This window comes from Burkholderia sp. AU17457, assembly GCF_002223255.1.
Taxonomy (GTDB): Bacteria; Pseudomonadota; Gammaproteobacteria; order Burkholderiales; family Burkholderiaceae; genus Burkholderia; species Burkholderia sola.
This window is the reverse complement of sequence record NZ_NKFB01000003.1, coordinates 1,864,745-1,921,563: the sequence shown is the minus strand read 5'-3', so window position 1 is coordinate 1,921,563 and position 56,819 is coordinate 1,864,745. Positions and strand designations below refer to the sequence as shown.

General features: G+C 64.9%; 52 protein-coding genes, 1 tRNA gene and 2 pseudogenes (2 of these 55 running past the window's edge). 40 read left to right on the top strand and 15 right to left on the bottom strand.

The annotated features are described in order from the left end of the window. The 4 genes from CFB49_RS11675 to ftsB form a co-directional block, all read left to right on the top strand. On the top strand, positions 1-1,636 hold the 3' portion of the coding sequence (locus CFB49_RS11675) for a CTP synthase (RefSeq protein ID WP_006478404.1). 23 nt of this gene lie to the left of the window's left edge; only the last 1,636 of its 1,659 coding nucleotides appear in the window; its start codon lies beyond the left edge, outside the window; its stop codon occupies positions 1,634-1,636. Next, positions 1,633-2,487 (top strand): 3-deoxy-8-phosphooctulonate synthase, encoded by an 855-nt coding sequence (kdsA, locus tag CFB49_RS11670; RefSeq protein WP_006478405.1) that lies wholly within the window; start codon positions 1,633-1,635, stop codon positions 2,485-2,487. The genes CFB49_RS11675 and kdsA overlap by 4 nt, the downstream gene beginning before the upstream one ends. A 106-nt stretch (positions 2,488-2,593) precedes the next feature. Then, on the top strand, positions 2,594-3,877 hold the full coding sequence (gene eno, locus CFB49_RS11665) for a phosphopyruvate hydratase (RefSeq protein ID WP_006478406.1): 1,284 nt from the start codon (positions 2,594-2,596) through the stop codon (positions 3,875-3,877). Positions 3,878-3,958: 81 nt separating this feature from the next. Next, a complete protein-coding gene (gene ftsB, locus CFB49_RS11660) occupies positions 3,959-4,384 on the top strand; it encodes a cell division protein FtsB (RefSeq protein ID WP_069617730.1) in 426 nt (141 codons plus the stop codon). A gap of 89 nt (positions 4,385-4,473) precedes the next feature. Here ftsB and CFB49_RS11655 read toward each other — a convergent pair whose 3' ends face one another. From CFB49_RS11655 to CFB49_RS11645, 3 genes are all read right to left on the bottom strand, one after another. Further along, entirely contained in the window at positions 4,474-4,836 is a 363-nt protein-coding gene (locus CFB49_RS11655) for a hypothetical protein (RefSeq protein ID WP_089491361.1), read from the bottom strand. Between the two features lie 137 nt (positions 4,837-4,973). Then, positions 4,974-5,924 carry an Hsp33 family molecular chaperone HslO gene (gene hslO, locus CFB49_RS11650; RefSeq protein ID WP_069617728.1) on the bottom strand — a complete coding sequence of 317 codons (951 nt, stop codon included), beginning with the start codon at positions 5,922-5,924 and terminating at the stop codon, positions 4,974-4,976. A 25-nt stretch (positions 5,925-5,949) separates the two neighbouring features. Continuing rightward, the gene (locus tag CFB49_RS11645) at positions 5,950-6,474 is read right to left on the bottom strand and encodes a gamma carbonic anhydrase family protein (RefSeq protein ID WP_069617727.1); all 525 of its coding nucleotides are present in this window, start codon (positions 6,472-6,474) and stop codon (positions 5,950-5,952) included. A 143-nt stretch (positions 6,475-6,617) separates the two neighbouring features. On the opposite strand from CFB49_RS11645, the gene CFB49_RS11640 reads away from it, so the two are divergent. The 11 genes from CFB49_RS11640 to CFB49_RS36295 all read left to right on the top strand — a co-directional run bounded on the left by CFB49_RS11640 (position 6,618) and on the right by CFB49_RS36295 (position 15,968). Then, positions 6,618-7,478, top strand: coding sequence for a ferritin-like domain-containing protein (locus CFB49_RS11640; RefSeq protein WP_089435260.1), 861 nt, complete (start codon positions 6,618-6,620; stop codon positions 7,476-7,478). 173 nt (positions 7,479-7,651) lie between these two features. Then, positions 7,652-8,542, top strand: coding sequence for an alpha/beta fold hydrolase (locus tag CFB49_RS11635; RefSeq protein ID WP_069617725.1), 891 nt, complete (start codon positions 7,652-7,654; stop codon positions 8,540-8,542). Positions 8,543-8,624: 82 nt separating this feature from the next. After that, positions 8,625-9,455, top strand: a complete 831-nt coding sequence (locus CFB49_RS11630) for a 3',5'-nucleoside bisphosphate phosphatase (RefSeq protein ID WP_041492088.1) — start codon at positions 8,625-8,627, stop codon at positions 9,453-9,455. A 72-nt stretch (positions 9,456-9,527) separates the two neighbouring features. Then, a complete protein-coding gene (locus CFB49_RS11625) occupies positions 9,528-10,160 on the top strand; it encodes an L-threonylcarbamoyladenylate synthase (protein WP_050012987.1) in 633 nt (210 codons plus the stop codon). A gap of 47 nt (positions 10,161-10,207) precedes the next feature. Next, positions 10,208-10,870, top strand: coding sequence for a site-2 protease family protein (locus CFB49_RS11620; protein WP_011549479.1), 663 nt, complete (start codon positions 10,208-10,210; stop codon positions 10,868-10,870). 8 nt (positions 10,871-10,878) lie between these two features. Beyond that, entirely contained in the window at positions 10,879-12,081 is a 1,203-nt protein-coding gene (locus CFB49_RS11615) for a tryptophan--tRNA ligase (protein ID WP_012328807.1), read from the top strand. Positions 12,082-12,089: 8 nt separating this feature from the next. Beyond that, positions 12,090-12,692 (top strand): class I SAM-dependent methyltransferase, encoded by a 603-nt coding sequence (locus CFB49_RS11610; RefSeq protein ID WP_069617723.1) that lies wholly within the window; start codon positions 12,090-12,092, stop codon positions 12,690-12,692. 46 nt (positions 12,693-12,738) lie between these two features. Beyond that, positions 12,739-13,644: a 4-hydroxy-tetrahydrodipicolinate synthase gene (gene dapA / locus CFB49_RS11605; protein ID WP_069617722.1), complete on the top strand. Its 906-nt coding sequence runs from the start codon at positions 12,739-12,741 to the stop codon at positions 13,642-13,644. Positions 13,645-13,755: 111 nt separating this feature from the next. Beyond that, a complete protein-coding gene (gene bamC, locus CFB49_RS11600; protein ID WP_089435259.1) occupies positions 13,756-14,901 on the top strand; it encodes an outer membrane protein assembly factor BamC in 1,146 nt (381 codons plus the stop codon). Positions 14,902-14,905: 4 nt separating this feature from the next. Beyond that, on the top strand, positions 14,906-15,682 hold the full coding sequence (locus CFB49_RS11595; protein WP_069617720.1) for an MBL fold metallo-hydrolase: 777 nt from the start codon (positions 14,906-14,908) through the stop codon (positions 15,680-15,682). A gap of 121 nt (positions 15,683-15,803) precedes the next feature. Further along, positions 15,804-15,968 carry a hypothetical protein gene (locus tag CFB49_RS36295; RefSeq protein WP_176730179.1) on the top strand — a complete coding sequence of 55 codons (165 nt, stop codon included), beginning with the start codon at positions 15,804-15,806 and terminating at the stop codon, positions 15,966-15,968. Positions 15,969-15,988: 20 nt separating this feature from the next. Here CFB49_RS36295 and CFB49_RS37085 read toward each other — a convergent pair. Together CFB49_RS37085 and CFB49_RS11580 are read right to left on the bottom strand one after the other, a co-directional pair. Further along, positions 15,989-16,235 (bottom strand): annotated as a pseudogene (locus tag CFB49_RS37085) (hypothetical protein). 56 nt (positions 16,236-16,291) lie between these two features. Continuing rightward, positions 16,292-17,512, bottom strand: a complete 1,221-nt coding sequence (locus CFB49_RS11580) for a cupin domain-containing protein (protein WP_089491360.1) — start codon at positions 17,510-17,512, stop codon at positions 16,292-16,294. A 32-nt stretch (positions 17,513-17,544) separates the two neighbouring features. On the opposite strand from CFB49_RS11580, the gene CFB49_RS11575 reads away from it, so the two are divergent. Then, positions 17,545-18,087, top strand: coding sequence for an FKBP-type peptidyl-prolyl cis-trans isomerase (locus CFB49_RS11575; RefSeq protein WP_069617718.1), 543 nt, complete (start codon positions 17,545-17,547; stop codon positions 18,085-18,087). Here CFB49_RS11575 and CFB49_RS11570 read toward each other — a convergent pair. From CFB49_RS11570 to CFB49_RS11550, 4 genes are all read right to left on the bottom strand, one after another. Then, on the bottom strand, positions 18,067-19,347 hold the full coding sequence (locus tag CFB49_RS11570; RefSeq protein WP_179234887.1) for a hypothetical protein: 1,281 nt from the start codon (positions 19,345-19,347) through the stop codon (positions 18,067-18,069). The two genes, CFB49_RS11575 and CFB49_RS11570, sit on opposite strands and share 21 nt — an antisense overlap. Beyond that, entirely contained in the window at positions 19,328-21,985 is a 2,658-nt protein-coding gene (gene mutS / locus CFB49_RS11565) for a DNA mismatch repair protein MutS (RefSeq protein ID WP_089491359.1), read from the bottom strand. Before mutS ends, CFB49_RS11570 begins: the two co-directional genes overlap by 20 nt. Before the next feature lie 279 nt (positions 21,986-22,264). After that, positions 22,265-23,887 carry an NAD(P)/FAD-dependent oxidoreductase gene (locus CFB49_RS11555; RefSeq protein ID WP_069617716.1) on the bottom strand — a complete coding sequence of 541 codons (1,623 nt, stop codon included), beginning with the start codon at positions 23,885-23,887 and terminating at the stop codon, positions 22,265-22,267. Between the two features lie 304 nt (positions 23,888-24,191). Next, positions 24,192-24,995, bottom strand: a complete 804-nt coding sequence (locus CFB49_RS11550) for an inositol monophosphatase family protein (protein ID WP_059608913.1) — start codon at positions 24,993-24,995, stop codon at positions 24,192-24,194. 281 nt (positions 24,996-25,276) lie between these two features. On the opposite strand from CFB49_RS11550, the gene CFB49_RS11545 reads away from it, so the two are divergent. Beyond that, the gene (locus tag CFB49_RS11545) at positions 25,277-26,101 is read left to right on the top strand and encodes an RNA methyltransferase (protein WP_069617715.1); all 825 of its coding nucleotides are present in this window, start codon (positions 25,277-25,279) and stop codon (positions 26,099-26,101) included. Between the two features lie 303 nt (positions 26,102-26,404). Continuing rightward, positions 26,405-27,178, top strand: coding sequence for a serine O-acetyltransferase (cysE, locus tag CFB49_RS11540; RefSeq protein ID WP_249190489.1), 774 nt, complete (start codon positions 26,405-26,407; stop codon positions 27,176-27,178). Between the two features lie 52 nt (positions 27,179-27,230). Here cysE and CFB49_RS11535 read toward each other — a convergent pair whose 3' ends face one another. From CFB49_RS11535 to CFB49_RS11520, 4 genes are all read right to left on the bottom strand, one after another. Continuing rightward, positions 27,231-28,031, bottom strand: a complete 801-nt coding sequence (locus tag CFB49_RS11535) for a UDP-2,3-diacylglucosamine diphosphatase (protein WP_089491357.1) — start codon at positions 28,029-28,031, stop codon at positions 27,231-27,233. 27 nt (positions 28,032-28,058) lie between these two features. Next, positions 28,059-28,550: a peptidylprolyl isomerase gene (locus CFB49_RS11530; protein WP_006478428.1), complete on the bottom strand. Its 492-nt coding sequence runs from the start codon at positions 28,548-28,550 to the stop codon at positions 28,059-28,061. 88 nt (positions 28,551-28,638) lie between these two features. Next, complete coding sequence (locus CFB49_RS11525; RefSeq protein WP_006484003.1) at positions 28,639-29,214, bottom strand: peptidylprolyl isomerase; 576 nt, start codon at positions 29,212-29,214, stop codon at positions 28,639-28,641. A gap of 39 nt (positions 29,215-29,253) precedes the next feature. Next, positions 29,254-29,976: a tetratricopeptide repeat protein gene (locus tag CFB49_RS11520; protein WP_179234886.1), complete on the bottom strand. Its 723-nt coding sequence runs from the start codon at positions 29,974-29,976 to the stop codon at positions 29,254-29,256. Between the two features lie 235 nt (positions 29,977-30,211). Between CFB49_RS11520 and cysS the strand changes: the two genes are divergently transcribed. From cysS to tilS, 4 genes are all read left to right on the top strand, one after another. Continuing rightward, positions 30,212-31,609, top strand: a complete 1,398-nt coding sequence (gene cysS, locus CFB49_RS11515; protein WP_089491355.1) for a cysteine--tRNA ligase — start codon at positions 30,212-30,214, stop codon at positions 31,607-31,609. A gap of 43 nt (positions 31,610-31,652) precedes the next feature. Further along, positions 31,653-32,480, top strand: coding sequence for a DNA-3-methyladenine glycosylase family protein (locus CFB49_RS11510; RefSeq protein WP_089491354.1), 828 nt, complete (start codon positions 31,653-31,655; stop codon positions 32,478-32,480). Positions 32,481-32,583: 103 nt separating this feature from the next. Continuing rightward, a complete protein-coding gene (locus CFB49_RS11505; protein WP_006478433.1) occupies positions 32,584-33,555 on the top strand; it encodes an acetyl-CoA carboxylase carboxyltransferase subunit alpha in 972 nt (323 codons plus the stop codon). Positions 33,556-33,601: 46 nt separating this feature from the next. Continuing rightward, positions 33,602-35,023, top strand: a complete 1,422-nt coding sequence (gene tilS / locus CFB49_RS11500; RefSeq protein ID WP_089435373.1) for a tRNA lysidine(34) synthetase TilS — start codon at positions 33,602-33,604, stop codon at positions 35,021-35,023. A gap of 122 nt (positions 35,024-35,145) precedes the next feature. Here the strand turns inward: tilS and CFB49_RS37225 are convergent. Further along, positions 35,146-35,383: pseudogene (locus tag CFB49_RS37225) on the bottom strand (hypothetical protein); the annotation flags it as partial. On the opposite strand from CFB49_RS37225, the gene CFB49_RS11490 reads away from it, so the two are divergent. The 7 genes from CFB49_RS11490 (at position 35,366) to CFB49_RS11460 (ending at position 44,884) form a co-directional block, all read left to right on the top strand. Then, complete coding sequence (locus tag CFB49_RS11490) at positions 35,366-36,619, top strand: aspartate kinase (protein WP_069617711.1); 1,254 nt, start codon at positions 35,366-35,368, stop codon at positions 36,617-36,619. The pseudogene CFB49_RS37225 and the gene CFB49_RS11490 overlap by 18 nt on opposite strands. A gap of 110 nt (positions 36,620-36,729) precedes the next feature. Beyond that, a tRNA-Ser gene (locus CFB49_RS11485) sits at positions 36,730-36,823 on the top strand. Between the two features lie 611 nt (positions 36,824-37,434). Next, the gene (locus CFB49_RS11480; RefSeq protein WP_089491353.1) at positions 37,435-39,966 is read left to right on the top strand and encodes a type VI secretion system Vgr family protein; all 2,532 of its coding nucleotides are present in this window, start codon (positions 37,435-37,437) and stop codon (positions 39,964-39,966) included. 5 nt (positions 39,967-39,971) lie between these two features. Next, the gene (locus CFB49_RS11475) at positions 39,972-40,949 is read left to right on the top strand and encodes a DUF4123 domain-containing protein (RefSeq protein ID WP_089491479.1); all 978 of its coding nucleotides are present in this window, start codon (positions 39,972-39,974) and stop codon (positions 40,947-40,949) included. A gap of 43 nt (positions 40,950-40,992) precedes the next feature. After that, positions 40,993-43,893, top strand: coding sequence for a T6SS effector BTH_I2691 family protein (locus tag CFB49_RS11470; RefSeq protein WP_089491352.1), 2,901 nt, complete (start codon positions 40,993-40,995; stop codon positions 43,891-43,893). Further along, positions 43,890-44,621: a putative type VI secretion system effector gene (locus tag CFB49_RS11465; RefSeq protein WP_089491351.1), complete on the top strand. Its 732-nt coding sequence runs from the start codon at positions 43,890-43,892 to the stop codon at positions 44,619-44,621. Before CFB49_RS11470 ends, CFB49_RS11465 begins: the two co-directional genes overlap by 4 nt. Before the next feature lie 11 nt (positions 44,622-44,632). After that, the gene (locus CFB49_RS11460) at positions 44,633-44,884 is read left to right on the top strand and encodes a PAAR domain-containing protein (protein ID WP_038789787.1); all 252 of its coding nucleotides are present in this window, start codon (positions 44,633-44,635) and stop codon (positions 44,882-44,884) included. Between the two features lie 50 nt (positions 44,885-44,934). Here CFB49_RS11460 and tssF read toward each other — a convergent pair whose 3' ends face one another. After that, positions 44,935-46,746 (bottom strand): type VI secretion system baseplate subunit TssF, encoded by a 1,812-nt coding sequence (tssF, locus tag CFB49_RS11455; RefSeq protein ID WP_089491350.1) that lies wholly within the window; start codon positions 46,744-46,746, stop codon positions 44,935-44,937. A gap of 1,108 nt (positions 46,747-47,854) precedes the next feature. Here tssF and CFB49_RS11450 point away from each other — a divergent pair. The 11 genes in view from CFB49_RS11450 to CFB49_RS11400 are tightly spaced (at most 17 nt apart) and all read left to right on the top strand, a layout consistent with a single transcriptional unit that may run on beyond the window. Beyond that, positions 47,855-48,550: a beta-ketoacyl synthase chain length factor gene (locus tag CFB49_RS11450; protein WP_089491349.1), complete on the top strand. Its 696-nt coding sequence runs from the start codon at positions 47,855-47,857 to the stop codon at positions 48,548-48,550. Further along, complete coding sequence (locus tag CFB49_RS11445) at positions 48,534-49,328, top strand: lysophospholipid acyltransferase family protein (protein WP_089491348.1); 795 nt, start codon at positions 48,534-48,536, stop codon at positions 49,326-49,328. Before CFB49_RS11450 ends, CFB49_RS11445 begins: the two co-directional genes overlap by 17 nt. After that, positions 49,303-49,608: a phosphopantetheine-binding protein gene (locus tag CFB49_RS11440; RefSeq protein WP_060966308.1), complete on the top strand. Its 306-nt coding sequence runs from the start codon at positions 49,303-49,305 to the stop codon at positions 49,606-49,608. Before CFB49_RS11445 ends, CFB49_RS11440 begins: the two co-directional genes overlap by 26 nt. After that, positions 49,605-49,853 (top strand): acyl carrier protein, encoded by a 249-nt coding sequence (locus CFB49_RS11435; protein ID WP_089491347.1) that lies wholly within the window; start codon positions 49,605-49,607, stop codon positions 49,851-49,853. The genes CFB49_RS11440 and CFB49_RS11435 overlap by 4 nt, the downstream gene beginning before the upstream one ends. 17 nt (positions 49,854-49,870) lie before the next feature. After that, the gene (locus tag CFB49_RS11430) at positions 49,871-50,491 is read left to right on the top strand and encodes a hypothetical protein (RefSeq protein ID WP_179234897.1); all 621 of its coding nucleotides are present in this window, start codon (positions 49,871-49,873) and stop codon (positions 50,489-50,491) included. Continuing rightward, complete coding sequence (locus CFB49_RS11425) at positions 50,488-52,176, top strand: AMP-binding protein (protein WP_089491346.1); 1,689 nt, start codon at positions 50,488-50,490, stop codon at positions 52,174-52,176. Before CFB49_RS11430 ends, CFB49_RS11425 begins: the two co-directional genes overlap by 4 nt. Beyond that, positions 52,176-53,882 carry a glycosyltransferase family 2 protein gene (locus tag CFB49_RS11420; RefSeq protein ID WP_089491345.1) on the top strand — a complete coding sequence of 569 codons (1,707 nt, stop codon included), beginning with the start codon at positions 52,176-52,178 and terminating at the stop codon, positions 53,880-53,882. The genes CFB49_RS11425 and CFB49_RS11420 overlap by 1 nt, the downstream gene beginning before the upstream one ends. Then, positions 53,869-55,479: an HAL/PAL/TAL family ammonia-lyase gene (locus tag CFB49_RS11415; protein WP_089491477.1), complete on the top strand. Its 1,611-nt coding sequence runs from the start codon at positions 53,869-53,871 to the stop codon at positions 55,477-55,479. The genes CFB49_RS11420 and CFB49_RS11415 overlap by 14 nt, the downstream gene beginning before the upstream one ends. Continuing rightward, positions 55,476-55,904, top strand: coding sequence for an acyl-CoA thioesterase (locus CFB49_RS11410; RefSeq protein ID WP_089491344.1), 429 nt, complete (start codon positions 55,476-55,478; stop codon positions 55,902-55,904). Before CFB49_RS11415 ends, CFB49_RS11410 begins: the two co-directional genes overlap by 4 nt. Next, entirely contained in the window at positions 55,895-56,560 is a 666-nt protein-coding gene (locus CFB49_RS11405; RefSeq protein WP_089491343.1) for an outer membrane lipoprotein carrier protein LolA, read from the top strand. The genes CFB49_RS11410 and CFB49_RS11405 overlap by 10 nt, the downstream gene beginning before the upstream one ends. Then, positions 56,560-56,819: the start of an MMPL family transporter gene (locus CFB49_RS11400; protein ID WP_089491342.1), read on the top strand. Its footprint extends 2,149 nt past the window's final position; the window shows 260 of its 2,409 coding nt (coding positions 1-260); its start codon is at positions 56,560-56,562; its stop codon lies beyond the right edge, outside the window. Before CFB49_RS11405 ends, CFB49_RS11400 begins: the two co-directional genes overlap by 1 nt.

Genomic DNA, 56,819 nt, shown 5'->3' with positions numbered 1-56,819 from the left:
CGGCGGCGTAGTTTCTTCCCTCGGCAAGGGTATTGCCGCCGCCTCTCTCGCCGCGATCCTCGAATCGCGCGGTCTGAAAGTCACCCTCCTCAAACTCGATCCCTACATCAACGTCGACCCCGGCACGATGAGCCCGTTCCAGCACGGCGAAGTGTTCGTGACGGAAGACGGAGCGGAGACCGACCTCGACCTCGGCCACTATGAGCGCTTCATCAGCACGAAGATGCGCAAGGCCAACAACTTCACGACCGGCCAGATCTACGAATCGGTGATCCGCAAGGAGCGCCGCGGCGACTATCTCGGCAAGACCGTGCAGGTCATTCCGCACATCACGAACGAAATCCAGGCGTTCATCGAGCGCGGGGCCGCATCGGCCACCTGCGGCGAGCCGGACGTCGCGATCGTCGAGATCGGCGGCACGGTCGGCGACATCGAGTCGCTGCCGTTCCTCGAGGCCGCGCGCCAGATGAGCCTGCGCCTCGGTCGCAACAGCGCGTGCTTCGTGCACCTGACGCTCGTGCCGTACGTCGCGACGGCCGGCGAGCTGAAGACGAAGCCGACCCAGCACAGCGTGCAGAAGCTGCGCGAGATCGGCATCCTGCCGCACGTGCTGCTGTGCCGCGCGGATCGCCGCATCCCCGACGACGAATCGAAGAAGATCTCGATGTTCTCGAACGTGCCGGAAGACGCGGTGATCTCGGTGTGGGACGCCGACAGCATCTACAAGATTCCGCAGATGCTGCACGACCAGGGCCTCGACCGGATCATCTGCGAAGAGCTGAAGCTGTCGCCGAAGGACGCCGACCTGAGCATGTGGTCGGCGCTCGTCGAGAAGCTGGAAAACCCGAAGCAGGAAGTGACGATCGGCATGGTCGGCAAGTACGTTGACCTGACCGAGTCGTACAAGTCGCTGATCGAGGCGCTGCGCCATGCGTCGATCCACACGTCGACCAAGGTCAACATCGAGTACATCGACTCGGAAGAGCTCGAGACGAACGGCGTCGACAGCCTGAAGCATCTCGACGCCGTGCTGGTGCCGGGCGGGTTCGGCCGTCGCGGCACGGAAGGCAAGATCGCCGCGGTTCGCTATGCGCGCGAGTCGAAGGTGCCGTACCTCGGCATCTGCCTCGGCATGCAGCTCGCGGTGATCGAATTCGCGCGCGACGTCGTCGGCCTGAAGCAGGCGAACAGCACGGAATTCGATCCGGACACGCCGGAGCGCGTGGTCGCGCTGATCACCGAATGGTACGACCGCGAAGGCAAGGTCGAGACGCGCACCGAGGAATCCGACCTCGGCGGCACGATGCGCCTGGGTTCGCAGCGCTGCCCGATCAAGCCGGGCACGATGGCGGAAGAAATCTACGGCAAGGACGTGAACGAGCGCCATCGCCACCGTTATGAAGTCAATAACCGCTTCGTGCCCCAGCTCGAAGCCGGCGGCCTTATCATCAGCGCCCGTACCCCGAGCGAGGATCTGCCGGAAATGATGGAGTTGCCGCGTTCGATGCACCCGTGGTTCGTCGGCGTTCAGTTCCACCCGGAATTCACGTCCACGCCGCGTGACGGTCATCCGCTGTTCAAGTCGTTCGTCGAAGCCGCGCTCGCCAACAAGCAAGCGCGCGGAGTGCAAGCATGAAGCTGTGCGATTTCGAGGTCGGCCTCGACCAGCCTTTCTTCCTGATCGCGGGTACCTGCGTCGTCGAATCGGAGCAAATGACGATCGACACGGCCGGCCGCCTGAAGGAAATCTGCGAGAAGCTGAACGTTCCGTTCATCTACAAGTCGTCCTACGACAAGGCAAACCGCAGTTCGGGCAAGTCGTTTCGCGGCCTCGGAATGGACGAGGGGCTGCGGATCCTCGGCGAGGTGAAGCGCCAGCTCGGCCTGCCGGTGCTGACCGACGTGCATTCGATCGACGAGATCGAGCAGGTCGCGTCGGTCGTCGACGTGCTGCAGACGCCGGCGTTCCTGTGCCGTCAGACCGATTTCATCCATGCGTGCGCGCGCTCGGGCAAGCCCGTCAACATCAAGAAGGGCCAGTTCCTCGCGCCGCACGACATGAAGAACGTGATCGACAAGGCGCGCGACGCGGCGCGTGAAGCCGGTCTGTCGGAAGACCGCTTCATGGCGTGCGAGCGCGGCGTCTCGTTCGGCTACAACAATCTCGTGTCGGACATGCGTTCGCTCGCGATCATGCGCGAAACGAACGCGCCGGTCGTGTTCGATGCGACCCACTCGGTGCAGTTGCCGGGCGGGCAGGGCACGAGCTCGGGCGGCCAGCGCGAATTCGTGCCGGTGCTCGCACGTGCGGCGGTCGCGACGGGTGTCGCGGGCCTCTTCATGGAAACGCATCCGAATCCGGCCGAGGCGAAGTCGGACGGCCCGAACGCGGTGCCGCTGAACCGCATGGGCGCGTTGCTGGAGACCCTCGTCACGCTCGACCAGGCGGTGAAGCGCAATCCGTTCCTGGAAAACGATTTCAATTAAAGATCGAATGAACCTTGCGACGGCTTCGCGCGTCTGTAGCGAAAGCGGTTGCGGCGCGCACGCCGTCGCAGTTTGAAGAATCCATCGTCATTCTCAGAGGAAACCCATGAGTGCAATCGTAGATATCATCGGCCGCGAGATTCTGGATTCGCGCGGCAACCCGACCGTCGAATGCGACGTGCTGCTCGAATCGGGCACGATGGGCCGCGCGGCGGTGCCGTCGGGCGCGTCCACCGGTTCGCGTGAAGCGATCGAGCTGCGCGACGGCGAAGCCGGCCGCTACAACGGCAAGGGCGTGCTGAAGGCGGTCGAACACATCAATACCGAAATCTCCGAAGCCATCATGGGCCTCGACGCGTCGGAACAGGCGTTCCTCGACAAGACGCTGCTCGAGCTGGACGGCACCGACAACAAGTCGCGCCTCGGCGCGAACGCGATGCTGGCCGTGTCGATGGCCGTCGCGAAGGCCGCCGCCGAAGAGGCCGGCCTGCCGCTGTACCGCTATTTCGGCGGCTCGGGCGCGATGCAACTGCCGGTGCCGATGATGAACATCGTCAACGGCGGCGCGCATGCGAACAACAGCCTGGACATCCAGGAATTCATGATCGTCCCGGTCAGCCAGCCGACGTTCCGTGAAGCGCTGCGTTGCGGCGCGGAAGTGTTCCACGCGCTGAAGAAAATCCTCAGCGACCGCGGCATGAGCACAGCGGTCGGCGACGAAGGCGGTTTCGCACCGAACTTCGGCAGCAACGACGAGTGCCTGTCGACGATCCTGCAGGCGATCGAGAAGGCCGGCTACCGTGCGGGCGAAGACGTGCTGCTCGCGCTCGACTGCGCGGCATCCGAGTTCTACCACGACGGCAAGTACCAGCTCGCGGGCGAAGGCCTGCAACTGTCGTCGGCCGAATTCACCGACTACCTCGCGACGCTCGCCGACAAGTTCCCGATCGTGTCGATCGAGGACGGCATGCACGAAAGCGACTGGGACGGCTGGAAGCTGCTGACCGACCGCCTCGGCAAGAAGGTGCAGCTGGTCGGCGACGACCTGTTCGTGACCAACACGCGCATCCTGAAGGAAGGCATCGAGAAGGGCATCGCGAACTCGATCCTCATCAAGATCAACCAGATTGGTACGCTGACCGAAACGTTCGCGGCGATCGAAATGGCGAAGCGCGCGGGTTACACGGCCGTGATCTCGCATCGTTCGGGCGAAACGGAAGATTCGACGATCGCGGACATCGCGGTCGGCCTGAACGCCGGTCAGATCAAGACGGGTTCGCTGTCGCGCAGCGACCGCATCTCGAAGTACAACCAGCTGCTGCGTATCGAGGAAGATCTCGGCGACATCGCGAGCTACCCGGGCAAATCGGCTTTCTATAACCTGCGCTAACGCGCTACTATCGGGTTCGTCATCTCGACGCCGCTCTGTGCCTGTGCGCGGAGCGGCGCTTCTTATATCTGCGTCTCTTACATGCGGCTTGTCACTGTCGTCCTGATTGCCTTGCTGGCGCTCATTCAGTACCCCCTATGGTGGGGACACGGCGGCTGGCTGCGGGTGCACGAATTGCGTCAGCAGCTCGACGACCAGCTGCAGAAGAACGCGGACGAGAAGCTGCGCAACGAGCGCACCGCCGGCGAAGTGCAGGATCTGCAGAGCGGCACCGCGGCGATCGAGGAGCGTGCGCGCTACGAGATGGGCATGGTGAAGGACGGCGAAGTATTCGTGCAGTTCGTGTCGCCGAATGCACCTGCAGGACCGGTGAACACCACGCCGTCGAATACGTCGACGCGCGGCGCCGTGTCCGCGGCCCCGGTGCGGGTCGTGCCGAATCCGCAGTCGGTCGCGAAGCCGTCGCGGCATCATGGCGGCGACAAGGGCAAGGCGGCGCATCACTGAGCGCGATACCTCGAATTCATTGAAAAAGCGCGGGAAATGCCGCGCTTTTTTATTTCCTGCCAGTCGTCAATCGAGCGGGCGATGCCTGCTCACCACCACCAGCCCGGGTAGCCGTAACCGATGCCGGTGCCCCAGCGATTGCCCCATCCACCGTAGTACCCGCCGTAGACCGTCACGGGCGGCGGCGAATAATAGGCCCACGCGCGCGCGGCCGCTTCGGCCGCCATCGCGTTGTTTTGCTCGCGCAGCACCTGCTGGTCGATCTCGTCGTAGCGCTTGCGTTCGGCGCTCGACAGCACGGGCGGCTGGCCGCCCGACGCGCCCGGTTCGGGCAGGCGGCTCAGGATCGTGGCAGTCGGCGGGGGCATCGCGCAGCCGGCAAGCGCGAGCGTACCGGCGGCCAAGCTTGCCAGGACGAGAGTGCGGAGGGGGCAAAAGAGGCGGCGATTCATGTGTTTCTCCTGCGGCGCGCCGACCGCGGAAAGCGGGGTGCGCCGAAGGCCATGCCTCCGGCGCCTGAACCGCGCGTGCGGCGCTCGTGCGTCATTATGCGCTCGCGCCGTGCCGCTGGCGGGCACGGGCACGCGGCTCAGTGACGCTGGTCGGTCGCGGGCGCGATGCCGGTTTCGACACCGGGCGCCGCGAACAGTTGCGCGACGTCGACCGGATCGAATTCGTAGCGCTGGTTGCAGAACTCGCAGTGGATCTCGACGTGGCCGCGCTCGACGATCACGCTGTCGACTTCCTCGCGACCGAGCATGCGCAGCATCGCGCCGACCTTCTCGCGCGAGCACGAGCACTGGAAGCGCGTGCCGGCCGGTTCGAAGTGCTGCACGTTTTCCTGCCAGAACAGCCGGCGGAACACCACTTCCGGTTCGACTTCGAGCAGTTCCTTCGCGGACAGCGTGCCGCCGAGCGTGCACACGCGCTCCCACGTGTCGATATCGGTTTCGGCGTTGCGCGGCACGATGCCGCCGTCGCCCGGCAGTTTCTGCAGCAGCATCCCGACCGCGCGATCGCGATCGGCCGCGAGCCACAGCCGCGTGTCGAGCTGCTCCGAGTGATGCATGTAGTGCTCGAGTACCTGCGACACCGATTCGAGCGGGCCGTCGACGCCGTTCAGCGGCACGATACCCTGGTACGGCTGCTGGCCCGGCAGCTTGTCGGCCGGGTCGAGCGTGATCACGCAGCGGCCGTGGCCGCTCGCGTTGACGAGCGACGCGAAGCTCGTGTCGTCGTCGATCGTCTGCGCGGCGTCGCCCGAGAACTTCGCGGTGGCCCGCATCGACAGGTCGGACCCGCACTGGACGACCAGCATCTGGACCGGCCCGTCGCCGAAGATCTGCATGATCAGGGTGCCGTGAAATTTCAGGTTCGCGGACAGCAGCGCGCACGCGGCCATCATCTCGCCGAGCACCGTGCGCACAGGGGCAGGGTAGTCGCGGCGGGCGAGCACTTCCTGCCACGTGTTGCGCAGCGAAACGATCTCGCCGCGCACGGGCGCCGCATTGAACATGAATTTCTGTAACTGGTCGCTCACTCTTCTTCCTTGAAATCCGTGCGAATCACCCGATCCGCACGAGTTGCTCCTTGAAATGCGCGCGTCGCTCGACATACGTCTTCGCGTTTGCGCGCAGCCGCGCGACGTCTTCGGCCGACAGCTCGCGCACGACTTTCGCCGGTGCGCCGAGAATCAGCGAGTTGTCCGGGAACGTCTTGCCTTCCGTCACGACCGCGCCGGCACCTACCAGACAGTTGCGGCCGATGACCGCTCCATTCAAGACCACCGCCTGAATCCCGATCAGCGAACCTTCGCCGATCGTGCAGCCGTGCAGCATCGCCTGGTGCCCGATCGTCACGTTGTCGGCAATCGTCAGCGGAAAGCCCGGGTCGGTATGCAGGACCGCGCCTTCCTGGACGTTGCTGCCGGCGCCGACCGTGATCGTCTCGTTGTCGCCGCGAATCGTCGCGCCGAACCACACGCTCGCGTTTTCCTCGAGCACGACCTTGCCGATGATGGCCGCCGTGTCGGCGACGAATACGCTTTCGTGGATCGTCGGGGCCGTATCGCCCAGCTTGTAGATCGTCACGGGGTCTCCTTGTCTCTTCGATGATGGGCGCCGGTAGAATGGCGCGTCCGGTTTGCCCGGCGCCTGGCGCCGTGGAACAAACGCATATTGTAAACCGTCGCGTGCCTGTGCTCCCGCGACGCGTACGCAAGGTGTCCCCGTTTATGAGCATCGTGTCTTCTTCTTTCGGCCCGGCGCCCGCTTGTGTGCGCAGCGTGGCGCTCGACGCGCTGCGTATTGCCGAGCCGGCGGCCAAGGCCGCGCAGGTGCGCGCGCTGCACGATGCGCTGCGAGCCGGGCAGGCCGCGATCGCATCGTCGCTTCAGCTGCACGAACCGGCCGGTCTGCCCGGGCGCCCGGCGCGGCCGCCGCTCGTCGAGCCGCGCGCGCTGCAGCGGCGCAGCATGCGATCGCCGGAAGGGCGTGCCGTGCTGTTGCACGCGCTTGCCCATATCGAATTCAATGCGATCAACCTGGCGCTCGACGCAGTCTGGCGCTTCGCGGGCCTGCCGGACGCGTTCTACGCGGACTGGCTGAAGGTCGCGGCCGAGGAGGCCTACCACTTCACGCTGCTGTCCGACCGGCTCGCCGACGGGTTCGGGCATGCGTACGGCGATTTTCCCGCGCACAACGGACTGTGGGAGATGTGCGAGCGGACCAGGAACGACGTGCTCGCGCGCATGGCGCTCGTGCCGCGGACGCTCGAGGCCCGCGGGCTCGACGCGTCGCCGCCGATCCGCGCACGGCTCGTGCAGGCGGGCGACGATGCGTCGGCTGCGATCCTCGACGTGATCCTGCGCGACGAAATCGGCCATGTCGCGATCGGTAACCGCTGGTTCCGCCATCTGTGCGACGCCGCCGGGCGCGACCCCGTGCCGACCTACCGGCAGCTCGCCGAGCAGTACCACGCGCCACGACTGCGCGGCCCGTTCAATTTCGATGCGCGGCGCGATGCCGGCTTCGAGCAGGCCGAACTCGACGAACTGGCCGCCCAGGATGCGGCGGACGGACGTCCCGCACATTAGCCGGATCGCGTTCGGCCGCGTCCGGGTGGTCGCCGCCGGCTCGCGCACCTGCGCGATGGCGTGTTGCCGGCCGGCGCTGGAACGACCTCGCCGCTAGAGCGGTACCTCGATCGCCGGCCGCCGGAACCGGGGCGCCGCTATAATCGAACGATCATTCTTTTTTGGCGGTTGCAATGAGTGCCTCGAGTTCTGTTTCCGATTTCATCACGGTGCGCGGCGTCCAGTTGCATGTACGGCGCTGGGGCCGGCCCGATGCGCCGACGCTGTTCATGCTGCACGGCTGGATGGACGTCGCGGCGTCGTTCCAGTTCGTCGTCGATGCGCTCGCGGGCGACTGGCAGGTGATCGCGCCCGATGCGCGCGGCTTCGGGCTGTCCGACTGGCCGGTCGCGCGGCAGGGCGGCGGCCACTACTGGTTCCACGAGTACCTGGGCGACCTCGATGCGCTCGTCGACCGCTACGCGCCGACCGGCGAGGTCAACCTCATCGGACACAGCATGGGCGCGAACGTCGTGTGCCTGTATGCCGGCGCGCGGCCGGAACGCGTGCGCCGCGTGGTCGATCTCGAAGGGTTCGGGCTCGCGCCGGCCCGCGCCGAACAGGCGCCGCGCCGGCTGCGCGGCTGGCTCGACGAACTGCGCGAGCCGCCCGCGCTGCGGCCGTACGCGTCCCTCGACGACGTGGCGGCGCGCCTGATCAAGACCAATCCGCGGCTCGACCCGCGCCGCGCCGCATTTCTCGCCGCGCACTGGTCGAAACGCGGCGACGACGGCCTCTACCATCTGCTGGCCGACCCGGCGCACAAGATGCCGGGCCCGCTGCTGTACCGGCTCGACGAAGTGATGGCGACCTGGAAGCAGGTGCGCGCGAAGGTGCTGCACGTCGAGGCCGTCAATTCGCCGACGCTCGCTTACATCGCCGGCGATATTCCTCTGCCCGAATTCAAGGCGCGCTTCAACGCGTTCCCCGACTGGCGCGAGAAGCTCATCGAGGATGCCGGCCACATGGTGCATCACGACCAGCCCGAGCAGATCGCGGCGCTGATCGAGGCGTTCTGCGCGTAGGCGCGTGGCCCGGGCGGCATGGCGGGCGGCCGGCGCAATTGCCGCATTGCAGTAGAATGAGGCCTTACCTGCCATGCCGACAATGAACGCCGATCTCCACTGCCATTCCAATGTTTCCGACGGGTTGCTGTCGCCTGCCGACGTCGCGCGCCGCGCGCATGCGGGCGGCGTGACCCTGTGGGCGCTGACCGATCACGACGAGATCGGCGGCCAGGCGGCGGCGCGCAGCGAGGCGGAAGCGCTCGGCATGCGCTACCTGAGCGGCGTCGAGATTTCGGTCACGTGGGCATCGCGCACCGTACACATCGTCGGTCTGAACATCGATCCCGCCCATCCGGCGCTGGTCGACGGCCTGTACCGCACGCGCCACGGCCGCGCGGCGCGCGCGCTGGCAATCGCCGAGCAGCTCGCGACGCTCGGCATTCCCGGCGCGTACGAAGGCGCGCTGAAATACGTGTCGAATCCCGACCTGATCTCGCGCACGCACTTCGCGCGCTTTCTCGTCGAAAACGGCCACGCCGAATCGACGTCGGATGTATTCGATCGCCTGCTCGGCGACGGCAAGCCCGGCTTCGTCCCGCATCGCTGGGCGTCCCTGTCCGACGCGGTCGGCTGGATCCGCGCGGCAGGGGGCGAAGCGGTGGTCGCGCATCCGGGCCGCTATCGCTATACGCCGGTCGAATTCGACGCGTTCTTCGGCGAGTTCATCGATCTCGGCGGCCGCGCGATCGAGGTCATCACGGGCAGCCACACGCCCGACCAGTACCGCGAATACGCGGACGTTGCGCGCCGCTTCGGCTTCGAAGTGTCGCGCGGCTCGGATTTCCACGCGCCAGGCGAGGGCCGCATCGAGCTCGGCAGCCTGCCGCCGTTGCCGCCCGACCTGACACCGGTCTGGGAGCGCTGGCTCTGACGCCGGGCGGCTTCGGGCCGCCCGCGTGGCCGCCGATGCGCGCATCCGACTTCTCCCTCTTTACGTATCCTCATGTCCCAGTTCTTCAGGATTCATCCGGATAATCCGCAGCCGCGCCTGATCAAGCAGGCGGTGGAGATCGTCAACAAGGGCGGCGTGATCGCGATGCCGACCGATTCGAGCTATGCGCTCGCGTGCCATCTCGACGACAAGGATGCGGTCGAACGCGTGCGCCGGATTCGCGGCCTCGACGAGAAGCAGCACCTGTCGCTGCTCGTACGCGACCTGTCGGAGCTCGCCAACTTCGCGATGGTCGACAACCGCCAGTACCGGCAGATCAAGTCGGTGACGCCGGGCCCGTACGTGTTCATCCTGCAGGCGACGAAGGAAGTGCCGCGCCGGCTGTCGCACCCGTCGCGCAAGACGATCGGGCTGCGCGTGCCCGATCACGCGATCACGCTCGCGCTGCTGGAGTCGCTCGGCCAGCCGCTGCTCGGCACGACGCTGATCCTGCCGCCCGACGATGAACCGCTGAACGATCCCGAGGAAATCCGCACGCGGCTCGAGAAACAGGTCGACCTCGTGATCGACGGCGGCGCGTGCCCGCGCGAACCGTCGACGGTGATCGACCTGACCGGCGATGCGCCCGAACTCATCCGCGCGGGGCGCGGCGCGCTCGAACCGTTCGGACTCTCGGCCGCATGAGCGCGCCGTTCATTTCTACGCGAGTGCGCTTGTTACAATAACGCGATATGGATGCTTCCCTGATACAGACCATCGCCGTCTACGCGCTGCCCGTGATCTTCGCGATCACGCTGCACGAGGCCGCGCACGGCTACGCCGCGCGCCTGCTCGGCGACAACACCGCCTACGCGATGGGGCGCGTGTCGTTCAATCCGATGCGCCATATCGATCCGCTCGGCACGATCGCGATCCCGCTCGCGATGTACTTCCTGACCGGCGGTGCGTTCCTGTTCGGCTATGCGAAGCCGGTGCCGGTATCGTTCGGCAACCTGCGCAATCCGCGTTGGGGCAGCCTCTGGGTCGCGCTCGCGGGCCCGGCCTGCAACTTCGTGCAGGCGCTCGTCTGGGGCCTGCTGACCCTCGTGCTGCCGGCCGTCGGCGTCGACGAGCCGTTCTTCACGCGGATGGCGTTCGCCGGCGTCAGCGCGAACCTCGTGCTCGGCGTGCTGAACCTGTTTCCGCTGCCGCCGCTCGACGGCGGCCGCATCCTGGCGGCGCTGCTGCCGACCAGGCAATCGATCGCGCTGTCGCGCATCGAGCCGTACGGTTTCATCATCGTCCTCGTGCTCGTCACGACGGGCGTGCTGACGAACTTCTGGCTGCGTCCGCTCGTCAATGTCGGCTACGCCGTCCTGAGCGCCATCCTGTCTCCCTTCGCCTCGCTTTTCTAACGACAATCATGTTCCCAGAACGTATTTTCTCCGGCATGCGACCCACCGGGTCGCTGCACCTCGGCCATTACCACGGCGTGCTGAAAAACTGGGTGAAGCTGCAATCCGAGTACCCGTGCTTCTTCTGCGTCGTCGACTGGCATGCGCTGACGACGCACTACGAGACGCCCGAGGTCATCGAGAAGAACGTGTGGGACGTGCTGATCGACTGGCTCGCGTCCGGCATCGATCCCGCGCAGGCGACGCTGTTCATCCAGAGCAAGGTGCCCGAGCATGCGGAACTCGCGCTGCTGCTCGGCATGAGCACGCCGCTCGGCTGGCTCGAACGCGTGCCGACCTACAAGGAGCAGATGGAGAAGCTGAAGGACAAGGATCTGTCCACCTACGGCTTCCTCGGCTACCCGGTGCTGATGGCCGCCGACATCCTGCTGTATCGCGGCTCGCTCGTGCCGGTGGGCGAGGACCAGGTGCCGCACGTCGAGATGACGCGCGAGATCGCGCGCCGCTTCAACTACCTGTACGGCCGCGAGCCCGGTTTCGAGGAGAAGGCGCTCGAAGCCGCGAAGAAGCTCGGCGGCAAGCGCGCGAAGCTCTATCACGAACTGCGCAACGCGTATCAGCAGGAGGGCGACGACGAGGCGCTCGAACAGGCGCGCGCGATGCTGCAGGAATCGCAAAGCCTGTCGATGAGCGACCGCGAGCGCCTGTTCGGCTATCTCGAAGGTGCGCGCAAGATCATCCTGGTCGAGCCGCAGGCGCTGCTGACCGAAGCGTCGCGGATGCCGGGCCTCGACGGGCAGAAGATGTCCAAGTCGTACGGCAACACGATCGGCCTGCGTGAAGACGCCGACACGATCACGAAGAAGGTCCGCACGATGCCGACCGATCCCGCACGCGTGCGCCGCACCGATCCGGGCGATCCCGACAAATGCCCGGTGTGGCAGCTTCACCAGGTCTACACGGACGAAGCGACGCACGAATGGGTGCAGAAGGGCTGCCGTTCGGCGGGCATCGGCTGCCTCGACTGCAAGCAGCCGGTCGTCGAAGGCATCCTGCGCGAACAGCAGCCGATGCTCGAGCGCGCGCAGAAGTACATGGACGATCCGTCGCTGCTGCGTGCGATCGTCGCGGACGGTTGCGACAAGGCGCGCAAGTACGCGACGGAAACGATGCGCGACGTGCGCGACGCGATGGGCCTGTCGTACAACTGATCCGGCGCATGAGCGAATCCGTCATCGCCGCCGCGGGCGGCCACGTCGGCCAGGCCGAGCCGTCGCGCTGGGTCGCGCAATGGGCGCGGCTCGTGCCGGCCGGCGGGGCGGTGCTCGACGTCGCCGCGGGCGGCGGCCGCCATGCGCGCTGGTTCGCGTCGCGCGGGCATCCGGTCGTCGCGCTCGACCGTGACCCGGCCGCGCTGGCCGTGTTGCGCGCGATTCCGGGTGTCGACGCCCGAGACGCCGATCTCGAGGGCGCGCCATGGCCGCTGCCGGCCGGCGAGCAGTATGCGGCCGTAATCGTCACGAACTATCTGCATCGCCCGCTCTGGCCCCATCTGCTCGATGCCGTGGCGCCGGGCGGCGTGCTGATCTACGAAACCTTCGCGCAAGGAAACGAAACGGTCGGAAAACCGTCCAACCCCGCGTTCCTGCTCGCCCCGGGCGAGTTGCTGGACGCCGTGCGCGGCCGCCTGCGGGTGGTCGCGTACGAGGACGGTTTCATCGCCGCGCCGCGCGAGGCGTTCGTCCAGCGTCTTAGCGCAGTGCGCGAGGGCGCGACCCCGAAGGCGGGGGCGGGAATTCCACGTTACGAACTGCCCGGCTAATCCGCTACAATCTCAACGTTTACCGGTACACAATCAATCGCGTTTCATGGCTAACGGCACCCAAGACGGCATTCAAATCCGCGGCAGCATCCCCGCGATCGTCACCCCGATGCTCGAAGACGGCAGTCTCGACCTGCCGGCATTTCGCAAACTGGTCGACTGGCACATCGCGGAAGGCACCGATGCGCTCGTCGTCGTCGGTACGAGCGGCGAGTCGGCAACGCTCAGCGTCGAAGAGCACATCCTGATGATCCGCACGGCGGTCGAGCATGCGGCGAAACGCATTCCGATCATCGCGGGCGCGGGCGGCAATTCGACCGCCGAGGCGATCGAGCTGACGAAGCACGCGAAGGCCGTCGGCGCGGACGCGACGCTGCAGGTCGTGCCGTACTACAACAAGCCGACGCAGGAAGGCATGTACCGCCACTTCCGGACGATCGCCGAAGCGGTCGACCTGCCGGTGATCCTGTACAACGTGCCGGGCCGGACGGTCGCGGACATGGCGCACGAGACGACGCTGCGCCTCGCGCAGGTGCCGGGCATCATCGGCGTGAAGGAAGCGACCGGCAACATCGATCGCGCCGCACATCTGATCAAGGCCGCGCCGAAGCATTTCGCGATCTACAGTGGCGACGATCCGACCGCGATTGCGCTGATGCTGCTCGGCGGCCACGGCAACATCTCGGTGACCGCGAACGTCGCGCCGCGCGCGATGAGCGAGCTGTGCCGCGCGGCGCTGGCCGGCGACGTCGCAACGGCGCGCGAACTGCACATGAAGCTGCTGTCGCTGCACAAGAACCTGTTCATCGAAGCGAACCCGATCCCGGTGAAGTGGGCGCTGCAGGCGATGGGCAAGATGCAGGGCGGCATCCGGCTGCCGCTCACGCCGCTCGACGAGCGCTGCCACGATGCCGTACGTTCGGCCCTCGTCGAGGCCGGCGTTCTCGCCTGATGCCGAGGCGGCCGCGTCCTGCGGCCGCCGGCTCGACCCCTGATCAACCCGCACCGGCCGGCTCCGTCCGGCGCCGCTCCTGACGAGCGTTCTAGCAAGACGAAGGATTTCATGAAACGTTTCGCCATTTCCTCTCGCGCCATCCAGTTGTCGGTGGTGGCGCTGGCGCTGGGCGCGCTCGCTGGCTGCGATACGCTGAACGACTACCTGGCCCCCGACCGGGTCAACTACAAGAACACCGGGTCGGCGCCGCCGCTCGCGGTGCCGAGCGACCTGAAGCCGGTGCAGACGACGCAGCAGTTCGTCGCACCGCCGACCAACGCCGGGCTCGGCACGCTGCCGCCGCGGGCCACGACGCAAGCCGGCAACGCGACCGACGGCATTCCGAGTGCGCAGGATCCGCTCGGCATGCACATCGAGCGCGACGGCGATCGCCGCTGGCTCGTCGTCGACGGCCGGACGCCCGAGCAGCTGTGGCCGATCCTGAAGGAGTTCTGGCAGGAGAACGGCTTCTCGCTGAAGACCGATGCGCCGTCGACGGGCATCATGGCCACCGACTGGGCCGAGAACCGCGCGAACATTCCGGACGACTGGTTCCGCCGCACGATCGGCCGGGTCATCGATTTCGCGTACTCGTCGGGCACGCGCGACCGCTTCCGCACGCTCGTGAACCGCACGTCGGACGGCAACACCGACATCTCGATCACGCATAGCGCGATGGAAGAAATGATGGTCGGCCCGCAGGGCGGCACGTCGTCGCGTTGGGAAGAGCGTCCACGCAACCCGGTGCTCGAAGCCGTGTTCCTGTCGAAACTGATGCAGAAGTTCGGCCTGACCGACGCGCAGGCGAAGCAGTTGCTGACCGATGCGCGCCCCGCGACGGCGCCGGCGCAGGTCACCGACACGAGCGGCGGCGCGGCGACGCTGCAACTGGCCGAGTCGTTCGACCGTGCGTGGCTGCGCGTGGGCCTGGCGCTCGACCGGACCAACTTCACGGTCGACAATCGCGATCGCGAGAAGGGCGTCTACACCGTGCGCTATGCGAATTCGATGGAAGAGCTCAAGCGTGACGGCCTGTTCGGCAAGCTGTTCTACGGCGGCCCGTCGGCGGCGAAGCCGGGCAAGGAATACCTGATCAACGTGCGCGCGGCAGGCGCCGGCGGCACGCAGGTGGCGGTGATTGGCGCGAACGGCCAGGTCGACAACTCGTCGGACGCGCAGCGGATCATTTCGCTGCTGCACGCGCAGCTGAACTGAGCGCGTGCGATTCGCCAGCCTCGGAAGCGGCAGCGAAGGCAACGCGCTGGTCGTCGAGGCCTCGAGCGGCACGACGACCACCCGCGTGCTGCTCGACTGCGGCTTTTCTGCCAAGGAGGTCGAGCGCCGGCTCGGCCGACTGAATCTCTGCATCGCCGATCTCGATGCGATCCTCGTTACCCACGAACACAGCGACCACGTCGGCAGCGCGCTGACGCTCGCGCGCCGCGCGTCGCTGCCGCTCTACATGAGCTGGGGCACCGCGCGCGCGGTCGGCGCGGACGAGGCCGATGTCGATCTCCACGTGCTGTGGGGCGACGAGACGGCTGCGATACGCGATCTGGCCGTGATGCCCTATACGGTCCCGCACGATGCGCGGGAGCCGCTCCAGTTCGTGTTCATGGACGGAAACCGCCGGCTCGGCGTGCTGACGGACGTCGGGATGGCTACGCCGCACATCACGGCCGTTCTGAGCGGCTGTGACGCGCTGGTACTCGAATCCAACCACGATACCGCGATGCTGGCCGCCAGCCGCTATCCGCAGTCGCTGAAGGCGCGGATCGGCGGCAACCACGGCCACCTGAGCAACGACGCGGCGGCCGGCATCCTCGCATCGCTCGAACGCAGTCGTCTGCAGCACCTGGTCGCGGCCCATCTGAGCCAGCAGAACAACCTGCCGGAACTGGCCCGCCAGGCGTTTGGCGGCGTGCTCGGGACGGACGGGGAAGACGTGGTCGTGGCCTCGCAGGATGCGGGCTTCGACTGGCTGATGCTCGGATGAGCGGGCAGGGCTGCTGCGGCGGCCCGAAGTGGCTGCCGGGCGATCGATTCGAAAGCGGCAGACGTAAAAAAACCGGCCCTCGGGCCGGTTTTTTTTCAGCTGATGCTGAAGGCTTACTGGCTTGCGCCCGAAGCCGGAGCAGCCGTCGCTGCCGAAGCAGCCGACGCCACTGCAGCAGCAGCGTCGCTCGCAGCAGCCGTTGCCGACGAAGCAGCAGCCGAAGCGTCGCTCGCAGCGCCAGCAACTGCCGAAGCAGCCGACGAAGCAGCAGCCGATGCGTCGCTAGCAGCCGACGATGCAGCTTGATCAGCGCTCTTGTTGCAAGCAGCCAGTGCAACAGCAGCCAACAGGGAAGCTACGAGGAGGGATTTCTTCATGATCACGTCCTTTTATGGTTAAAGGTAAGCAACAGCGCGAAACAATACCGGTAATGTGCTCCAACACCGACCTGGGCCGCTGGTGGAGATGCACTTCTTAGAGCGTGAATCTTCCCTACGGCTTGGGCGGAAATTATATGCACTTTCCTATCGACCGTCGACAAATGCGGGGTCAATACGTTGTCTTTCCCATACAGAATTTGATCTGTATGGGCATACGGGGCGACTCACACTAATTCCGGCTTCCGACCCGTATCCAGCCCGCACGATACCACTCGTGCAACAAGGCTGTCATCGAGGGAACCCGGGATAGTGTTACAAACCGTTTCGCCTCCATCCGGCGTTGATTGGCCAGTTCGGGCAGCCATTCCTCGGCTTGCTCGAGTGGCCCTTCCTCGCCATTAATGAAGTACGAGCGCGCGTTATACATCAATGCGGCCCTTCTGTCGAGACACACGCCACGGCGCGATGCCTGCGTGACGAACGCGGCCTCGGACAGCGGGCGCTCGGGCGGGTCGAAAACGACGTTCGATTTGGGCTCGCTCAGGTAGCAGCCGAGGAATTCGGCGACGTCGCGCTTGCGCCAGCGGATCGCGTCGACGATCTCGGCCACACGGTCGACCATGGCCGGCGGCAGTTGCGCGGGCGCGTCGACGGCCGGCTGCTTCGGATCGCGGTAGAGGTCGTCGCCGCCCGCGTCGCGCAGGCCGCCGCGCTCCGCGAGGTAGTACAGGAACTGGGCGCCCAGCTCGCCGGCGGACGGGGCCCGGAAGCCGATCGAGCAGGTCATGCACTCGCCTTCGGCGACGCCGTCGTGCGCGATGTGCGGCGGCAGGTACAGCATGTCGCCGGGCTCCAGCACCCATTCGTCGCTCGGCTCGAAGTTCGCGAGGATCTTCAGCGGGACGTCCGGCTGCAGCGACAGGTCCTTCTGCGCGCCGACCCGCCAGCGGCGCCGGCCTTCGACCTGCAGCAGGAAGACGTCGTACGAATCGAAGTGCGGGCCGACACCGCCGCCGTCCGTCGCATACGAGATCATCAGGTCGTCCAGCCGCGCGTCGGGGACGAAGCGGAAGCGGTCGAGCAGCGCACGGGCCGCGTCGACGTGCAGGTCGAGCCCCTGCACGAGCAAGGTCCAGGATTTGCGCGTGACCGCGGGCAGCGAGTCGGGCTCGAACGGACCGTGCGACAGTTGCCACTTGTTACGAAAATGGGTGATCAATCGCGATTCCGCGTCATAGTCGGCGGCGAGCTCGAACAATGCATCGCGCGTGACGGGCGACGCGACGCCGGGGATCGCCTGGCGGATCAGCAGCGGCTTCTTTTGCCAGTAGCCGCGCATGAATTGCGCCGGCGTCAGGCCGCCGAGCAGCGGTGTGGGAAGATCGGAAGGCGGCGCGCCGAGCGGGGCGGCAGCGGCATCCCGCGGTTCGGCTTGAGACCGGTTGCGCATCGTATAATGAGACTTGTATTTGGGAGAATTGGATGAAAATCGCAAAAAACACCGTCGTGTCGGTCACTTACAAGCTGTCGGACGCACAGGGCAATCTGATCGAGGAAAGCGACGAGCCGATGGTCTATCTGCACGGCGGCTATGATGGCACGTTCCCCAAGATCGAGGAACAGCTCGACGGCCACGAGGCGGGCTACCAGGCGCAGATCCAGCTCGAGCCGGAAGACGCGTTCGGCGACTACGATCCCGAACTCGTGAAGATCGAGCCGCGCGACCGTTTTCCCGAGCCGCTCGAAGTGGGCATGCAGTTCGAAGGCACGCCGGAAGACGGTGACGAGGAAGCCGACTCGCTGATCTATACGGTCACCGACATCGCCGACGACAAGGTCGTGCTCGACGGCAATCACCCGCTGGCGGGCATGGCGCTGCGTTTCGCGCTGACCGTGAAGGACGTTCGCGAAGCCACCGAAGACGAAATCGAGCACGAGCACGCGCATGGCGCGGAAGGGCTCGAGATCGTCGACGAGGATGACGACGAAGACGGCGAAGCGCCGTCAGGGCGTACGCTGCACTGAGCTCGCCGGCAGGCCCGGCACCGGCCCCGATGCGGGGGGCGGTGCCGGCCACGACGCGCCGCCCGGTGCGGCGCCGTCGCCCTGCAGCGGCGGCGCGACCGACGACGCGTCGGGCAGCGCCGGCAGCGCGGGAATTTCCGGCATCTGCGGCAGCGGCACGTCGTCGCGCGGCGCGAGCGGCAGTGTGGGCGGCACCGGCAGGTTCTTCGGCACCTCCTGCAGGCTCACGTTGAAGATCGTCTGCCGCGCCGGCGATACGCTCACCTTCACCCACTGATTCGCCGGATGGCGCGGTCCGATCGCGACGCGCGTCACGTTTCCTACCAGCTCACCGTCGTCGCCATGCAGCGGACGGTCGATCAGAAAGCCGTTCGCCAGCGGTTCGCCGCTCGCGTGCATCACCAGGATCGGGCCGCGGAATGTCGCCGCCGCCTTCACCAGCGTTCGTTTCAGCTCGCGGAAGCCATCGCGTACGCGCGGCCGGTTGAAACGCAGCCACGCGAAGCGCTCCGAGCGTTCATAGCGTTCATAGCGTTCGAACTGCGGATCGCCTTCGAAAATCACGACCATCGCGCGCGCTTCGCGCCGCTTCGCATATTCGGCCGCGTGGTCGATCCAGAAGCCGTTCGCGACGATGCGATCCTCGAATTCGCCGTTGCGGCCGCCCGCCGTCAAATAATGGTTGTTCGGCGCCGGCGCATTGAGTGCGACGTAGACGATGTCGTCGCGCATCCAGCGTGCGTTCTCGCGATACGGCCGGAACCGCGCGACTTCGCTCTCCCGCGTAATCTGCAGCGCGCCGGGGTCGGGCAGCGCCGCGTCGGCGAGCAGCGTCTGCCGCAGGAAATCGAGCCGCTCGACCGGGTCGTAGCCGCCGCCGGCCGCGGTGCTGCACGCGATCCAGTCGTCGTGGCCGGGAATGAACACGAGCGGCACGCGCGCCGAATCCAGGATCGCGCCGCGCTGCGAATACAGCGTATCGCGGCACGCTTCCTTCGAGCCTTTGAGATCGCCCGCGTAGACGACGAACGCGAGGTTGCGCTCGCGTGCGATCGCATCGAGCAGCCGCTGCGCAGCCGGTTCGTCCGCCGGGACGTTGATGACGCCCGACACGACCGCGAACGAGTAGGGCGCCGCGCCGCGCTTGGGCGGCGCGGCCAGCGCACCGGCCTGCGCGAGCACAAGGACCGCCGCGACGAGCGCGGCGGCGGCGCGGGCCGGCAGGCCGCGCGGAATGCGCTTACGCGTGCCCGTCGGCATCGTGCGACCGGACCAGCGTACGCAGTTCGTACAGCAGGTCGAGCGCCTCGCGCGGCTTGAGATCGTCGGGATCGATGTCGCGCAGCTTTTCGAGCGCCGGATGCGGCGTGTCGGGCAGCGCCGGCGCGTCCGCGCATTCGAGATCGTCGACGGCGGCCGGCGGCGCGCTGAAGAGATCGAGTTGCGGCGTGTGCTGGGATGCCGACTGCTGTTCGAGATACGCGAGGTGCTTGCGCGCCGCGCGGATCACCGGCGCCGGGACGCCCGCGAGCTGCGCGACCTGGAGGCCGTAGCTCTGGTTCGCCGGGCCTTCGTTGACTGCGTGCAGGAACACGATCCCGTGGCCGTGCTCAACCGCCGACAGATGGACGTTGGCCGCTTGCGGGAATTCGGCCGGCAGTTGCGTCAGCTCGAAGTAGTGCGTCGCGAACAGCGTGTAGCACCCGTTGTGCGCGAGCAGGTGGCGCGCGATGGCCCAGGCGAGCGCGAGGCCGTCGAAGGTCGACGTGCCGCGGCCGATCTCGTCCATCAGCACGAGGCTTTGCGGCGTCGCGTCGTTGAGGATCGCCGCGGCTTCGGTCATCTCGACCATGAAGGTCGAGCGGCCGCCCGCGAGATCGTCGGCCGCGCCGATGCGCGTGAAGATCCGGTCGATCGGGCCGAAGCACGCCGACTTCGCCGGCACGTAGCTGCCGACGTACGCCATCAGCGCGATCAGCGCGGTCTGCCGCATGAACGTCGACTTACCGCCCATGTTCGGGCCGGTGATCAGCAGCAGCTTGCGTTCGGCGCCGAACCGGCAGTCGTTCGCGATGAACTGCTCGACCTGCGCTTCGACGACCGGATGGCGACCCTGCTCGATTTCGATGCCGATCTCGTCGGTGAAGGTCGGCGCGACCCAGTCGAGCGCGCGTGCGCGTTCGGCGAACGCGGCCAGCAAGTCGAGTTCGGCGAGGGCCGACGCGACGCGCTGGCATTCGGGGATGAACGGCAGCAGCGCCTGCAGCACCGAGTCGTACAGCGCGCGCTCGCGCGCCAATGCACGTTCCTGCGCGGACAGCGCCTTGTCCTCGAAGGTCTTCAGTTCCGGCGTGATGTAGCGCTCGGCGTTCTTCAGCGTCTGGCGGCGACGGTAATCGTCGGGCACCTTGTCGGTCTGACCGCGCGTGACCTCGATGTAGAAACCGTGCACCTTGTTGTATTCGACGCGCAGGTTCGCGATGCCGGTGCGCGCGCGCTCGCGCGCTTCCAGATCGATCAGGAACTGCCCGCAGTTCTCCGAAATGTCGCGCAGCTCATCGAGCTCGGCATCGTAGCCGCGCGCGATCACGCCGCCGTCGCGCACCATCGCGGCCGGCTCGGTGGCGATCGCGCTCGTCAGCAGGTCGAGGCATTCGGCGGGCGGCGCGAGCGCCGCGTCGACGCGCGCGAGCGCATCCGCGTTCGCGACGATCGCGCCGATGCGCTCGCGCAGCGCCGGCAGCGCGGCGAACGTGTCGCGCAGGCTCGACAGGTCGCGCGGGCGCGCGGACAGCAGCGCGAGCCGCCCGGTGATCCGCTCGACGTCGGCGATCTGGCGCAGCGCGCTGCGCAGCGCATCGAGGCTCGCATTGGCTGGTGCCTCGAGCAGCGCGCCGATCGCCTGCTGGCGCGACTGCGCGGCGACCGACGCGCGCGGCGGGTGATGCAGCCAGTGACGCAGCAGGCGGCTGCCCATCGTCGTGCAGCAGGTGTCGAGCAGCGAATACAGCGTGGGCGACTCGGTGCCGCGCAGCGTCTCGGTCAGTTCGAGATTGCGGCGCGTGGCCGGATCGAGCCCAATGTATTCGGTTTCGTTCTCGACCTTCAGGCTGCGCACGTGCCGCAGTTGCTGGCCTTGCGTGGCCGCTGCGTAGAGCAGCAGCGCGCCGGCCGCGCCGCACGCGCTCGTCAGCGAATGCGCGCCGAAACCGTCGAGGCTCGCGACGTCGAGCTGGTCGCACAGACGCTGCGTGCCCGATGCGATGTCGAAGTGCCAGGCCGGCACGCGCTTGCTTGTGCCCGCGCCGGAGGGGAGGGCGTCGGTTGCGCCGTCCGGCGTCAGGATTTCGGCCGGCCGGATGCGTTCGAGCGCGGCGGCGAGCTGCTCGGGCTCGATTTCGGCGAGCCGTAACGCACCGCTCGCGAGATTCAGCCACGCGAGCCCGATATTGACCGCGACGCCGCGCTTGTTGTGGCCGGTGCACATCGCGAGCAGGTAGACGTCGTTCTTGTCGGACAGCAGCGCGGCATCGGTCAGCGTGCCGGGCGTGACGACGCGCACGACCTTGCGCTCGACCGGGCCCTTCGACGTGGCCGGATCGCCGATCTGCTCGCAGATCGCGACCGATTCGCCCATCTTCACGAGCTTCGCCAGATACTGCTCGACCGCGTGATGCGGGACGCCGGCCATCTTGATCGGCGTGCCGGCCGACGCACCGCGCTGCGTGAGGGTCAGGTCGAGCAGGCGGGCCGCTTTTTCCGCATCCTCGAAGAACAGCTCGTAGAAGTCGCCCATCCGGTAGAAGACGAGCGTGTCCGGATGATCGGCCTTGATGCGCAGGTACTGCTGCATCATCGGGGTGTGGCCTGCGAAGGCTTCGGGCGACAGCGTGGTCATAGGTCAGGCATGAAGTTGTTGCTTGGGTTGCCCGAGTTTACCAGTGGCTTCGACGCGAACGTGCGAAGTTGGCCGTTTGGCCGAATGCCGGCGGCGCCGTGCAGCGGCAACCGACCTCGAGCGGCGGCTCACGATCGCCTGCCACGAGGCATCGAAGAAAGGACGCATGGCCGGGAGCTGCGCGCGCTTTCGTCATTCCCGATCGGAAGCGTTGCCGCGACCGGAGCAGGCCGGCGGCGCCGGGCTTGCGAGCCTGCGCGCCCCGGCCCGTACCGCCGATCAGGACGCGTGCCCCGACGTCAGGCTGAGCGCCACCGCCTGCGCGACTTCGATGCCGTCGATCGCGGCCGAATAGATGCCGCCCGCATACCCGGCGCCTTCGCCGGCCGGATACAGGCCTTCGACGTTCATGCTCTGGTAGTCGTCCTTGCGTCGAATCCGGATCGGCGACGACGTGCGCGTCTCCACGCCGGTCAGCACGGCGTCGTGCATCGCGAAGCCGGCGATCTTCTTGTCGATCTCCGGCAGCGCTTCGCGAATCGCTTCGATCACGTAGTCGGGCAGCGCGGTGCCGAGATCGGTCGGATTCACGCCGGGCTTGTACGACGGCTCCACGGAACCCAGCGACGTCGACGGCCGGCCCGCGATGAAATCGCCGACCAGCTGGCCCGGCGCGCGGTAGTCGCCGCCGCCGAGTTCGAACGCGCGCTCTTCCCATTTGCGCTGGAACGCGATGCCGGCGAGCGGGCCGCCCGGATAATCGTCCGGCGTGATGCCGACGACGATGCCCGCGTTCGCATTGCGCTCGGCGCGGGAATACTGGCTCATCCCGTTGGTGACCACGCGGCCCGGCTCCGAGGTCGCGGCGACCACCGTGCCGCCCGGGCACATGCAGAAGCTGTAGACCGCGCGCCCGTTGCTTGCGTGGTGGACCACCTTGTAGTCGGCCGCGCCGAGCTGCTTGTGGCCCGCGAACTTGCCGAAGCGGCTGCGATCGATCAGCCCCTGCGGATGCTCGATACGGAAACCCAGCGAGAACGGCTTGGCCTCGATGTAGACGCCGCGGTCGTGCAGCATCTGGAACGTGTCGCGCGCGCTGTGGCCCACGGCCAGCACCACGCGGTCGCACCGCAGCGTTTCCCCGTTCGACAGCTTGAGCGCGCGCACCTTGCCCTGATCGATTTCGATGTCGTCGACGCGGGTTTCGAAACGCACTTCGCCGCCGAGTTCGTGGATCGACGCGCGCATTTTTTCCACCATGCTGACGAGGCGGAACGTGCCGATGTGCGGGCGGCTCAGATACAGGATGTCCTCGGGCGCGCCGGCCTTGACGAATTCGTCCAGCACCTTGCGGCCATAGTGGTTCGGATCCTTGATCTGGCTGTACAGCTTGCCGTCGGAAAACGTCCCCGCGCCGCCTTCGCCGAACTGCACGTTGGATTCGGGATTGAGCACGCTCTTGCGCCACAGGCCGAAGGTGTCCTTGGTGCGCTCGCGCACGGCCTTGCCGCGTTCGAGGATGATCGGGCGGAACCCCATCTGCGCGAGGATCAGCCCCGCGAACAGCCCGCACGGCCCCATGCCGATGACGACCGGGCGCAGGAAATCGGCGTGCTCGGGCGCTTTCGTGACGAAGTGGTACGTCATGTCGGGCGTCACGCCGCAATGCGGCTTGCCGGCGATGCGTTGGAGCGCGGCCGCTTCGTCGCTGACTTCGACGTCGACGATATACGTGAGCTTGATGTCGGCGCGCTTGCGCGCGTCGTGCGCGCGGCGGAACACGGTGTAACGGAGCAACCCGTCTGGCGCCACGCCAAGCTCCGCGAGGCGCGCGCGAATCGCGGCCTCGAGCGCGCTCTCGGGGTGGTCGAGGGGGAGTTTAATTTCGCTTAGCCGTAACATGATGACTCGGATGCGATTGCCACGGCGCCGTGGCGATGTTGATACAGGTGGGGCCGGCACGCCGGCGGCGTCGTTCGCCGCGCGGGCATGCCGGACGCAAACCCTGCGCTGTCGTTGCGGGACAAGCGGCGCGAGCGGCAGTACGCCGACTCGAACGCGCAACGCGAGCAACTTCAGGATAGGCGCACGAAGCGGTCCGCGTGCGCGGATGATTGTTCCCCGTGTCGGGCGATCGGCGCGCCGTCATGACGATGCCGTGCGAGCGGTTTGCGCGAAAGCCGCGCCACGCGGGCGCGGCGCGGGCTTACTCCGCTGCCGGATGCACGCGGCTGTAGCGGTTCAGGATCGGGATCATCTGCGCGTAGATCTTCGGGTTCGCGGCCACGATCTCGTGGCGATGCAGGAAATCGGCGTCGCCCGTGTAGTTGCCGACGAGACCGCCGGCCTCGGTGATCAGCAGGCTGCCCGCCGCCATGTCCCACACGTTGATGCCTTGCTCGAAGAACGCGTCGAGGCGGCCGGCCGCGACGTTCGCGAGGTCGAGCGCCGCCGCGCCCGGGCGGCGCAGGCCCGTGCAGGCCTGCGTCATTTCGGTGAAGAGGCGCGCGTATGCGTCGAGGCCGTCCTTCTCGCGGAACGGAAAGCCGGTGCCGACCAGCGCGTCCGACAGGCGGTCGCGGCGGCCCACGCGGATGCGGCGATCGTTCAGGTACGCGCCGCGGCCGCGGGTGGCCGTGAACAGGTCGTTCTTGTTCGGATCGTAGACGACGGCCTGCGTGACGACGCCCTTGTGCTCGAGCGCGATCGATACGCAGTAGTACGGGAAGCCGTGGATGAAGTTGGTCGTGCCGTCGAGCGGATCGATGATCCACTTGAATTCGGATTCGTTCTCCGATTCGCCCGATTCCTCCGCGAGGATCGCGTGGTCGGGGTAGGCGGTCTTCAGCGTCTCGATGATCGCGTCTTCGGCGGCCTTGTCCACTTCGGTGACGAAGTCGTTCTGCTGCTTCTTGCGGATCTCGATCAGGTCGAGATCGAGGGACGCGCGATTGATGATCTGTCCGGCGCGGCGCGCAGCCTTGACAGCAATGTTGAGCATGGGATGCATGAGCCTGGATCCTGTAGCCGGCGGCACGGGCCGCCACGAAGTGGGACAACCGCCCGGAACGGCGCAAGCGTGCCGGGGCGAGGTGAGACGCGAATTGACAAAGAGCGGGGTACGACCCGCGCTGCGCCGAGCGCAACGCGTAAAGGCATGATTTTACCCGATTTTCGGCGGTTTCAGGCGATCGGCATGCGGGGAAACCCCCACTGGCCGTCCGGACGAGTGGGTTTGCGCGGGCGATGGCGATACCATACGGCCATTCTGATGAACCGAGTCGTATCGTAGTGGAAACCCCGCAGAACACCGCCGCGCCGTCCGAATCGGGCGCGGCCTCGTCCGCGCCGCCGTCCGGCGGCTTCACGTCCACCCGCTTCGTGCTCGTCGAGCCGAGCCATCCCGGTAACGTCGGGGCCGCGGCCCGCGCGCTGAAGACGATGGGCTTCTCGCGCCTCGTGCTGGTCGCGCCGCGCGTGCCGCACGTGCAGAGCGACCCCGACGCGATCGCGATGGCCAGCGGCGCGGACGACGTCCTCGCGTCCGCGCACGTCGTGCCGACGCTCGGCGAAGCGCTGTCCGGCGTGCACTGGTCGATCGCGCTGACCGCGCGCACGCGCGAATACGGGCCGCCGCGCCTCGCACCGCGCGCGGCGGCCGCCCAGGCGAGCGCGCAGGTCGGCGCGGGCGACATCGCGCTCGTGTTCGGCAACGAGCGCACCGGTCTCGCGAACGAGCATGTCGAGCAGTGCAGCGCGCTCGCGCACATTCCGGCCAATCCGGCCTACAGTTCGCTGAATCTCGCGCAGGCCGTGCAGGTGCTCGCGTACGAGTTGCGCGTCGCGTTTCTCGAGCAAGCGAGCGAGCCGTCGGCGCAGCCGCAGGCCGAAGCCGGCACGCTCGCGCAGAGCGACGAGATCGAGCGGATGTACGTGCACCTCGAGAACGCATTGATCGCGCTCGACTTCCTCGATCCGCGCAATCCGAAGAAGCTGATGCCGCGGCTGCGGCGCCTGTTCGCGCGCACGGGCCTCGAGCGCGAGGAGGTCAACATCCTGCGCGGCGTCGCGAAGCACATCCTGCTGAAGTCGGGCAAGCCGGGCGGCGACGCGTAAGCGGCCGGCGCCCCGATTGCCGGGCGCGGGGGCGGTCCGCTGGATGCGGCGCGTGGCCGGGCAGGCCATGCGTTAGCCAGCCGAGCCGTCGAACCGGCTGTTTCTCCCCGTCGATCGGCCCCGGAAACCCCGTCGCAACAAGCGTCCCGGCCGAATACCCGCGCCGACGGCGGGGTGAACGCGCGACCGCGTGCGGCCGGGCGCGACTGGCCCTACAATCGCCGGACGTCATAAGCAAATGACCCGGCGCGATAACGGCCGGCATTGCCGGCGATGCGCGCCGGCCTTTTCCCAGATCACATCATGTTCACGAGACTGCGCGAAGACGTTGCAACGATTCGCGAGCGGGATCCCGCCGCTCGCAGTGCGTGGGAAGTGCTGACCTGTTATCCGGGGCTGCACGCGCTCGTCCTGCACCGTTTCGCGCACGCATGCTGGCGCGCGAAACGCTACTGGCTCGCGCGGTTCGCGTCGCAGGCGGGCCGGTTCCTGACGGGCATCGAGATCCACCCCGGCGCGACGATCGGCCGGCGCGTGTTCATCGATCACGGCATGGGCGTCGTGATCGGCGAGACGGCGATCGTCGGCGACGACTGCACGATCTATCAGGGCGTGACGCTGGGCGGCACGTCGCTCACACGCGGCGCGAAGCGTCACCCGACGCTGGAGGCCGGCGTGATCGTCGGCGCCGGCGCGAAGGTGCTCGGCGGTTTCACGGTGGGCGCGGGCGCGAAGATCGGCTCGAACGCGGTGGTCGTCAAGCCGGTGCCGGCGGGCGGCACCGCGGTCGGCAATCCGGCGCGCATCGTGATGCCGGCGCAGCCGAAGCCGCAGCCCGAGCGTGCGGCGTTCTGCGCGTACGGGATCACGCCGAACGCAGACGATCCGATGTCGCTCGCGATCCACGGGCTGATCGATCACGCGGCGAAGGAAAGCCGCCGCGTCGACGAAATCGTCGCGGCGCTCGAGCGGCTCGGCACGCATCTGGAAACGCTGCAGGGCGCCGACGCTGCGCGCCTCGACCTGCGCAGGCTGTCGGCGGTGCTGGAAGGCAAGACGGTCGAACGCCAGATGTAACGAACGCGATCCACGCCGATCGCTGCCGGTCGGTGTGACGGCAGCGGCGGCGTCAGTCGAGCGGCATCGCGTGGATGCCTTCCGCGTCGACGCGCAGGTAGCCGCCGCGTCGCGTGCCGTGATCGAGATCCCAGTCGGGCAGCACCCAGCGGATCCCGTCCGGTTCCGCGTGGCGCGCGGGGCGGTGCGTGTGGCCGTGAATGATCACGCTCGCGCGACTTTTCCGGAACAGCGCGGCCACGCCTTCCCGCGTGACGTCGTAGACGGCCGAAGCAGGGCGCATCCGGCCCGCTTCACTGGTCGAGCGCATGCGCTGCGCGAGCGCGCGGCGCCAGCGGAACGGCCACGCGAGAAACAGCCATTGCGCGACGCGGTTACGCGCGAAGCGGCGGAACACCTGGTAGCCGCGGTCGGCCGTGCATTGCGCGTCGCCGTGCGCGAGCACGATGCGCTGGCCGAATGCGACGATCAGCGAAGGGTCGGGCAGCAGCATCGCGCCGGCCGCCTTCATGAAGCGCCGGCCGAGCAGGAAATCGCGGTTGCCGTGCATCACGTAGAGCGCGATGCCGCGTTCCGAGAGCGTGTGCATCAGCGCGGCCATGCGCGCGGCGAACGGATCGTCGTCGAGGATGTCGTCGCCGATCCAGTATTCGAACAAGTCGCCGAGGATGAACACCGAGTCGGCGCTGTCGGCCGTGTATTTCACGAAATGCTCGAACGCGGCGACCGTCTTCGGAATCGCCTCGCTCAGGTGCAGATCGGACAGAAACAGGAACGGGCGTGCGGCTTGCGCGTATTTGCGCTCGCCCGGCACGCCCGCGGAGACGCTTCGCGGCGGACTCTCCTGCAACATCGAAGTGCCTCCGTAACGGCTGGTGCGTCAGACCACCACGGCCTTTTCGATCACGACGTCGTCGGTCGGCACGTCCTGGTGGAAGCCGGCGTTGCCCGTCTTGACGCCCTTGATCTTGTCGACCACGTCCTGGCCTTCGACGACCTTGCCGAACACCGCGTAGCCCCAGCCTTGCGGCGTCGGCGACGAGTGGTTCAGGAAGTCGTTGTCGTTCACGTTGATGAAGAACTGGGCGGTCGCCGAGTGCGGATCGTTCGTGCGCGCCATCGCGACCGTGTAGTTGTCGTTCTTCAGGCCGTTGTTCGCCTCGTTGTCGATCGGCGCGTCGGTCGGCTTCTGCTTCAGGCCCGGCTCGAAGCCGCCGCCCTGGATCATGAAGCCGTTGATCACGCGATGGAACACGGTGCCGTCGTAATGGCCCTTCTTCACGTAGTTCAGGAAGTTCTCGACCGTCTTCGGTGCCTTCGCGGCGTCGAGTTCGAGCTTGATCACGCCGTGGTTCGTATGCAGTTCAACCATGATGAATTCCTTCGGTAAGGCGGTTTAAATGGCACGCGGCCGGTCGTGCGACGCGGCCGCGTGTGGCGCCGGACGTGCCGGCAGGTTCTTACTTCGAGACGATGCTTGCCGATTCGATCACGACCGGTTGCGCCGGCACGTCCTGCATCGGCCCGCGCGAGGTCGTCGCCACGCCTTCGATCTTCTTCACGACGTCGAGGCCCGACACGACCTTGCCGAACACCGCATAGCCGTTGCCGTCCGGGTTCGGGTAGTCGAGGCCGCTGTTGTCGACCGTGTTGATGAAGAACTGCGCGGTGGCCGAATTCGGATCGCTCGTGCGGGCCATCGCGATCGTGCCCGTCAGGTTCTTCAGACCATTGCGGCTTTCCAGCGGGATCGGCGCGCGGGTCGGCTTTTCCTCGAAGTTGGTCTTGTAGCCGCCGCCCTGGATCATGAAGCCCTTGATCACGCGATGGAAGATCGTGCCGTTGTACTGGCCGGCCTTCACGTAATCGAGGAAGTTGGCGACCGACTTCGGCGCCTTCTCCGGATAGAGCTCGACGCGGATGTCGCCCTGCGAGGTCTTGAGCTGCACGACGGGGTGCGCGGTGGCCGTTTGCGCGAACGCGGGCGCGGTCGCGAGAAGGGCGGCGCCGCCAAGCGCCAGCAACAGACGTTTCATTGCGATCCTCAGGTTGGGAGGGAAGGAGGGCCGCGCCGCTTATTTCGACGGCGCGACGTACGGTGCCGCCAGTGCGCCCGACGGACCGCTGAACTGGAACGTCGGCGACATCGGCAGCGTGGTGGTGCTCACGTTCGCGGCGGCGCGATCGGTGTAGTCGCGCGTGGCCGGCGTCGTCGCGCGGGCGTTCGGCGCGGCTTTCGACGGCGACACGATCTTCTGCAGATCGGCGAGGCGCTGCGCGGTCGCGCCGCTCGTGCGGCCGAGCGATTGCGCGCGCTTGTACGATTCGGCCGCGAGGCGCAGGTACAGATCGCCGAGGTTCTCGTACGCGAGCGAGTAGCTCGGGTTCGATTGCGTCGCGGTGACGAGCGCGGTGCGCGCTTCATCGTAGCGGCCGTGCTTCGCGTAGAGCGCCGCGAGGTTGTTGTACGGCTCGGGCAGTTCGGGGTAGGCCTGCGTGATCGCGACGAACTGCTGGATCGCGTCGTCGTCGCGGTTCAGGCGGGCCAGCACGGTGCCGCGCTTGAACTGCGCCTGCACGTCGCGCGGGTTCGACGCGATGCGCGCGTCGAGCTGCGCGAGCGCCTGCTTCCACTGCTTGCCGGCGATCGACGCATCGACTTCTGGCGTGCCGTCGGCGACCGCCGGGGTCTTTTGCGCATGTGCCGCGGGCGCCGCGAAAAGCGTCAGCGCGACGCCCATGACGGTGGTCGCAACGAGGGTCGCAGCGCTCGGCGCGCGGCCGCGATGAGGTTTCATAGGCGTAAATCGGAATGTTATACTCCGAGCCATTCTAACAAAACGTCTGCGCGTTCCGGCGAGCGGCAGACAGTTCTTTCTTAGCCTCTCGTGGCCGTCACCGCTGTGCTTGCAGCCTGACCGCCCCATGTGATATCGAGGACGCGCGGCCTGGCGCCGCAGCAGATGGTCCGTCCGTTTCACATGCTGGGCGAGCTTCGCCAGGGCGGTTTCCTTCGGCTCACGGTTCATCTCTATGGAATCACTGCGCATCTACAACACGCTCGCGCGTGACAAGCAAGTTTTCGTGCCGCGCCAGCCCGGCGAAGTGCGGATGTACGTATGCGGGATCACCGTCTACGACTATTGTCACGTGGGCCACGCGCGCATGCTGGTCGTGTTCGACCTCGTCCAGCGCTGGCTGCGTGCGATCGGCTATCGGGTCACGTACGTGCGCAACATCACCGACATCGAGGACAAGATCATCCGCCGCGCGGTCGAGAACGGCGAGACGATCAAGTCGCTGACCGACCGCTTCATCGGCGCGATGCACGAGGATGAAGCCGCGCTCGGCATCCAGCGGCCCGACATCGAGCCGCGCGCGACGCAGTTCATCCCGCAGATGCTCGGCATGATCGAGACGCTCGAGGCGAACGGCTACGCGTACCAGGCGACCGACGGCGACGTCAATTACTCGGTGCGCAAGTTCGCGAACTACGGGAAGCTGTCGGGCAAGTCGCTCGACGACCTCCGCGCGGGCGAGCGCGTCGCCGCGAACGATGCGAAGCAGGATCCGCTCGACTTCGTGCTGTGGAAGCGCGCGAAGGCGGACGAGCCGGAAGGCGCGTCGTGGGCGTCGAAGTACGGGATGGGTCGCCCGGGCTGGCACATCGAGTGCTCGGCGATGGGCTGCTCGCTGCTCGGCAATCATTTCGACATCCACGGCGGCGGGCAGGATCTGCAATTCCCGCACCACGAGAACGAGATCGCGCAGAGCGAAGGCGCGACCGGCGAGACGTTCGTCAATTACTGGATGCACAACGGCTTCGTGCAGGTCGACAACGAGAAGATGTCGAAATCGCTCGGCAACTTCTTCACGATCCGCGAAGTGCTCGAGCGTTACGACGCGGAAGTCATGCGCTTCTTCATCGTGCGCACGCACTACCGTTCGCCGCTGAATTACAGCGACGTGCATCTCGACGATGCGCGCGCGTCGCTCACGCGTCTGTACACCGCGCTGAAGGATGTCGAGCCCGACACGCTCGCGCTCGACTGGAGCGAGCCGCACGCGCAGCGTTTCGCGGCCGCGATGAACGACGATTTCAACACGCCGGTCGCGGTGGCGACGCTGTTCGAGCTGGCGGGCGAAGTCAACCGCACGCGCGATGCGTCGCTCGCGCGGCAACTGAAACAGCTGGCGGGCCTGCTCGGCCTGCTGGGCCGCGAACCGCGCGCGTTCCTGCAGCAGGCGTCCGGCGCCGCGCAGGCGGGCGGGCTCGCGGCCGACGAGATCGAAGCGAAGATCGCCGCGCGCGTCGCGGCGAAGCAAGCGAAGGACTATGCCGAAGCGGACCGGATCCGGGCGGAACTGCTCGAAGCCGGCATCGCACTTGAAGACAAACCGGGCGGATCGACCGAATGGCGTCGCGTATGAGCGCGGCGCGTTCCACTGACCGATCCGTCAGGTAGGAGGCAAGATGGCAACGGCCAGAAAAGCGCCGGTCAGGCGCGCGACTCCGGTCGCCGCGCGTCCGGCAGCCAAGCGCGTCCCGGCGACGAAGGCGGACGCGACGCGCGCCGTGCCGAACGGCGCGCTGAACGGTCATGCGCAGCCGGCAGCCGCGCTGCCGGCCGCCGACGCGGCCCGCAAGACACGGGCGTCCGAGGCGGACGGCGAGGAAGTCGTCGTGCGTCCCGCCTATTGGGACAAGGCGTGCGCGGACCTCGTCAAGCGCGACCGGATCCTGAAGAAACTGATTCCGAAGTTCGGTCCCGCGCATCTCGTGAAGCGCGGCGATCCGTTCGTCACGCTCGCGCGCTCGGTCGTCGGCCAGCAGATTTCGGTGCCGTCCGCGCAGTCGCTGTGGACGCGCATCGAGGACGCCTGTCCGAAGCTCGCGCCGCAACCGGTGATCCGGCTCGGCGCGGACAAGCTGATCGCGTGCGGGTTGTCCAAGCGCAAGACGGAATACATCCTCGATCTCGCGCAGCATTTCGTGTCGGGGGCGCTGCACGTCGACAAATGGATGTCGATGGACGACGAGGACGTGATCGCGGAACTCACGCAGATCCGCGGCATCAGCCGCTGGACGGCCGAGATGTTCCTGATCTTCAACCTGTCGCGGCCCGACGTGCTGCCGCTCGACGACCCGGGCCTGATCCGTGCGATCAGCGTCAATTACTTCAGCGGCGAACCCGTCACGCGCAGCGAGGCGCGCGAGGTTGCGGCCAACTGGGAGCCGTGGCGCACCGTCGCGACCTGGTACATGTGGCGCAGCCTCGATGCGCCCGACGCCGACGCCTGAGCGCCGGCTATCGGGTTTTAAACATCAATAGTTGAGAGCCGGTTTTGAGCGTCGCCCGCGCGGGTAGAATACGCGCTGCCGCAAGACCCAAGGATTCGAACACATGAAGACCACATTTCTGGATTTCGAACAGCCGATCGCCGAACTCGAGGCCAAGATCGAAGAGCTGCGATTCGTGCAGGACGACTCGGCTGTCGATATTTCGGAAGAAATCGAGCGGCTGTCGAAGAAAAGCCAGCAACTGACGAAAGACCTCTACGCGAACCTGTCGCCGTGGCAGGTTTCGCAGATCGCGCGGCATCCGCAGCGGCCGTACACGCTCGATTACGTCGCGGAACTGTTTACCGATTTTCACGAGCTGCATGGCGATCGCGCGTTCGCGGATGACCTGTCGATCGTCGGCGGTCTCGCGCGCTTCGGCGGCCATCCGTGCATGGTGATCGGTCACCAGAAGGGGCGCGACACGAAGGAGCGCGCCGCGCGCAACTTCGGGATGCCGCGTCCGGAGGGCTATCGCAAGGCCGAACGCCTGATGCGTCTGGCCGAGAAGTTCGGGCTGCCGATCTTCACGTTCGTCGACACGCCGGGCGCGTACCCGGGCATCGGCGCGGAAGAGCGCGGCCAGTCGGAGGCGATCGGCCGCAACCTGTACGTGATGGCCGAGCTGAAGACGCCGATCATCACGACGGTAATCGGCGAGGGCGGTTCGGGCGGCGCGCTGGCGATCGCCGTGGCCGACACCGTGATGATGCTGCAGTTCTCGACCTACTCGGTGATCTCGCCGGAAGGCTGCGCGTCGATCCTGTGGAAGAGCGCCGCGAAGGCGCCGGAAGCCGCGGAAGCGCTGGGCCTGACCGCGCACCGCCTGAAGGCACTCGGCCTGATCGACAAGATCATCAACGAGCCGCTCGGCGGCGCGCATCGCGATCCGAAGGGCATGGCCGCGCTGCTGCGCCGTGCGTTGGCCGATTCGCTGCGCCAGTTCCAGGGCATGAGCATCGATGCGCTGCGCGAGCGCCGCTTCGAGCGCCTGATGGCCTACGGCAAGTTCAAGGAAACCACGCCGGGCGCATGACCGGCCGTGTATGCAATGCGCGCGCCGCTGTGCGCGTGTCCCGCTCGTGATCCCGCCCACCGAATTCTCCGCCGACCGCGTCGTACTCGACGCGGTCGGCGTTGCGCTTTCCGGCCTGCCGCCGGATGCGCGCATTGCGATCGCGTACAGCGGCGGCCTCGATTCGACCGTGCTGCTCGACGCGGCCGTGCGCGTCGCGGGTGCATCGCGCTGCGTCGCGCTGCACGTGCATCACGGCCTGAGCGCGAACGCCGATGCGTGGGTCGCGCATGCCGAAGGGCAGGCGGCGCGGCTCGGCGTCGCATTCGAATCGATGCGCGTCGACGTGCCGCGCGACAGCGGGCTCGGTGTCGAGGCGACGGCGCGCGAGCGTCGCTACGCGGCGCTCGACGAGATGGGCGGGCGCCACGGCGTGGCGGCGCTGTGGCTCGCGCAACATGCGGATGACCAGGCCGAGACGGTGCTGCTGCAACTGCTGCGCGGGGCGGGAATCGCGGGGCTCGCCGCGATGGCCCCGCGTTATCGCCCCGACGGCGTGAACATCGACCGTGTGCGTCCGTTACTGAGACTGTTGCGCGCGCAACTTGAGCGCTATGCGGAGCAGCACGCGCTCGTGTGGATCGACGACGAATCGAACGGCGATACGCGCTATGCGCGCAATGCGCTGCGCGTCGACGTGCTGCCGGCGCTGGCCGTGCATTTCCCGGGCTTTCGCGACGCGCTCGGTCGCGCGGCCCAGCATGCGGCGGCCGCTCAGAGGCTGCTCGACGATCTGGCCGAGCTGGATTTCGCCGTCGCCGCGCGCGATGACGGTCAGGCGCTGTCGCGCGACGCGCTGATCGGCTTCGACGACACGCGTGGCGCGAACCTGCTGCGCTTCTGGATGCGCCGGCTCGGTTTGCCGGGCGCGTCGGCGGCCCGGCTCGCGAACATGATGCGGCAACTGCGCGCGGCGCACGACGCGCATGCGCTGCGCGTCGATCATGCGGGGCAGTGCCTGCGGCTCTATCGCGATGTCGTCTACTGGGAAGCGGGCGACAGCAGCGAGCCGGCCGACGACGGCACGGGCGCACCGCAACCGGAGGCGGCACTCGCATGGGACGGACAGGACGTGTGGCACCTGCCGGGATGGCGCGGCACGTTCGTGTTCGCGCCCGCCGACGCGGGCAGCGCCGATGCGGTGCCGGAGGGGGTGCTGCGCGGTGCGCGGCTGGCGGCGCGCGCGCGGGCCGGCGGCGAACGGATGCGCACGTCGCCGGGCGGGCCCGGCCGGACGCTGAAGAACCTGTTCCAGGAGCGCGGCGTGCCGGCCTGGCAGCGCGACGTGCCGCTGCTGTTCGCGGGTGACCGGCTGATCTACGTGCCGCGGCTGGGCGTCAATCGCGACATGGGCGAGACTGCCGACGCGGCGCCCGCCACCGCCGCATGGCGCCGAATCGAATGGCGTCCCGACCTGCTGATCGCATAGCAGCGGCGGGTGGCCGGCGGCGCGATGGCGCGCCGATTTTCACCATTTGGTAAACAGCGCCGGAACGGCCGGCGACACGGCGCGCGGCTTGTCAAGTGGGCGTCTATCGGGTACGCTCGGTCGTTTGCTCGGCTCGATTTTTGAGCGTTTTGTGCAGGTTTCCCGCGTGACGTACCCGGTTTGCGCGGCCTGATCCGCCTTCCGGGCAAAATCCGTCACGCTTGCGTGTTGCGTCCCAGCCGTTCCCCTCGTCGTCCGTCCACAGCCACAAGCCGCGTGACCGAACGGCAACGCGGCCTGCCCAGCACGCCCGTGCGGCTTCTCCTCCAGTTCAGAACGACAATGGCACTCATCGTACACAAATACGGCGGCACTTCGATGGGCTCGGTCGAGCGCATCAAGAACGTCGCGAAACGCGTCGCAAAATGGCATCAGGCCGGGCACCAGATGGTGGTCGTGCCTTCGGCGATGTCCGGCGAAACCAACCGTCTGCTCGGTCTTGCGAAAGAGATTTCGAGCCAGCCGAGCCCGCGTGAGCTCGACATGATCGCGTCGACCGGCGAGCAGGTCAGCGTCGGCCTGCTGTCGATCGCGCTGCAGGAAATCGGTGTCGAGGCCGTGAGCTATGCCGGCTGGCAAGTGCCGATCAAGACGGACAGCGCGTTTACGAAGGCACGCATTCACTCGATCGACGACGAGCGCGTGAAGGCAGACCTGAACGCGGGCAAGGTCGTGATCATCACCGGCTTCCAGGGCGTCGATCCGGACGGTCACATCACGACGCTGGGCCGCGGCGGCTCGGACACGTCGGCGGTAGCGGTGGCCGCTGCGCTGGGCGCCGAAGAGTGCCTGATCTATACCGACGTCGACGGCGTCTACACGACCGACCCGCGCGTCGTCGAAGAGGCGCGCCGCCTCGACCGCGTGACGTTCGAGGAGATGCTGGAAATGGCCAGCCTCGGCTCGAAGGTCCTGCAGATCCGCTCGGTCGAATTCGCCGGCAAATACCAGGTGAAGACGCGTGTGCTGTCGAGCCTGACCGATCCGCTGATTGCGCTCGACGAAGAAATGCGCTCGGGCACCCTGATTACTTTTGAAGAAGACGAGACCATGGAAAAGGCAGTCATTTCCGGCATCGCGTTCCAGCGCGACGAAGCACGCATTGCGGTGATGGGCGTGCCCGACAAGCCGGGCATCGCATATCAGATCCTCGGCCCGGTGGCCGATGCGAACGTCGACGTCGACATGATCATCCAGAACCAGAGCGTCGAAGGCAAAACCGACTTCACGTTCACGGTCGGTCGCGGCGACTACCAGAAGGCGATGGACATCCTCACCAACCAGGTGCAGGGCCATGTGAGCGCCGAGCGCGTGCAGGGCGACCCGAAGGTGTCGAAGGTGTCGGTCGTCGGCGTCGGCATGCGTTCGCACGTGGGCGTCGCGAGCAAGATGTTCCGCACGCTGTCGGAAGAGGGCATCAACATCCAGATGATCTCGACGTCCGAAATCAAGATTTCGGTGCTGATCGACGAGAAATACATGGAGCTGGCCGTCCGCGCGCTGCACAAGGTGTTCGAACTCGACCAGGCATCGTGAATTTTCCGTGATGCATTGAAGAAAATGCATCACGGAAATTGACGCACGGTTCGAAACCCTATATTATTTCGTTCTCGTCGCACTGCCTCCCTGGTGCGAGCGAAAGTTTGGGAGACGTGGCCGAGAGGTCGAAGGCACTCCCCTGCTAAGGGAGCATCTGGGCCAAAACCTGGATCGAGGGTTCGAATCCCTCCGTCTCCGCCAAAAGCGGTGACAAAGCCCCGCAAGTTCTCGGACTTGTGGGGCTTTTTCTTTTTCGGGTTCTCGGTCGGCCCCGCAAGCTTGCTCCGCGCGGACGGGTCCGCATTTCGACGACCAGAGGCGGTCTAAGCCTCGTTATGCGGCAAGTTTCATTGTCTGGTTCCGGGCACGTTGCCCAAGCGCTGAGCCTGCACCGAACCAGGCGGCGTTGAGATCGTGATCGTCACTGCGCGTGATGATCGCTATCGTCCAAATTCGGCGCTCGCTTCTTGGGCGGCGTGGACAACGTGATTTGCATACGAAGCGAACGTTTCCCATCCGTCGAATTCATCGACGTCGACGGAACGCAGGACGGCAGCGCTGTGAGTCAGCGGGGGGGGTAGCTGGCCGTGCTCAGGAAGGTGATATGTGATTTAAAAATCTGGCTTGCGAAGCAATCGGAAAGTTTTTCTTGAAAGATTGTGACATTCCGGCGATTTCACGTACTGACGTCAGATCGACAATTTATTCGAGATAGGTCGGTATGCGAGGCGCACTATCGTCTTGTTCCGAAAGGCATTTATAATCAGCCCTCGGCAGAAACCCCACCTGAATACCAACCAAGGGAAAGCTGCATGGGCCACACCGCACTTTATAAGACGTTGCGTCTGGGCGACGCGCAATACAATCGTCTTGTCAAACTCGACACGCCGCTTGGCGTCGACTGGTTATTGCCGCTCTATGTGAAAGGCACCGCCCGACTCGGTCGCGATTACGAATTCGTGATCGATGCCGTTTCACCACGCGGTAGCCAGATTGAACTGAGTGCGCTGCTCGCCAAGCCGGTCACGCTCTGGATTCAGCAGACGGACGGCTCATACATGCCGATCCATGGCTACGTTCACCGGTTCAGCCGGCTGGGCGCGGATGGGCCGCTGACTTTTTACAAGGTGGCGTTCTCGTCCTGGCTCTATTTCTTGCGCCTGCGCCGTGACATGCGCGACTGGCAGGAGCAGAACGGCGAGCAGATTCTGACCGACGTCTTCAACGAGCATCCTCAAGCGCGTGGTGCGTTTCGCTACGAGCTTCACAAGCCGCTGCCGTCCTACTCAAATCGCGTGCAGTGGGAATACGATCTCAATTTCGTCTATCGCAGCATGGAGGAAGTCGGCGTATTTCCGTACTTCGAGCAAGCCGAAAATGGTCGATCGCACACGATGGTTTTGACGGACGACGTTTATTTCGTCCCTCAACTGAAACAACCCGTTGTCGAATTCGGGCCTACGGAAATCAGTGGGGAACTGGACGGGTTCGCGCAGTGGAAGGAGCAGCTTCAGATCGACAGTGCGCAGCTGACGTCCCGCTCGTTCGACTATAAGCGCCCCGATCTCCCTCGGCAGGTACAGGGCGTGACGGACGTGAACGGCGAGTTGCCGACCGACGGGGAAATCTACGACTACCCTGGCGCGTACATGTGGTCGGACCGCGAGCAAGGTGAGCGTCTTGCCCAGATTCGGCTTGAAGAGCGCAAATCGCGGATGAAACGTTTTCACGGAATAGGCGGCTTGCGCTGCGCGATGCCGGGGCGGCGCTTCGAACTTCGCGGTCATCCGGTGCATGACGCGGGTAGCCAACCGGATCGGGAATTTGTTCTGCTCGGGGTTGACTGGCTGATTTGCAATAACCTTCCTGGTCTGGATGAGGCGGACCAATTCCCCGACGGGCTGGCAGCGGAAGTTGCGCAAGCGAAAGCTGGCGCGACGGTTCGCCACGCAGACGGCAGCGAAGGTTTCTTTCAGGTGGTGGTCGAGGCGCAACCGCGCAGCGTCCCGTTCCGTAGCCCGTTCGAACACAAGAAGCCGGTAATGCAGTTGCAGAATGCAATCGTCGCCGGGCCGAGCGGGGAAGAGGTGTACACCGATTCACTGAACCGGGTGAAGGTGTGGTTCCACTGGAACCGCCGCAATGGCCAGGATGAACGTGCATCGTGCTGGGTGCGCCCGACGTTCCTTGATGCAGGCTCGAATCGTGGTGGGATTCAGCCGCTGCGCAAGGGCGACGAAGTGGTCGTCGGTTTCATGGAAGGTGACTGTGACCGGCCTGTCATTATCGCGAGAATGTACGGGGGGGCTACGCAGCCGGTGTGGCACACGAACGGCTTGTTGTCCGGTCAACGCTCGCGTGAGTACGGTGGCACTGGCTACAACCAGCTCGTAATGGACGACTCGACGCAGCAGACTCGGGTTCACCTTTACTCGAGCAGCTATCAGTCCCACTTGCACCTGGGGTACCTGATCCAGCAGACCGACAATACGCGTGGTGCTTTCCTTGGAAGCGGCTTTGACCTCAAGTCCGACGCCTACGGCGCCATCCGGGCAGGGCAGGGCTTGTTCGTGTCTACCCACCCGACAGCGGCGAACCAACCGTTGAACGTAACGGCTGCGTCCGAGCAATTGGCCAGTGCGGAAACCGTTGTGGATTTGACGTCGCAGGCGAGCTCGGCGAACCAGGCCGAAAGTTTGCAGGAAGGGCAGGACGCACTCAAGAAGTTCACCGACGCGACGCACTATAGCGTGAGCGGCGGCGCTGGCAGCGGCGGTCGGACCGGCGGTGGTGGCACGGGCAATGCGAACGGCTTTTCGACACCGATCATGCTGATGGCGAGTCCTGCGGGCTTGGGGCTGTCGACTCAGGATTCAGCGCAACTGACGGCTAATCAGCAAGTCAATATCGTGAGCGGCAAGAGCACGCACGTGGCGGCCGGCAAATCGCTGATCGTAAGTGTGATGGAGAAGATTAGCCTGTTCGCGCAGAACACCGGAATCAAGCTCTTTGCGTCCAAGGGCAAGGTCGAAATTCAGGCGCAGAGCGACGAGATGAAGCTCGCCGCGCTCAACGACGTGACGATCACGAGTTCGAATGGGAAAGTCGTCATTTCGGCGGAGAAGGAGATCTGGATCGGTGCAGGCGGTTCGTACATCAAGATCACACCTGATCTGATCGAGAATGGAACGAGCGGCCAGATTCTCGAAAAATGTGCGAGTTGGGACAAACCGGGCGCGTCGTCAATGCGCCTGCCTTCACCGATTGCGAGCGTGCCGAAGGGCTGTGCTTGGAAGACGGCTTCGGCGTCCGCAGATAGCGCTTCGAGCGTTGTACTGGAGTAGTGGATATGGAAGATTCAGATGCGCTCGGTGTGGATGAGGGGCCGGAGGCCATTGCGATAGACGCTACCGTCAGCAGCCTGCGCACATATTTCAGCAAGCAGCCCAAGATGCACTGCTATCTCGTCGTCGATCCGAGTCAGCGAGATTTCACGAATGACGACGAGGAAGCTGAGCGGTTCCGCGAATTGAAGCGTGCGATCGTCGAGGTGATGCACGACGCGTTTCCTGACAATCACCGGCCATATCTTGTCGAGTTGGACCTTAATACTCCCGAAGGAGCTGGAGTGCTTGCGGAGAGTGTGAGGATTGCCTTCGCGGATCGTCGCCCTATGTCAATGGCCGAAGGACTGGGACAGCGTGTCGGTGGATGGCTAGCCAGTGAGGCATCGTTAGACGAGGTCGTCGGGCATTGGGGACGCCACGTTTTGCAGTACAACGAGGAAGGGTTACCGTGTGTGCTGCGCTTCTACGATACGCGAGCCCTTAGTTTGATCTGGCCAGTGCTCTCCGAAGAACAACAGCAGACGCTACTGGGGCCGGTAAGGGTATGGCATGCGCTCGACGCGTGCACTAAACCTCGCACGTACAGTGTGTCGGCAGGGTCGCGTGCCGATCTTTCGTTGACGACTGAGCAGTGGCAGCAGATTCATCGTCACGGATTGGTTAATAGAGCGCTTGCGTTGTATGCCATGAAGGTTGATCGTCAGCCGGAACCCTCCGAAATTGCTGCGGCAGTCGCTGCCGCTGAGCGTGCGGAGCGCTATGGACTGTTCGACCGGGACGATCGCGTGGCATTCGTTGAGAGTGCTCTGGGATGGCACCCGCAGTTCGACCTACACCCGAAGGTGCTGCAGCTTTTGGGCGCAAGAGCGCCAGACACGTTTTATACGGCAGCAGTTGTTGCTGCACTGACAAAAGAGGACGTCGCGGAGATTCGAGAAGGCGCTTGGTACGATCGATTGAGCGCTTCGTCGTCTCGTTGATTGGTGTTGACAAAATTGCCTGAATTCAATACGAAGAGAGCGTATGGCAGCAAATAACCAGAAATGTGCCAACTGTGAGAAGACTGGGTTGCCGATCTTGCCGGTACGGTACACAGTCTTGCCCAAAACGGTAAAGGCTAAGATGCCCGCCGGCATCGTTGGCGACCGTGTCACCAATGTCAGCCTCTCCGAGCATCAATACGGTCTGCGGACCTTGCGCGATGGTTGGCTCTATCTTTTCTACGAAGTAGGTGCACGTGGTCCCAACTACTGGGAAGTGTACAAGGTGACTGAAGACGGTCGGTTATGGAAGCAATCGCGACCGCTGCCGTCGGTTCCGACGACCCATCCGAATTGTGCGCAGTGTGCCATCGCCGTCCCGATGGATGTCATCGCGATCGAGCAACCCGAGCTGTGTATGGGCAAGGTCTATATCGCGTTCTCGCAACTTGCATGGCATCCGCGAACGTTCGATAAATACGAGATTTACGTAGACTTGCGTAAACAACGTATGCAATGGATCGAGCCGTCAAAATGGGTCACTACCGGAAAGGATGGGACCGGCCACGCGGTCGTTGCAACGGAATCGTCAGTTAACGATGTACTTGAGTACATGCCGGGCCTCGATGCAAAGCAGTTGGGCGTATTTGACGACAAGCAGCGCTTTACTGCAGACGATGGTAGCTATCGAGAAGATCTACTTGTCCGTGAGGTGTCTCGTTATCCTTTGAACATTCGACAGGCATCGCCAGCATCGGCGAGCCAGGCGCTTGTGAAAATGATGGGCCACATTGGAAAAACGGATGCAGGTGGAAGCGGGGCTACTCCGTCGACCTATCCCCCAATGTTGCTCGCTTTGTGGGATGCGGTCGGCAACGTTCACGAACTGAACGGCTTTCGCAACGACCCGGTGTCCTGGCTCGACCGATATGGGGCGCAGCAGGAACTCGGCATGAAAGTGATGGCCCTGAACGACATCGACACGGCCAAACGTATCGTCGATTCGCGCACAAAACAGAACCTCGCAACTCAGGAGGCCATGGCGAAAGAGGCGCATGCCATGACTCCGCTCGGCTCGGCGACAGCTCGCGCGAGTTTGGCGGCGCAACGCACCAGAGCACTGGCGGGCGCGGATGCTACGCGTGCCCAAGAGGTCAATGCGTATTATGACGATCTCGACTGGATGGCTGCCAATAACATTCCAGGGAGCTACCAGACGCGTCTTATCCAGATTGGGCGATTTAGTCGCGCGAGCAGCGCGAGTTCAAGCGCGCCTTACCTTGGTAAGTACCGCGATGAGATCATGAACGAAGCGCGTGAGTATGCGAAAGCGCAACCCGGCTTCCATGATCGCAATCTAGACAGAATGCAGAAGTCCGAATGGTCTCGGTACGAAGCCAGACTTCAGCGCAAGCAGATCGAGGATTTCCGCAAGCCATACAAGAAATTGCAGAACGCGGTGTTCCAGTTGCAGGACACACGGAGCAATGATGTTGGAAAATGGCTGCGAGCACCGCTTCTTGCGGATACGCTGGAGGACTATTACTGCGACGATCTCAGCGACAGCTTCGAATTCGAGGTTGTCGTTGCAATGGCAATCGACGGGCTGGGATCAACGCCCAAAGGAGTTGCGATTCTTGATGATCTGATTGGTCGTTGGAAGCCGACGGACAAGGAAAGCATCGTTTGGCGGGCAGTTGCCATGAATCATCCTGCGGGGCGCGAGGAACTTGAGAAATTTCTCGCCAGCGCATTGGAGCACAAGGATAAGCCGCTAGAGGACGATGGTGTCAAATACGTCGTAACGGCGGTGAAGTACATTGGCAAACTGGTTGATTACTACAAGAAATATTCAAAGTTGGCGCTCGAAACAAACCCAGCGAAGATCTCGTACTTAGGTGCAACGTACAAAGAGCAAGGGCGTGACGTATTACTCATGGCTATTGGTGATCGGGTTTTCGAAAAACTCCGAATCAATAAGTTGGGGGACTTCGTCGGGGAGAAGATTATTCAGACGCTGTTTCTCCAGCGAGCGGGTATACCGGTCGAGGATGCACTGGCACTTGTCCGCAAGCAGGCTCAGTTTGACAAGGTGAGCCGAAGCGAAATTTTGCAGCGTTTTCGCACGGCACGAACAGTGTTGGCAGGGGCGACAAAGGCCGGGCCTAACCCGACCACCGAGTTGTATGAGGTATGGGAAAAGTTGAAGGCGGACAAGGACGCGAATGCGATGAAGGAGCTTCGTCTCGGTCGTATCGCGGTGATTGCTGCGCTATGCGAGTTGGTGAACTTCTGGCATCTGTTGTCGGAAGCCAAGGACGAAGATACCAACGCCAAGTTGATCAAGTCTGGCGCATCACTCAGTGCGTCGATCATCACAATTACGATGACTCCGTATTACGGGACGCTGAAGAAGGCTGTTCGGACGATGAGTTGGAAGATGGTAGGTGGCTTTTTGTCGGGGGCTGGGGCATTTGCGGCGGCGTGGTTAGATGCTGGGGCAGGGAGTAAGAAAGAAAAGGCCGGCCAATATGATGTGATGGCAGTGTTATTCGTGAAGGCTGGGTTAGGGGTAGCCAGCGGCACGGCGTTCGTGATCGATGCCATTAGTACTGCAGCGCCACTGTTTAAGAAACTGGCAGCCCGTACTGGAAGCCGCGTCGTTATTATGGCGGTCGAGACAGTGGCGCCGCGAGTGGTAATGATTGCATCACTGCGGGCGGTGAGCATGCTAATCACGTGGGAAGCGACGATTGGATTGTTTGCATTGCAGGTACTTGCCGATACCCTAACCCCCGATGAGTTGGAGTCCTGGTGTTCTCGCTGTGCATTTGGTACCGGTAAAGAGGCTATCCTTCGAGTGAAAGATCATGGCGTCGAGAAATACACAGATATGGAGCAACAGGAAAAAGACTTTGATAAGGCAATGACGGAGATGGCATGAGTTCTGAGCGAGAATATGCAGTTCAGGTGCTGCGAGGCACGATCAGTAACCTTAAGTGCCGGCGTCGCCAGCAGGATTTCGTTTTAAGTGAAGCGCAGCATGCCTACATACAAGCGACGGCTGCTGGGGCAGCGTTGGCGGGCATGGGTGCATCTGCAATTGGGTTAATTCAATCTTCCGCGAATTCGGAGGAAGAAGCGGACTGGGTGGAATTTGAACTCGACGGCAAGCAGATCGAGGGATGGCTCTGGAAAATGCCGATGAAAGACGGTGATGAGGTCGAGATCGTTGCCGAACCGAGGCCGCGTGATCGGTACTTTACCTATTCAATCCGGAGAGTTCAGGACGATATGGTGGCGGTGTATCCGCATGCGACGAGAGGGCGATCGGCACTTTATCGCTGGCTTATGAAATTCATGTTAATCGCCTGGGGGTTTTGCAGTGGTATTGTAACGGTCTTTATGTTCCGGAACCATGAGGGGATTGATTTAAGTACGCATATTCTGGTAATGACCGGTGCTTGGGGTTTTTCATTGATTGTTTTTTGGATATTATTCCACCGTGCTTATCTGAAGATGAAGCACTTCGCTAGATTGGCCGAGGTCATTTTCTCGTGCTACGGCTGGAGTGACGTACGTAGGATTAATCTCGTACGTTCGTCGAAGCAGATGAGGCCAGAGAATCGAGATCTCGAATATGGTATTCACTATTTTCGCTATCGCTCGTAAGGTATTCTACGATGATGAATCTCATCCGCGTCGGTGATGATACAGACCACGGCGGCAAAGTGATCACGGGTTCGTCGACGATGCGTTTCGACGGTCGTTTCGTTGCTCGCAAGGGGGATGAGGTAACTTGCCCCCAACACCCGGACGTCAAACCGAATTTGATCGAAGAGGGCGATGAATCGATGACAGATAACGGTGTTCCGATTGCCCGGCACGGTCACCGGGCGACCTGCGGTTGTCACCTGATTTCGAGCCTTACCTGATCGGCATGGGCTAGAGAGTGACTTGATCTTCGCGGTTTGGTGGCAGGAGATCAGGCGAGCATGATTGTGCCTGGTCGTGGCGAGCAACGTCGAATTTCCGCGCCGGAGTTGGCCGACATCACGACAAGTTGGACAAAGCTTGTCGTCGGCGCGTGCACGGTGAAGAAGTGATCCATTACGCTGATGAACGCGTTCAAACTGACAGCGGCAAACGCTTGTTCGTCGACCGTCAACGTCACTTCCAAGCCCCGAACGAAACTCGGCATTGGTTTTCCCGGAAGCCAGAGCTGTTTGGCTCGATGGTCCAGATTGGTCAGTCCGTCGAGGAGTTTCGCGTGTCCGGCGGATTGAGCGGTGAACTGGCGGAACAGGCGTTTCAGCTCCGCAAGCCCGGTGCGGGTCAGTTCGATCGAGTGCGGGGCAAACTGCGTGATGAGTCGCCAAGCTGCGTCGCCTTCACTCGACAATCGCACGACTTCTGTTGGCGCGTCCAGCATCATGATGCGCGAAACCATCGTTCCCTGCTCGTTGACCAGATCGCCATCCTCGGCGCCGGCCCGCATCGTTCGAGGGAAATTGCCATTCGAGCAGATGACGTCTGCAGTTATCTGTTCGATTACGGTGCCGGTTGTCGGTCGGCCGTCGAGGTCCACCAGGTTGAGCGCGGTTTCCCTCTTTCCCGATGACGAGGCCGCGTTATGGTGCATGAGGACCCAATAGGGGCCCGCTGGTTTGCCGGAACTGCCGTGCATGAGCGACACGAACGGATGGATGATGTTCGCTCTGGAGCTGCCTGTCATGGCACGGACCGACTCGACAGACCAAACTTCGACACCCGCAACACCCGTATTCTGGGATTGCACGGGGTACGTATTTGTGATCGGACTCCGCTTGAGTGGCAGCGACGAAAGCCGGAACAGGTTGACGATCGGCGTGCAAAAGAGCCTCAGATTATCCGCCGACAGATTTTTTAGTCGCTGTGCCGTCCACGAATCTGGATGAATGCCGCAAATAGCGAGATGCAAGGTAAGTTGCTGGCTGGAGCCCGCCGCATGTGCGAGCGCGGCGAGGTCGATGTCAACGAAATCGAATTTCTTCGGAAACGCAAAATATTCGCTCAGTAGCCGCAGGGCTGGCGGCCCGTCGTCTTCGCCGAGCAGCTTCTCGGCCTCATCGTAGCCGGCGGCGGCGAGCGGCGGCATGATCAGCGTTGACCAGCGACGTTCGGCGTTTTCGACGAAGGCGGCTGCCGTGTGCATCGTCATCGTATCCATTACCGCGCCGACGACTTCGCGAGGACCGTTGACATGGATGCGCAACGGACTGGGGACGGCGTCGATGCGAAAGTCGGGGCGGGCAACCTCAAAGGTGATGGAAAGCAGACCGGTTGTGCCGGCGGGCAGGACGACGTCGGCGGGAACGGCAGTTGTCGGAGCGTAGCGTGCAGTCGAAATCCGCACGGGAGCCAACGTTACGTCATATACGGTTCGGAAAAGGCAGTCTTCCGTTTTGCTCGCCAGTTCTGTGCCGAGGGCAATGAGCGATGGCTCGGTGAGCTTTTCGAACATGTCTGAGACATCGAACTGGGCGATTGCACACGCAGGAACCGTTCGGAGATACTGGGGATACAGCATGCCGATGAGGGCTTCGGCGAATTCCGGATAGTTATCGTCGAGCCGGCTTCCTATATCCGCTGCGAGGAGAGCGAACGACTGCAGCATCCGTTCGACGTGGGGATCTTCGGAGCGGTCGCCGGAAATCCCGAGGCGAACGGCAATTTTGGGATAGCGTGTCGCAAAGATCGCAACTGACCGGCGCAGCAGTGAAAGTTCTCGTTCGTAGTGCGGAAGCAGATGATCCATTGCGTGAAATAATGAACCGGCCGGACAGTAAAATGCCAAGTCGTCGTCTGGCGGAGTTGCGCTGAATGGTGCGGGCACGCTAATGTTTGACGTTGCTATGATAACCGCTTAACCGGGAAGGCTTGCACATCGATCGACTCGGGGGGGCCACTGGGCGCCGCGATCAGCTGGGCCGGAGCGCTTTGTACTGCCCACACCGTATTTTTGTCGCACATGTCCGTTCAACAAGACGAATCGCATCCGGTACTGGGCCGTAGTCGCACCTTGCGCAATGCAGCCGAAAGGCGTGGGCTGATTTGCCTGGATTCGGCCTATCGAGGGTTGAAGGAAAAACACCGCTTCGCGTGCGAATATGGTCACGTAACCCGTATCAGCCCGCGCAACTTGATTCGTCGGTGGAAACTCGGTTGCCGGGAGTGTACGCAGATTGCGGCGACGGAACGCATGTACCATCTCGCGAAGAAAGCCGATTCGATCTGCGTGAACGCAAAGTGGCGAGGCACGGCGGCACAATGCCGTTTCCGCTGCAATGCCGGACACACTTGGTCATGCCCCGATCGGTCTCTGCTGCGCAGTATGGGGGTGTTTGTCAGTCGAGGCGATACTGGGGAGCGCAGGCTGGGCAAGTTTCGCTATGGGCATTTCCGGGCGAACCAAACCGCCCTGCAGGACTACAGCCTGGTTGGATTGACATCTTGCATGCGACTTTCGGCGAAATAGGTCGCCCGTCTTCAACTGCCAGCGTGCCATACTTCAGCGCGTTCCGAGGACCTCGGATCGATGGCTTCATTACAATTTGCAAACAGTATCAAATGCCGTTGTGCTGCGGGCCCTCGCGTTGATTTTGCGCGACGGTCCTGCTACAGTCTCGCCGAAACAATGCGCCGGATAAGTTAAGCTGGTTCGCAGTGCGATCGTATTGTGCTTACTGATGTGATTGCTTGTCTTATCGGACGTATGGGGCTCGGGAGCCCATAAGTCGATGTCTCCTCCGTTGAGGCCGATATACACGACAGCGCGCTCGGCGAAAGCGGGGTGTGACAGCGCACTGGCGAGCAGCACAATAGAAAAATTACCCTCAGCGAAGTAATCTCAAAGAGAACAAAAAATGGCCGATTTGCATTGGACCATGCCAATCGCCAGATGGACGTCGATTTCGACCGCGGGGGTGCCGGGCGTCGAAGCCCTCGATCCGATGGTGCGACGTCGCTTGAGCCGGCTGTCGCGTCTCGCGCTTCAGGTGGCCTACGACTGCGCCGGGACGGAAAATCCGGTGCGCGTGATATTCGCATCGCGTCACGGCGAACTGGTGCGTACCACCGGCATTCTCGCCGCCATTGGTGCGGCGGAACCTGTCTCGCCGACGGCCTTCAGTCTTTCGGTCCTCAATGCCGTGACAGGCATATTCGGAATCGCACGACGTGACCGGTCCGCCGCGACCGCGGTCGCGGCCGGGCATGAAACGCTCGGTTACGCGCTGCTCGAAGCTTATTCCCAATACGAAACGTCGCCGGCATCGCCGGTGTTGCTCGTCTATGCGCACGAGCCGGCCGATCCCGTCTACGGCGACGTCGATGACGACACGGAGAGCGTGGGGCTGGCGATTCTGCTCGATGCCGGCGAGCCGGCCGGCCATCTGATCTGTGAAGTGGCGGAGGACGGCCCGAGCGAGGCGGCGGTGACCGGCGATGCGGCCGGTACGCAAAGCGCGGCGGTGCTGCGTTGTCTGTCGGCGCGCACGACGGCGTCGTGGCGCGGTCAGCACGCATCGTGGCGATGGAGCTGGCATGATCGCGCGGCTTGACTACGGCTGGCGTCTGTTCGCGACTGGCGCGAGCCTGGCTTTTTTTGCGCTGTGCGGATCGGTGTTCTCGTTGCTGGCAATCGTCGTCGGCGGGGTATGGCCGCACCGGCGCTCGCGCCAGCGCGGCGTGACACTTGTTATCCATTATTTCTTCCGCGCGCTGGTTGCATTACTGCAGCGTATCGGCGTGATGAGGCTCGAGCTGAGCGGCGTCGAGCGCCTTGCAAAAGGCGGCCCGGCAATCGTTGTCGCCAATCACCCGACCTGGCTCGACGTCATGGTGCTGCTGTCGCTGACGCCGAAGGCGTGCTGCGTCGTCAAGCGCGGTCACTGGGGCAACCCGTGTTTCTGGGGCATCGTCCGTGCAGCCGAGTACGTGAGCAACGCGGATGCCACCGATCTCGTCGAGGCCGGAGCGAGGCAACTGGCGGCGGGCTACACGATGATCATCTTTCCGGAGGGGTCGCGCAGCCCGGGGGGCGATCGCCTGCATGCGTTCTCGCGCGGCTTCGCGCATATGGCGCTGCAGTCGCGCGCCCGGATCCAGCCGGTTCTGATCGATTGCGATCCGCCGGTATTTACCAAGACGCTTCGCTGGTATCACGTGCCGTCTCGTGCGTTTCGCATGCGTATCGACGTGCTGGAGCCGATGGATCCGAACCGGCTGGCGCCGAGCGTGGCGTCGCCGTCGATTGCCGCTCGCAGCATTGCCCGCGAGGTGGAAGTACACATTACTCAACGCCTGTTTCAGCATGGATACTTTAAAACTGCAAATTAAGCAGCTTCTGATCGAGATGCTCGATCTCAGCGACATGACGGTCGACGAAATCGACGACGACGCGCCGCTGTTCTCGACCGACGGGATCGGGCTCGATTCCGTCGATGCACTGGAAGTCGGCATCATGCTGCGCAAGAAATTTCAATTGACGATCGCCGCGAACGACGAGCGCACGAAAGCGCATTTCCGGTCGATCAACACGCTGGCGGCCTTCATTGCCGATCAGCAGTCTCATCACGCATCGCAAGAAGCCGTGCTCGAAAAAGGGGGCCACTCGTGACCGACGCTGAAATCCTGGAGCGCATCCGCGCGATCTTTCATGAGAATTTCGCGATCGAGCCCCAGCACGTGACGCCCGATACGCACCTGTTCGAGGAACTCGACCTGGACAGCATCGACGCAGTCGATCTGGCCATCAAGCTTCAGGAAATGACGGGCAAGCGCATCAAGCCCGAAGAGTTCAAGTCGGTACGGACCGTCGGTGACGTCGTTGCCGCCGTTCACGCGCTGCTCGCGCGCGCGTGACGATAGCGGTGACGGGCATGCGGGCGACTACAGGCACGATCCTGCCACGCGGGTCAGCGGTCGCTGCCCGGGTGGCGCTGGTCGTGGCCTATCCGCTCGTCATCCTGTTTGCGTGGCAAAGCATGTCGCCGCGTTACGTCGGTTGCCTGCTGGTTGCGTTGCTGTGGCTGCAGCGCACGATCGGCAAGGGCCCGCTGGCGCAGGCGCTCAAACGGCTCACGACGCTCGACTGGTGCGTGGCCGGTGCATTGACCGCGTTGTCGGTCGCGATTGCCGTGACCGATAGCGAGCGACTTCTTCATCTTTATCCCGCATGCGTGAGTGCCGGTTTGCTGGTCGCGTTCGGCGCAACCCTGCGGCACGGTCCGACAATGATCGAAAAATTCGCACGACTGACCTATCCCGAGCCCGGCCCGGCAATCGTCCGGTATACGCGGCGCGTCACCCAGGCGTGGTGCGCGTTCTTCATCGTCAACGGCGGTTTTTCGGTTTATACGGCGCTGTACTGGAGCCGTGAATCATGGGCGCTCTACAACGGGCTGATCGCGTACGTGCTGATCGGGATGCTGCTCGCGGGCGAGTGGCTGTGGCGCAGGTTCGTCGTCGTGCCGGCGCGGAAACGGGCGGGTGTCGCATGATCGCGCTGCACGAGATGCTGTGTGCTGAAGTAGATGACGGCGTGGCGGTCTGTCGCGACGGCGCCGCGTTGTTGACGCTGAGGGATCTGCGGGCCCGCGTGGACGCCATCGCACGGATGGTGGACGCGCGCGGCGCGCGCCGGGTCGCGATCTGCACGGACGATCCGTACGCGTTCGCGTGCGCATTCTTCGCGGTCGCGGCGACCCACGGGGAAATCGTGATTCCGGCGAGCAACGCGCTAGGCTACCTCGGCGATCTGGCTCATGCATACGACCTGGTGCTGGATGCGCCGGCACTGGCCGCGTGCGAGCGCGACACGGCGGATGAATCGGCTATCACCGCCCGCCCGATCGACGCTGCCGCCGCGGTGACGCTTTATACGTCGGGCAGCAGCGGCACCGCGAAACCGGTGCGGAAGTCGCTCGCGCAGTTCGATGCCGAAGTGCGCACGCTGCAGCGCGAGTGGGGTGACCGTATCGGGGCGGCGGTGACACTGTCGAGCGTGCCGCATCACCACATCTACGGACTGCTCTTCAGGATTTTGTGGCCGCTGGCAGCGGGCCGTGCGTTTGACCGGATGCCGGTGCTCGAGCCGCTGCAATTGCAGCAGCGGCTGGCCGAATACGGTGGCGGCGTCGTGGTTTCCACGCCGTCGCAACTGATGCGCTGGCCGGCGTTGCCCGGCTTTCCGATGCAGGCGCCCGCGCCATGCGCGTTCTTCTCGTCGGGCGGCCCGCTGTCGGCCGATGCAGCGTTGGCCTATTCGAACGCGTTCGGCGCCGCGCCGCTCGAGATCTTCGGCAGCACCGAAACCGGCGGCATTGCGTGGCGGCGTCAGGATGTCTCGTCCGCGTGGCAGCCGCTAAGGGGCGTCGAAGTGCGTTGCGAGGACGACGGCGTGCTGTGCGTGCGTTCCGCCCATCTCGGTCACGACCGCTGGCACCACACCGACGACACCGCGCGCATCGACGCGTACGGTCGCTTCACACTCGCGGGGCGGTGCGATCGCGTCGTGAAGCTCGACGGCAAGCGTGTTTCGCTGCCCGAACTCGAGGCGAGGCTACACGCGCACGTCTACGTCGAGCAGGCGGCGGCCGTGGTGGTCGACGGCACGAGCCGCGCGCACGTCGGCGTCGTCGCAGTATTGACCCCGGCGGGGCGCGACGCACTGGCGAGCGAGGGCCGGCTTGCGGTTGCCACGACCTTGCGGCATGCGCTCGGCGCCTATTTCGACGCGGCCGCATTGCCGCGCTACTGGCGATTCCGGCACGCGATGCCGTTCGATGCGCGAGGCAAATTGCCGGCCGCCGCGCTGGCGGCTGCATTCACGGCTACGCCGGAGGGTTTCGAATTGCTCGCTTCGTGGCGCAGCGACGGCGCGCTGCATTACGAGCTGCGCGTGCCGCCCGCGCTCGCCCATTTCGAAGGACATTTTCCGGGGCTGCCGATCCTGCCTGGTGTCGTGCAAATCGACTGGGCCGCACGCCTTGCCGGCCGCGAGATGCCGGCCGCGCGCGCCATCCGCTCCATCGAACACCTGAAATTCAAGGCGCCGGTGCCGCCGGGTGCGGTGCTGGCGTTGCGTATCGCGCACGACCCCGTGCGCGGAAGCGCACGCTTCGCGTTTCGCTGCGGCGAGCGGGAATGCACGTCGGGCGTGTTGGTCTACGGGGCGGCGGCGTGATGAGCGACACCTGCATCGTCATTCCGATCTACAACCATCACGAAGCGATCGGCGGCACGCTGGCGCGCCTGGCCGTGCACGGCCTGCCGATCCTGGTGGTCGATGACGGCAGCGATGCACCGACGCAACAGGTGCTGGCCGCGCTGGCCGCGCAATATGCGCCGGCCGTGACGCTGTTGCGGTTGCCCGCCAATGCCGGAAAGGGTGCGGCGGTCATGGAAGGATTGCGCGCCGCGCGCGTCCGCGGCTATCGGCACGCGATTCAGATCGATGCCGACGGCCAGCACGACGCGGCCGACGTGCCGACGTTCGTGGCGGCTGCGCAGGCCGCGCCGGACGCCGTGATTCTGGGCCGGCCGCGTTTCGACGACAGCGTGCCGAAGGCGCGTCTGTATGGCCGCTATCTCACGAACGCGTGGGTATGGATCGAAACGCTGTCGCTCGACATCCCTGATGCGATGTGCGGGTTTCGGCTTTATCCGGTCGATGCCGTCTGCGAACTGATCGACGCGGTATCGATGCCGACCCGAATGGCTTTCGACAGCGAAATCCTGGTCCGGTTGCACTGGCGCGGGCTGACGTTCAGGACGGTCCCGACGCGCGTCGTCTACCCGGCCGACGGCGTGTCGCATTTCGACGTCTGGCGCGACAACGTGCGTATCAGCATGAGTCATACGCGGCTCGTCGCGGGAATGCTTGTGCGCGCACCGATGCTGCTGGCCCGCCGGTTCGTCGGGCGCCGCGACGCATCGCCGGCGGCGCGCACGCGCGCATGGTGGCGCCTGCCGGAACGCGGCAGCCGTATCGGCATGGCGTTGCTGGCCCTCAGCTGCCGCTGGTTCGGCAAGAGCTTCACGTCGCTCTGGCTGCATCCGATCGTCGGTTACTTCGTGCTGACGAATCGCACGGCGCGCACCGCGTCGCATGCCTATATCGCGCGCCTGCGCGACGCGCGAGCGGCGGACGTGCCGAAGCCGGGATGGCGCAGTGCATACCGGCACATGCTTGCCTTCGCGCAGGCGGGATTCGACAAGTTCGTCGCATGGTCCGGCCGTCTCGACGAACTCGACGTGCGTTTCGACGATTCGTCCGCGTTCGATACGCTCGCCGCGAGCGGGCGCGGCGCGCTCGTGATCGGCGCGCACCTGGGCAACCTGGAGATGACCCGGGCGCTTGCGCTGCGCGACGCGCACACCAAGGTGACGGCAATCGTCTACACCGAGCATGCGAAACGTTTCACCGGTGTGCTTGCCGGTGCGAATCGGGAATTCGGCAAGCAGCTCGTCGAGGTATCCGACTTCGGGCCGGATACGGCGATGATGATGCAGTCGCGTATCGACGCGGGCGAGCTACTCGTGATCGTCGGCGACCGCGTGCCGCCGCGCGATTCCGGCAAGACGGTCGACGCCTGTTTCCTCGACGCGACGGCGCCGTTCGCGCAGGGCCCGTACATCCTCGCGCACGCGCTCGGTTGTCCGGTCTACCTGTTCTTCTGCCTGAAGGAGGGGCGCGGCTACCGGCTCTATTTCGAACCGTTTGCCGACCGGATCGACCTGCCGCGCCGCGAGCGCGCGGGCCACGTTGCCGAATGGGCGCAGCGCTATGCCGCGCGGCTCGAACACTATTGCCGCAAGGCTCCCTATCAATGGTTCAACTTCTTCGATTTCTGGGCGCGGCCCGATGGAGGTCCGCGTGGCCGAGCATGATATGAACGACGCCGTGGCGACTTCCGCCGCGCATGCGAGCCGGCCGGCCGTCGTGGTCGGCGGACGGCATCTGACGATCGAGGACGTCGTCGCGGTCGCCCGCGACGGTGCACCGGTCGCGCTGAACGCGGCGCCCGAATGGCGCGCGCGGATCGAGCGCGGCGCAACCTGGCTGCGCGACTATCTCGCGAATGGCGGGACGCTTTACGGGGTAACGACCGGATATGGCGACGCGTGCGTGGTCGAGGTGCCGCCGTCGCTCGTCGAAGCGCTGCCGCTGCAGCTGACGCGCTATCACGGGTGCGGGATGGGCGACTGGTTCGACGCGACGCAAACCCTGTCCATCATCGTCGCTCGGCTCAACTCGCTCGCCTTCGGCTACTCGGGCGTGCGGTTCATGTTGCTCGAACGGCTGGCCGACCTCGTGAATCACCGGATCCTGCCGCGCATTCCGTCGGAGGGCTCGGTTGGCGCCAGCGGCGACCTGACACCGCTGTCCTATGTCGCCGCGGCGCTGGTCGGCGAGCGCACCGTATCGTTCGATGGCGACGAACGGGACGCGCTCGACGCATGGGACGCGATCGGTCGCGCGCCGCTGTCGCTTGCGCCGAAAGAAGGGCTGGCCTTGATGAACGGCACGGCGGTCATGACCGGGCTGGCCTGTCTTGCTTTTGCACGTGCCGATCACCTGACGCGGATGGCGGCCCGCCTGACCGCATTGACGACCGTAGCGCTCGACGGACGGGCCGGGCACTTCGACGCACGATTGTTCGACGCGAAACCGCATGCGGGGCAGGCCGAGGCGGCCGCGTGGATACGCGCCGACCTGGCCGGGCGCGATGAACTGCCCGGACGCCGTCTGCAGGATCGCTATTCGGTGCGGTGCGCGCCGCACGTGATCGGCGTGGCGCGCGACGCGTTGTCGTGGATGCGTCGCGACATCGAGAACGAACTGAACAGCGCGAACGACAATCCGCTGATCGATCCGGACGAAGGATGCGTGCTGCACGGTGGCAATTTCTACGGCGGCCATATCGCGTTCGCGATGGATGCGCTGAAGACCGCGGTGGCGAACCTCGCGGATCTGATGGATCGCCAGCTCGCGCTGCTGGTCGACGACAAGTTCAGCAACGGACTGCCGCGCAATCTGACCGGCGCGACCCCGGAGCGCGCGGCGATCAACCACGGGTTCAAGGCCGTGCAGATCTCTTCTTCCGCGTGGACCGCGGAGGCGCTGAAGCATACGATGCCGGCGAGCGTGTTCTCGCGTTCGACCGAGTCGCACAACCAGGACAAGGTCAGCATGGGGACGATCGCCACGCGCGATTGCCTGCGTGTGCTGGCCCTGACCGAACAGGTTGCCGCGGCGCACGTGCTCGCGACCGTACAGGCCACCCGGCTGCGTCTGCGCGAAGCCCCTCGGACACAGCTTTCACCCGCGCTGCGCGCGTTCATCGACGACGTTGGCCGCCAGTCGCCGCTGGTGGTCGAGGACCGGCCGCTCGAAGCGGAGTTGCGTGCGCTGACCGCGCGCCTTGCGGCATGCGAGCCGATCGGCGAAGCATCCGGCGGCGTCTGGCGCGGGGAGGCGGCATGAACGCATCTCGTTCGCCGCTGACCGCGACGGCTCGCGTCGAGGTCCTGTTTCACGATGTCGACGCGATGAACGTCTGCTGGCACGGTCATTACCTGAAGTACTTCGAAAGCAGCCGCGCGGCATTGCTGCGCATGATCGACTACGACTATCCGGCGATGCTGGCGTCGGGCTACATGTGGCCGGTCGTGGAGGCACATCTGAAGTACGTTCGCCCGGCCCATTACGGCCAGCAGCTCGACGTGCGTGCGACGCTGCTCGAATTCGAGAACCGGCTGAAGATCGGTTACGAAATCGTCGATGCGGCCTCCGGCGAGCGGCTGACGAAAGGGTATACGGTGCAACTGGCTGTCGATGCGACGACGCGCGAACTGCAGTTCGTGGCGCCGCCGGCCCTGATCGAACGGGTGCGTGCGCAATGGGTGTGAATCCGAACCGTAGATGGCTGGTGGCGATGCTCGCCGCCTGTGCGGCGTTCGCCGGCGGTGACGCGATGGCCGCTCCGGTGCCGGCCGCCGCGACCCCGCCGGAGAATGCCGCGCTCGTGTCCGATATCACGATGCGGCTGGCGCGGGTCGGCGCGATACGCGCGGATTTTCGACAGACCCAGACGCTGTCGGCGATGAAGCAACCGCTCGTCAGCACCGGATCGATGTTGTTCGATCGCAGGTCGGGTGTCATCTGGCGAATCGAGACGCCCTACAAGGCCACTTATGTGATCACCGACGGCGGCGTGCGCGAGGCGGGCGCGGACGGGCGCCTCGTCGCGTCTGGTGGTGGCGGCCGTGGCGTCGCACAGGTGTCGCGCATGATGCGCGACATGCTGGGCGGCGACCTGTCCGCGCTGTACGCGCAATTCGACGTCGACGCGAGCGGCACGCCGGAGCGTTGGCGAATGGTCCTGCGGCCGAATCAGCCGCAGCTCGCCCAGGCGATCCGCATGCTCGAAATGCGTGGCGGCGCCTATCTCGGCCGGCTCGACATGACGTTCGCGAACGGCAACGTGACCGTGCTCGAGTTCGGGCGGACGACGCCGGTCGACGCGCCTGCGCCTGCCGAGCGCGCGTGGCTGGAGGCGCGTTGATGGACCCGGCGCGCGACGTGATCGGCGTGGCGGGCGAACGGGCCCGGCGGCGCGTGCAGTGCGCCGCATGGGTGCTCGTCACGCTGGCGGCCGCCGCCTACATCCTGTGGCGCTTCAGCGGGCCGGCGCCGCTGCAGACGAACCTGCTCGCATTGCTGCCGGCCACCGAGGCGAACCCGGTTGCCGAACGCGCAGTCGACATGCTGGGCGATGCACTCGGCAATCGCACCGTCTACCTGGTGACTGACCGGGACGCCGC

What these genes read in the sequence shown, in the direction of transcription:
- kdsA (WP_006478405.1), top strand. Translation starts at nt 1,633, where the DNA reads ATGAAGCTGTGCGATTTCGAGGTCGGCCTCGACCAGCCTTTCTTCCTG.
- eno (WP_006478406.1), top strand. Translation starts at nt 2,594, where the DNA reads ATGAGTGCAATCGTAGATATCATCGGCCGCGAGATTCTGGATTCGCGC.
- ftsB (WP_069617730.1), top strand. Translation starts at nt 3,959, where the DNA reads ATGCGGCTTGTCACTGTCGTCCTGATTGCCTTGCTGGCGCTCATTCAG.
- CFB49_RS11655 (WP_089491361.1), bottom strand. Translation starts at nt 4,836, where the DNA reads ATGAATCGCCGCCTCTTTTGCCCCCTCCGCACTCTCGTCCTGGCAAGC.
- CFB49_RS11640 (WP_089435260.1), top strand. Translation starts at nt 6,618, where the DNA reads ATGAGCATCGTGTCTTCTTCTTTCGGCCCGGCGCCCGCTTGTGTGCGC.
- CFB49_RS11635 (WP_069617725.1), top strand. Translation starts at nt 7,652, where the DNA reads ATGAGTGCCTCGAGTTCTGTTTCCGATTTCATCACGGTGCGCGGCGTC.
- CFB49_RS11630 (WP_041492088.1), top strand. Translation starts at nt 8,625, where the DNA reads ATGAACGCCGATCTCCACTGCCATTCCAATGTTTCCGACGGGTTGCTG.
- CFB49_RS11625 (WP_050012987.1), top strand. Translation starts at nt 9,528, where the DNA reads ATGTCCCAGTTCTTCAGGATTCATCCGGATAATCCGCAGCCGCGCCTG.
- CFB49_RS11620 (WP_011549479.1), top strand. Translation starts at nt 10,208, where the DNA reads ATGGATGCTTCCCTGATACAGACCATCGCCGTCTACGCGCTGCCCGTG.
- CFB49_RS11615 (WP_012328807.1), top strand. Translation starts at nt 10,879, where the DNA reads ATGTTCCCAGAACGTATTTTCTCCGGCATGCGACCCACCGGGTCGCTG.
- CFB49_RS11610 (WP_069617723.1), top strand. Translation starts at nt 12,090, where the DNA reads ATGAGCGAATCCGTCATCGCCGCCGCGGGCGGCCACGTCGGCCAGGCC.
- dapA (WP_069617722.1), top strand. Translation starts at nt 12,739, where the DNA reads ATGGCTAACGGCACCCAAGACGGCATTCAAATCCGCGGCAGCATCCCC.
- bamC (WP_089435259.1), top strand. Translation starts at nt 13,756, where the DNA reads ATGAAACGTTTCGCCATTTCCTCTCGCGCCATCCAGTTGTCGGTGGTG.
- CFB49_RS11580 (WP_089491360.1), bottom strand. Translation starts at nt 17,512, where the DNA reads ATGCGCAACCGGTCTCAAGCCGAACCGCGGGATGCCGCTGCCGCCCCG.
- CFB49_RS11575 (WP_069617718.1), top strand. Translation starts at nt 17,545, where the DNA reads ATGAAAATCGCAAAAAACACCGTCGTGTCGGTCACTTACAAGCTGTCG.
- CFB49_RS11570 (WP_179234887.1), bottom strand. Translation starts at nt 19,347, where the DNA reads ATGCCGACGGGCACGCGTAAGCGCATTCCGCGCGGCCTGCCGGCCCGC.
- mutS (WP_089491359.1), bottom strand. Translation starts at nt 21,985, where the DNA reads ATGACCACGCTGTCGCCCGAAGCCTTCGCAGGCCACACCCCGATGATG.
- CFB49_RS11555 (WP_069617716.1), bottom strand. Translation starts at nt 23,887, where the DNA reads ATGTTACGGCTAAGCGAAATTAAACTCCCCCTCGACCACCCCGAGAGC.
- CFB49_RS11550 (WP_059608913.1), bottom strand. Translation starts at nt 24,995, where the DNA reads ATGCATCCCATGCTCAACATTGCTGTCAAGGCTGCGCGCCGCGCCGGA.
- cysE (WP_249190489.1), top strand. Translation starts at nt 26,405, where the DNA reads ATGTTCACGAGACTGCGCGAAGACGTTGCAACGATTCGCGAGCGGGAT.
- CFB49_RS11535 (WP_089491357.1), bottom strand. Translation starts at nt 28,031, where the DNA reads ATGTTGCAGGAGAGTCCGCCGCGAAGCGTCTCCGCGGGCGTGCCGGGC.
- CFB49_RS11530 (WP_006478428.1), bottom strand. Translation starts at nt 28,550, where the DNA reads ATGGTTGAACTGCATACGAACCACGGCGTGATCAAGCTCGAACTCGAC.
- CFB49_RS11525 (WP_006484003.1), bottom strand. Translation starts at nt 29,214, where the DNA reads ATGAAACGTCTGTTGCTGGCGCTTGGCGGCGCCGCCCTTCTCGCGACC.
- CFB49_RS11520 (WP_179234886.1), bottom strand. Translation starts at nt 29,976, where the DNA reads ATGAAACCTCATCGCGGCCGCGCGCCGAGCGCTGCGACCCTCGTTGCG.
- cysS (WP_089491355.1), top strand. Translation starts at nt 30,212, where the DNA reads ATGGAATCACTGCGCATCTACAACACGCTCGCGCGTGACAAGCAAGTT.
- CFB49_RS11510 (WP_089491354.1), top strand. Translation starts at nt 31,653, where the DNA reads ATGGCAACGGCCAGAAAAGCGCCGGTCAGGCGCGCGACTCCGGTCGCC.
- CFB49_RS11505 (WP_006478433.1), top strand. Translation starts at nt 32,584, where the DNA reads ATGAAGACCACATTTCTGGATTTCGAACAGCCGATCGCCGAACTCGAG.
- CFB49_RS11490 (WP_069617711.1), top strand. Translation starts at nt 35,366, where the DNA reads ATGGCACTCATCGTACACAAATACGGCGGCACTTCGATGGGCTCGGTC.
- CFB49_RS11480 (WP_089491353.1), top strand. Translation starts at nt 37,435, where the DNA reads ATGGGCCACACCGCACTTTATAAGACGTTGCGTCTGGGCGACGCGCAA.
- CFB49_RS11475 (WP_089491479.1), top strand. Translation starts at nt 39,972, where the DNA reads ATGGAAGATTCAGATGCGCTCGGTGTGGATGAGGGGCCGGAGGCCATT.
- CFB49_RS11470 (WP_089491352.1), top strand. Translation starts at nt 40,993, where the DNA reads ATGGCAGCAAATAACCAGAAATGTGCCAACTGTGAGAAGACTGGGTTG.
- CFB49_RS11465 (WP_089491351.1), top strand. Translation starts at nt 43,890, where the DNA reads ATGAGTTCTGAGCGAGAATATGCAGTTCAGGTGCTGCGAGGCACGATC.
- CFB49_RS11460 (WP_038789787.1), top strand. Translation starts at nt 44,633, where the DNA reads ATGATGAATCTCATCCGCGTCGGTGATGATACAGACCACGGCGGCAAA.
- tssF (WP_089491350.1), bottom strand. Translation starts at nt 46,746, where the DNA reads ATGGATCATCTGCTTCCGCACTACGAACGAGAACTTTCACTGCTGCGC.
- CFB49_RS11450 (WP_089491349.1), top strand. Translation starts at nt 47,855, where the DNA reads ATGGCCGATTTGCATTGGACCATGCCAATCGCCAGATGGACGTCGATT.
- CFB49_RS11445 (WP_089491348.1), top strand. Translation starts at nt 48,534, where the DNA reads ATGATCGCGCGGCTTGACTACGGCTGGCGTCTGTTCGCGACTGGCGCG.
- CFB49_RS11440 (WP_060966308.1), top strand. Translation starts at nt 49,303, where the DNA reads ATGGATACTTTAAAACTGCAAATTAAGCAGCTTCTGATCGAGATGCTC.
- CFB49_RS11430 (WP_179234897.1), top strand. Translation starts at nt 49,871, where the DNA reads ATGCGGGCGACTACAGGCACGATCCTGCCACGCGGGTCAGCGGTCGCT.
- CFB49_RS11425 (WP_089491346.1), top strand. Translation starts at nt 50,488, where the DNA reads ATGATCGCGCTGCACGAGATGCTGTGTGCTGAAGTAGATGACGGCGTG.
- CFB49_RS11420 (WP_089491345.1), top strand. Translation starts at nt 52,176, where the DNA reads ATGAGCGACACCTGCATCGTCATTCCGATCTACAACCATCACGAAGCG.
- CFB49_RS11410 (WP_089491344.1), top strand. Translation starts at nt 55,476, where the DNA reads ATGAACGCATCTCGTTCGCCGCTGACCGCGACGGCTCGCGTCGAGGTC.
- CFB49_RS11405 (WP_089491343.1), top strand. Translation starts at nt 55,895, where the DNA reads ATGGGTGTGAATCCGAACCGTAGATGGCTGGTGGCGATGCTCGCCGCC.